This is a genomic window from Kribbella sp. NPDC056951 (assembly GCF_042674205.1).
GTDB lineage: Bacteria > Actinomycetota > Actinomycetes > Propionibacteriales > Kribbellaceae > Kribbella > Kribbella yunnanensis.
This window is the reverse complement of sequence record NZ_JBHUQZ010000020.1, coordinates 1-55,776: the sequence shown is the minus strand read 5'-3', so window position 1 is coordinate 55,776 and position 55,776 is coordinate 1. Positions and strand designations below refer to the sequence as shown.

53 protein-coding genes are annotated in these 55,776 nt (G+C 68.2%); 34 read left to right on the top strand and 19 right to left on the bottom strand.

Features of this window, described 5'->3' with window-relative positions; translation table 11 throughout:
• Positions 1–13: 13 nt before the first annotated feature.
• Both ACFTSF_RS40510 and ACFTSF_RS40505 read left to right on the top strand, forming a co-directional pair.
• Positions 14–1,420: a 3' terminal RNA ribose 2'-O-methyltransferase Hen1 gene (locus tag ACFTSF_RS40510; protein ID WP_380160796.1), complete on the top strand. Its 1,407-nt coding sequence runs from the start codon at positions 14–16 to the stop codon at positions 1,418–1,420.
• Positions 1,417–3,936 (top strand): polynucleotide kinase-phosphatase, encoded by a 2,520-nt coding sequence (locus tag ACFTSF_RS40505; RefSeq protein ID WP_380160794.1) that lies wholly within the window; start codon positions 1,417–1,419, stop codon positions 3,934–3,936. Before ACFTSF_RS40510 ends, ACFTSF_RS40505 begins: the two co-directional genes overlap by 4 nt.
• A 137-nt stretch (positions 3,937–4,073) precedes the next feature.
• On the opposite strand, the gene ACFTSF_RS40500 is transcribed toward ACFTSF_RS40505, so the two are convergent.
• Positions 4,074–4,667: a TetR/AcrR family transcriptional regulator gene (locus ACFTSF_RS40500; RefSeq protein WP_380160792.1), complete on the bottom strand. Its 594-nt coding sequence runs from the start codon at positions 4,665–4,667 to the stop codon at positions 4,074–4,076.
• 82 nt (positions 4,668–4,749) lie between these two features.
• On the opposite strand from ACFTSF_RS40500, the gene ACFTSF_RS40495 reads away from it, so the two are divergent.
• From ACFTSF_RS40495 to ACFTSF_RS40455, 9 genes are all read left to right on the top strand, one after another.
• On the top strand, positions 4,750–5,205 hold the full coding sequence (locus tag ACFTSF_RS40495) for an ester cyclase (protein WP_380160790.1): 456 nt from the start codon (positions 4,750–4,752) through the stop codon (positions 5,203–5,205).
• Positions 5,206–5,262: 57 nt separating this feature from the next.
• The gene (locus ACFTSF_RS40490; protein WP_380160789.1) at positions 5,263–7,110 is read left to right on the top strand and encodes a glycoside hydrolase family 127 protein; all 1,848 of its coding nucleotides are present in this window, start codon (positions 5,263–5,265) and stop codon (positions 7,108–7,110) included.
• A complete protein-coding gene (locus ACFTSF_RS40485; protein ID WP_380160787.1) occupies positions 7,107–8,801 on the top strand; it encodes an ABC transporter substrate-binding protein in 1,695 nt (564 codons plus the stop codon). Before ACFTSF_RS40490 ends, ACFTSF_RS40485 begins: the two co-directional genes overlap by 4 nt.
• Positions 8,802–8,807: 6 nt before the next feature.
• On the top strand, positions 8,808–9,767 hold the full coding sequence (locus ACFTSF_RS40480) for an ABC transporter permease (RefSeq protein ID WP_344150146.1): 960 nt from the start codon (positions 8,808–8,810) through the stop codon (positions 9,765–9,767).
• Positions 9,764–10,747 carry an ABC transporter permease gene (locus ACFTSF_RS40475; protein WP_380160785.1) on the top strand — a complete coding sequence of 328 codons (984 nt, stop codon included), beginning with the start codon at positions 9,764–9,766 and terminating at the stop codon, positions 10,745–10,747. The genes ACFTSF_RS40480 and ACFTSF_RS40475 overlap by 4 nt, the downstream gene beginning before the upstream one ends.
• Positions 10,744–11,547: an ABC transporter ATP-binding protein gene (locus ACFTSF_RS40470; protein WP_380160783.1), complete on the top strand. Its 804-nt coding sequence runs from the start codon at positions 10,744–10,746 to the stop codon at positions 11,545–11,547. Before ACFTSF_RS40475 ends, ACFTSF_RS40470 begins: the two co-directional genes overlap by 4 nt.
• On the top strand, positions 11,544–12,365 hold the full coding sequence (locus ACFTSF_RS40465) for an ATP-binding cassette domain-containing protein (RefSeq protein WP_380160781.1): 822 nt from the start codon (positions 11,544–11,546) through the stop codon (positions 12,363–12,365). Before ACFTSF_RS40470 ends, ACFTSF_RS40465 begins: the two co-directional genes overlap by 4 nt.
• Positions 12,362–13,639 (top strand): alpha/beta fold hydrolase, encoded by a 1,278-nt coding sequence (locus ACFTSF_RS40460; protein WP_380160779.1) that lies wholly within the window; start codon positions 12,362–12,364, stop codon positions 13,637–13,639. Before ACFTSF_RS40465 ends, ACFTSF_RS40460 begins: the two co-directional genes overlap by 4 nt.
• Before the next feature lie 84 nt (positions 13,640–13,723).
• On the top strand, positions 13,724–14,410 hold the full coding sequence (locus ACFTSF_RS40455) for a GntR family transcriptional regulator (protein ID WP_344150156.1): 687 nt from the start codon (positions 13,724–13,726) through the stop codon (positions 14,408–14,410).
• An 8-nt stretch (positions 14,411–14,418) separates the two neighbouring features.
• Here ACFTSF_RS40455 and ACFTSF_RS40450 read toward each other — a convergent pair whose 3' ends face one another.
• On the bottom strand, positions 14,419–15,399 hold the full coding sequence (locus ACFTSF_RS40450) for a carbohydrate kinase family protein (protein WP_344150158.1): 981 nt from the start codon (positions 15,397–15,399) through the stop codon (positions 14,419–14,421).
• A gap of 90 nt (positions 15,400–15,489) precedes the next feature.
• On the opposite strand from ACFTSF_RS40450, the gene ACFTSF_RS40445 reads away from it, so the two are divergent.
• Genes ACFTSF_RS40445 through ACFTSF_RS40425 form a run of 5 tightly spaced genes read left to right on the top strand, consistent with a single transcriptional unit; the run spans position 15,490 to position 19,264 of the window.
• Entirely contained in the window at positions 15,490–16,125 is a 636-nt protein-coding gene (locus ACFTSF_RS40445) for an O-methyltransferase (RefSeq protein WP_380160777.1), read from the top strand.
• On the top strand, positions 16,122–16,763 hold the full coding sequence (gene ccmA / locus ACFTSF_RS40440; protein WP_380160775.1) for a heme ABC exporter ATP-binding protein CcmA: 642 nt from the start codon (positions 16,122–16,124) through the stop codon (positions 16,761–16,763). The genes ACFTSF_RS40445 and ccmA overlap by 4 nt, the downstream gene beginning before the upstream one ends.
• A complete protein-coding gene (locus ACFTSF_RS40435) occupies positions 16,760–18,310 on the top strand; it encodes a DUF6297 family protein (RefSeq protein WP_380160773.1) in 1,551 nt (516 codons plus the stop codon). The genes ccmA and ACFTSF_RS40435 overlap by 4 nt, the downstream gene beginning before the upstream one ends.
• 52 nt (positions 18,311–18,362) lie before the next feature.
• Positions 18,363–18,713 (top strand): PadR family transcriptional regulator, encoded by a 351-nt coding sequence (locus ACFTSF_RS40430; protein WP_344150166.1) that lies wholly within the window; start codon positions 18,363–18,365, stop codon positions 18,711–18,713.
• Positions 18,710–19,264, top strand: coding sequence for an HAAS signaling domain-containing protein (locus ACFTSF_RS40425; protein ID WP_380160771.1), 555 nt, complete (start codon positions 18,710–18,712; stop codon positions 19,262–19,264). The genes ACFTSF_RS40430 and ACFTSF_RS40425 overlap by 4 nt, the downstream gene beginning before the upstream one ends.
• On the opposite strand, the gene ACFTSF_RS40420 is transcribed toward ACFTSF_RS40425, so the two are convergent.
• The 4 genes from ACFTSF_RS40420 to glnA form a co-directional block, all read right to left on the bottom strand.
• Positions 19,253–20,293 (bottom strand): LLM class flavin-dependent oxidoreductase, encoded by a 1,041-nt coding sequence (locus ACFTSF_RS40420; RefSeq protein ID WP_380160769.1) that lies wholly within the window; start codon positions 20,291–20,293, stop codon positions 19,253–19,255. The genes ACFTSF_RS40425 and ACFTSF_RS40420 overlap by 12 nt on opposite strands.
• A 280-nt stretch (positions 20,294–20,573) precedes the next feature.
• Entirely contained in the window at positions 20,574–20,711 is a 138-nt protein-coding gene (locus ACFTSF_RS40415) for a hypothetical protein (protein ID WP_380160767.1), read from the bottom strand.
• 349 nt (positions 20,712–21,060) lie between these two features.
• The gene (locus tag ACFTSF_RS40410) at positions 21,061–21,501 is read right to left on the bottom strand and encodes an NUDIX domain-containing protein (protein ID WP_380160765.1); all 441 of its coding nucleotides are present in this window, start codon (positions 21,499–21,501) and stop codon (positions 21,061–21,063) included.
• Between the two features lie 250 nt (positions 21,502–21,751).
• Complete coding sequence (glnA, locus tag ACFTSF_RS40405; protein ID WP_344150174.1) at positions 21,752–23,176, bottom strand: type I glutamate--ammonia ligase; 1,425 nt, start codon at positions 23,174–23,176, stop codon at positions 21,752–21,754.
• Positions 23,177–23,368: 192 nt separating this feature from the next.
• Here glnA and ACFTSF_RS40400 point away from each other — a divergent pair, with 192 nt between their 5' ends.
• Both ACFTSF_RS40400 and ACFTSF_RS40395 read left to right on the top strand, forming a co-directional pair.
• Positions 23,369–23,827: an RDD family protein gene (locus ACFTSF_RS40400; protein WP_380160763.1), complete on the top strand. Its 459-nt coding sequence runs from the start codon at positions 23,369–23,371 to the stop codon at positions 23,825–23,827.
• A gap of 59 nt (positions 23,828–23,886) precedes the next feature.
• The gene (locus ACFTSF_RS40395; protein ID WP_380160762.1) at positions 23,887–24,417 is read left to right on the top strand and encodes a hypothetical protein; all 531 of its coding nucleotides are present in this window, start codon (positions 23,887–23,889) and stop codon (positions 24,415–24,417) included.
• Here ACFTSF_RS40395 and ACFTSF_RS40390 read toward each other — a convergent pair.
• From ACFTSF_RS40390 to lipA, 3 genes are all read right to left on the bottom strand, one after another.
• Entirely contained in the window at positions 24,414–25,694 is a 1,281-nt protein-coding gene (locus tag ACFTSF_RS40390) for a class I SAM-dependent methyltransferase (RefSeq protein ID WP_380160760.1), read from the bottom strand. The two genes, ACFTSF_RS40395 and ACFTSF_RS40390, sit on opposite strands and share 4 nt — an antisense overlap.
• Before the next feature lie 244 nt (positions 25,695–25,938).
• Complete coding sequence (locus ACFTSF_RS40385) at positions 25,939–26,634, bottom strand: DUF4191 domain-containing protein (protein WP_344150182.1); 696 nt, start codon at positions 26,632–26,634, stop codon at positions 25,939–25,941.
• Positions 26,635–26,651: 17 nt separating this feature from the next.
• Complete coding sequence (gene lipA / locus ACFTSF_RS40380) at positions 26,652–27,590, bottom strand: lipoyl synthase (RefSeq protein ID WP_344150185.1); 939 nt, start codon at positions 27,588–27,590, stop codon at positions 26,652–26,654.
• Between the two features lie 56 nt (positions 27,591–27,646).
• On the opposite strand from lipA, the gene ACFTSF_RS40375 reads away from it, so the two are divergent.
• Together ACFTSF_RS40375 and ACFTSF_RS40370 are read left to right on the top strand one after the other, a co-directional pair.
• Entirely contained in the window at positions 27,647–28,993 is a 1,347-nt protein-coding gene (locus ACFTSF_RS40375) for a sensor histidine kinase (protein ID WP_380160757.1), read from the top strand.
• Positions 28,990–29,652 (top strand): response regulator transcription factor, encoded by a 663-nt coding sequence (locus ACFTSF_RS40370; protein ID WP_344150191.1) that lies wholly within the window; start codon positions 28,990–28,992, stop codon positions 29,650–29,652. Before ACFTSF_RS40375 ends, ACFTSF_RS40370 begins: the two co-directional genes overlap by 4 nt.
• On the opposite strand, the gene ACFTSF_RS40365 is transcribed toward ACFTSF_RS40370, so the two are convergent.
• A complete protein-coding gene (locus tag ACFTSF_RS40365) occupies positions 29,624–30,763 on the bottom strand; it encodes a low temperature requirement protein A (RefSeq protein ID WP_380160755.1) in 1,140 nt (379 codons plus the stop codon). The two genes, ACFTSF_RS40370 and ACFTSF_RS40365, sit on opposite strands and share 29 nt — an antisense overlap.
• A gap of 117 nt (positions 30,764–30,880) precedes the next feature.
• Here ACFTSF_RS40365 and ACFTSF_RS40360 point away from each other — a divergent pair, with 117 nt between their 5' ends.
• Positions 30,881–31,621 carry an SDR family oxidoreductase gene (locus ACFTSF_RS40360; RefSeq protein WP_380160753.1) on the top strand — a complete coding sequence of 247 codons (741 nt, stop codon included), beginning with the start codon at positions 30,881–30,883 and terminating at the stop codon, positions 31,619–31,621.
• Positions 31,618–31,803 carry a hypothetical protein gene (locus tag ACFTSF_RS40355; protein ID WP_380160751.1) on the top strand — a complete coding sequence of 62 codons (186 nt, stop codon included), beginning with the start codon at positions 31,618–31,620 and terminating at the stop codon, positions 31,801–31,803. The genes ACFTSF_RS40360 and ACFTSF_RS40355 overlap by 4 nt, the downstream gene beginning before the upstream one ends.
• Before the next feature lie 43 nt (positions 31,804–31,846).
• Here ACFTSF_RS40355 and ACFTSF_RS40350 read toward each other — a convergent pair whose 3' ends face one another.
• The gene (locus ACFTSF_RS40350; RefSeq protein WP_380160749.1) at positions 31,847–32,725 is read right to left on the bottom strand and encodes an RNA polymerase sigma-70 factor; all 879 of its coding nucleotides are present in this window, start codon (positions 32,723–32,725) and stop codon (positions 31,847–31,849) included.
• Between the two features lie 222 nt (positions 32,726–32,947).
• On the opposite strand from ACFTSF_RS40350, the gene ACFTSF_RS40345 reads away from it, so the two are divergent.
• The 3 genes from ACFTSF_RS40345 (at position 32,948) to ACFTSF_RS40335 (ending at position 36,069) form a co-directional block, all read left to right on the top strand.
• A complete protein-coding gene (locus tag ACFTSF_RS40345) occupies positions 32,948–33,829 on the top strand; it encodes an ABC transporter ATP-binding protein (protein WP_380160748.1) in 882 nt (293 codons plus the stop codon).
• Complete coding sequence (locus ACFTSF_RS40340; protein ID WP_380160746.1) at positions 33,826–34,998, top strand: ABC transporter permease; 1,173 nt, start codon at positions 33,826–33,828, stop codon at positions 34,996–34,998. Before ACFTSF_RS40345 ends, ACFTSF_RS40340 begins: the two co-directional genes overlap by 4 nt.
• Positions 34,999–35,106: 108 nt before the next feature.
• Positions 35,107–36,069 carry a LysR family transcriptional regulator gene (locus tag ACFTSF_RS40335; protein WP_380160744.1) on the top strand — a complete coding sequence of 321 codons (963 nt, stop codon included), beginning with the start codon at positions 35,107–35,109 and terminating at the stop codon, positions 36,067–36,069.
• A 17-nt stretch (positions 36,070–36,086) separates the two neighbouring features.
• Here ACFTSF_RS40335 and ACFTSF_RS40330 read toward each other — a convergent pair whose 3' ends face one another.
• A complete protein-coding gene (locus ACFTSF_RS40330; protein WP_380160742.1) occupies positions 36,087–37,880 on the bottom strand; it encodes a hypothetical protein in 1,794 nt (597 codons plus the stop codon).
• A gap of 143 nt (positions 37,881–38,023) precedes the next feature.
• On the opposite strand from ACFTSF_RS40330, the gene ACFTSF_RS40325 reads away from it, so the two are divergent.
• On the top strand, positions 38,024–38,503 hold the full coding sequence (locus tag ACFTSF_RS40325) for a DUF2975 domain-containing protein (RefSeq protein WP_380160740.1): 480 nt from the start codon (positions 38,024–38,026) through the stop codon (positions 38,501–38,503).
• Complete coding sequence (locus tag ACFTSF_RS40320; RefSeq protein ID WP_344150221.1) at positions 38,503–38,715, top strand: helix-turn-helix transcriptional regulator; 213 nt, start codon at positions 38,503–38,505, stop codon at positions 38,713–38,715. Before ACFTSF_RS40325 ends, ACFTSF_RS40320 begins: the two co-directional genes overlap by 1 nt.
• 671 nt (positions 38,716–39,386) lie before the next feature.
• Here the strand turns inward: ACFTSF_RS40320 and lipB are convergent.
• Positions 39,387–40,103, bottom strand: coding sequence for a lipoyl(octanoyl) transferase LipB (gene lipB / locus ACFTSF_RS40315; RefSeq protein ID WP_380160738.1), 717 nt, complete (start codon positions 40,101–40,103; stop codon positions 39,387–39,389).
• Between the two features lie 72 nt (positions 40,104–40,175).
• Between lipB and ACFTSF_RS40310 the strand changes: the two genes are divergently transcribed.
• Positions 40,176–42,611 carry a protein kinase gene (locus tag ACFTSF_RS40310; protein ID WP_380160736.1) on the top strand — a complete coding sequence of 812 codons (2,436 nt, stop codon included), beginning with the start codon at positions 40,176–40,178 and terminating at the stop codon, positions 42,609–42,611.
• Between the two features lie 89 nt (positions 42,612–42,700).
• On the opposite strand, the gene ACFTSF_RS40305 is transcribed toward ACFTSF_RS40310, so the two are convergent.
• From ACFTSF_RS40305 to lpdA, 3 genes are all read right to left on the bottom strand, one after another.
• Positions 42,701–43,591, bottom strand: a complete 891-nt coding sequence (locus ACFTSF_RS40305; RefSeq protein ID WP_380160734.1) for a TIGR01777 family oxidoreductase — start codon at positions 43,589–43,591, stop codon at positions 42,701–42,703.
• Positions 43,592–43,720: 129 nt separating this feature from the next.
• Complete coding sequence (gene sucB / locus ACFTSF_RS40300) at positions 43,721–45,637, bottom strand: 2-oxoglutarate dehydrogenase, E2 component, dihydrolipoamide succinyltransferase (RefSeq protein WP_380160732.1); 1,917 nt, start codon at positions 45,635–45,637, stop codon at positions 43,721–43,723.
• A gap of 155 nt (positions 45,638–45,792) precedes the next feature.
• Complete coding sequence (lpdA, locus tag ACFTSF_RS40295) at positions 45,793–47,184, bottom strand: dihydrolipoyl dehydrogenase (protein ID WP_344150236.1); 1,392 nt, start codon at positions 47,182–47,184, stop codon at positions 45,793–45,795.
• Positions 47,185–47,344: 160 nt separating this feature from the next.
• On the opposite strand from lpdA, the gene ACFTSF_RS40290 reads away from it, so the two are divergent.
• Positions 47,345–47,662, top strand: coding sequence for a hypothetical protein (locus tag ACFTSF_RS40290; RefSeq protein WP_344150239.1), 318 nt, complete (start codon positions 47,345–47,347; stop codon positions 47,660–47,662).
• Positions 47,663–47,669: 7 nt separating this feature from the next.
• Here ACFTSF_RS40290 and ACFTSF_RS40285 read toward each other — a convergent pair whose 3' ends face one another.
• Complete coding sequence (locus ACFTSF_RS40285) at positions 47,670–48,440, bottom strand: carbon-nitrogen hydrolase family protein (protein WP_380160730.1); 771 nt, start codon at positions 48,438–48,440, stop codon at positions 47,670–47,672.
• Positions 48,441–48,469: 29 nt separating this feature from the next.
• On the opposite strand from ACFTSF_RS40285, the gene ACFTSF_RS40280 reads away from it, so the two are divergent.
• Positions 48,470–49,108: a GntR family transcriptional regulator gene (locus tag ACFTSF_RS40280; protein WP_380160728.1), complete on the top strand. Its 639-nt coding sequence runs from the start codon at positions 48,470–48,472 to the stop codon at positions 49,106–49,108.
• On the opposite strand, the gene ACFTSF_RS40275 is transcribed toward ACFTSF_RS40280, so the two are convergent.
• Complete coding sequence (locus ACFTSF_RS40275) at positions 49,095–50,399, bottom strand: MFS transporter (protein WP_380160726.1); 1,305 nt, start codon at positions 50,397–50,399, stop codon at positions 49,095–49,097. The genes ACFTSF_RS40280 and ACFTSF_RS40275 overlap by 14 nt on opposite strands.
• A 91-nt stretch (positions 50,400–50,490) precedes the next feature.
• On the opposite strand from ACFTSF_RS40275, the gene ACFTSF_RS40270 reads away from it, so the two are divergent.
• Both ACFTSF_RS40270 and ACFTSF_RS40265 read left to right on the top strand, forming a co-directional pair.
• On the top strand, positions 50,491–51,165 hold the full coding sequence (locus ACFTSF_RS40270; protein WP_380160724.1) for a DUF2848 domain-containing protein: 675 nt from the start codon (positions 50,491–50,493) through the stop codon (positions 51,163–51,165).
• A gap of 6 nt (positions 51,166–51,171) precedes the next feature.
• The gene (locus ACFTSF_RS40265; protein WP_380160722.1) at positions 51,172–51,498 is read left to right on the top strand and encodes a cupin domain-containing protein; all 327 of its coding nucleotides are present in this window, start codon (positions 51,172–51,174) and stop codon (positions 51,496–51,498) included.
• On the opposite strand, the gene ACFTSF_RS40260 is transcribed toward ACFTSF_RS40265, so the two are convergent.
• Positions 51,487–52,980, bottom strand: coding sequence for a leucyl aminopeptidase (locus ACFTSF_RS40260; protein WP_380160720.1), 1,494 nt, complete (start codon positions 52,978–52,980; stop codon positions 51,487–51,489). The two genes, ACFTSF_RS40265 and ACFTSF_RS40260, sit on opposite strands and share 12 nt — an antisense overlap.
• Before the next feature lie 97 nt (positions 52,981–53,077).
• Here ACFTSF_RS40260 and gcvT point away from each other — a divergent pair, with 97 nt between their 5' ends.
• Both gcvT and ACFTSF_RS40250 read left to right on the top strand, forming a co-directional pair.
• Complete coding sequence (gcvT, locus tag ACFTSF_RS40255; protein ID WP_380160718.1) at positions 53,078–54,184, top strand: glycine cleavage system aminomethyltransferase GcvT; 1,107 nt, start codon at positions 53,078–53,080, stop codon at positions 54,182–54,184.
• Positions 54,185–54,286: 102 nt separating this feature from the next.
• Positions 54,287–55,776 (top strand): BTAD domain-containing putative transcriptional regulator (locus tag ACFTSF_RS40250; RefSeq protein WP_380160717.1); only part of this gene is annotated, 1,490 nt, incomplete at its 3' end.

The following is a 55,776-nucleotide window of genomic DNA, read 5'->3' as shown; positions in this document are numbered from 1 at the left end:
ATCGAATGGCGCAGTGTTCCTGACGCTGACCACCGACCTGGCCGGATTCGACCTTCCCGCAAGCGATTTCGGGTACTTGTTGCACAAGAATCCCGGACGACCGCAGCGGACCGATGTCACCGGTGGCACAGCGCATGTGTTCTACCCCGAGGCGACCGACGAGCGCTGTACGGCGGCCGTGCTGCTAGAGATCGACCCGATCGCTCTGGTCCGGGCCGGCCGCGGAAAATCCTCCGAAGGATTCACCCTCGGCCAGTACGTGAACGACCGCCCGTACGCCGCCTCCAGCCTGCTCGCGGTCGCGCTCAGCAAGTTCTTCCGGACCGCGATGATCGGCCGCTGCGACGCCCGGCCCGACCTCGCCGCCGCACCGATCCCGCTGCAGATCCACGTGCCCGCGCTGCCGTGTCGTGGCGGCACCGAGCTCGCGGAGCGGATGTTCGCGCCACTCGGCTGGACCGTCGACGCGCGCCCGGTGCCGCTCGACCCGGAGGTCCCGACCTGGGGTGACTCCCGGTACGTCGATCTGCGGCTGACCGGCGTGGTCCGGCTGGCCGACGCACTCAATCACTTGTATGTGATGCTCCCGGTTCTGGACGACGCGAAGCACTACTGGGTCGGCTCCGACGAGGTCGACAAGCTGGTTCGGGCCGGTGCCGGGTGGCTGGGCACGCACCCCGAGAAGGACCTGATCTCGCACCGCTACCTCGCACACCGGCGCTATCTGTCCGATGACGCTTTGGAGCGGCTGGCCGAGGCCGACGGCGTCGAGGTGGCCGACGAGGCACCTGAGTCGGAGGGCCCCGTGTCGCTGGCGGTCGAGCGCCGTACGACGGTTGCCGCCGTACTGCGTGAGCTCGGCGCGCGGCGGATCGTGGATGTCGGGTGTGGTGAGGGCGCGCTCGTCGGGGAGTTGCTCAAGGACCCGATGATCGGCGAACTGATCGGGACCGATGTCTCGGCGCGCGCGTTGATCTCGGCGAAGCGGCGGCTGCGCTACGACGACCTGCCCGACCGGCAACGGGACCGGCTGCGGTTCCTGCAGTCCTCGGTGACGTACGCCGATGAGCGCCTGGCCGGTCTGGATGCGGCCGTGTTGATGGAGGTCATCGAGCACGTCGATCCGCCGCGTCTGCCTGCGTTGTCGCACTCGGTTTTCAAGGCTGCGCGTCCGGCCGCGGTTGTCGTGACCACGCCGAACAGCGAGTACAACGTGCGGTTCGAATCGCTGCCGGCCGGCGAGTTCCGGCACCCTGACCACCGGTTCGAGTGGACGCGGTCCGAGTTCGAGACGTGGGCCTCGGGCGTAGGTGAGCGGTATGGGTATGCGGTCGAGTTCCGGCCGGTTGGCCCCGATGACCCCGAGGTTGGTCCGCCGACGCAGCTCGCGCTCTTCCGCCGTACGGAGGTGGCCGCATGATCGACGTACCGGCGCTGTCTCTGGTGGTTCTGGTCGGTGTGAGCGGGTCGGGGAAGTCGACCTTCGCGCGGAAGCATTTCAAGGCGACCGAGGTGATCTCGAGCGACTTCTGCCGTGGTCTGGTCTCGGATGACGAGAACGATCAGGCGGCCACCAAGGACGCCTTCGAGGTGCTGCATTTCATTGCAGGTAAGCGACTTGCGGCCGGTCGGCTGACCGTCATCGACGCGACCAACGTGCAGCCGGAGGCGCGGCGGGAGCTCGTCGCGCTGGCCCGCGAGTACGACGTACTGCCAGTCGCGATCGTGCTCGACCCGCCGGAGCGGGTTGCGGTCGAGCGGAATGAGCAGCGGGCGGATCGGCAGTTCGGTGCGAAGGTGGTGACTCGGCAGCTTGGTCAGTTGAAGCGTGGACTGCGGAGTCTCAAGCGCGAGGGGTTCCGGAAGGTCCACGTGCTGAGCAGTGTCGAGGAGATCGATGCCGTCAGCATCGAACGGACCCGGCTGTTCAACGACCTCACCGATGTTGCCGGTCCCTTCGACATCGTCGGCGACATCCATGGCTGCCTCCCTGAGCTCCAGCAGCTGCTGACCGACCTCGGCTACACGCTGACGCGGGATGCTTCGGGGCGGTTGGTTGATGCTTCGCACCCGTCGCGGCGGGCGGTCTTTGTCGGCGACCTGGTTGACCGCGGTCCGGACAGTCCCGGTGTCCTGCGGCTGGTGATGGGGATGGTTGCTGCTGGCAACGCTTATTGTGTGCCGGGCAATCACGAGGACAAGTTGCTGCGGGCTCTGCAGGGTCGCAACGTCAAGGTCAGCCATGGGTTGGAGACGACGCTCGCGCAGCTCGAGGACGAGTCGGCGGAGTTCCGGGCCGAGGTTGCGACGTTCATCGACGGGCTGATCTCGCACTACGTCTTCGACGACGGCAAGCTCGTCGTTTCGCACGCCGGGCTGGTCGAGCGCATGCACGGTCGCGCCTCGGGCCGAGTCCGTTCCTTCTGTCTGTACGGCGAAACGACGGGGGAGACCGATGAGTTCGGGCTGCCGGTGCGGTACCCGTGGGCGAACGAGTACCGCGGTCGCGCCACCGTCGTCTACGGACACACGCCGACCCCGGAACCGGAGTGGATCAACAACACGATCTGTCTCGACACGGGCTGTGTCTTCGGCGGGTCGCTGACTGCGCTGCGTTATCCGGAGCGCGAGCTGGTGCAGGTCCAGGCGGCCAAGGAGTACTACGCGCCGGCGAAACCGTTGCATGTGGCATCGGCTCCGGAGCGGGAGCCCGACGTACTGGAGCTGACCGATGTCACCGGGCGGCGCGTCATCGAGACGTCGTCGCACGGCCGGCTGAGTGTCCGCGCCGAGCAGGCCGGTGCGGCGCTGGAGGTGATGAGCCGGTTCGCGATCGACCCGCGGTTCCTGCTCTACCTGCCGCCGACGATGAGCCCGGTCGCGACCTCTCCGTTGCCGGGGTTGCTCGAGCACCCGCTGCAGGCCTTCGAGACGTATCGCGGGCAGGGTGTCACCGAGCTGGTGTGCGAGGAGAAGCACATGGGTTCGCGGGCGGTCGTGCTGCTGACGCGGGACGACGATGTTGCCCTGAAGCGCTTTGGCTTGGCTGGTCGTGGCGCGATCCACACGCGCACCGGCCGCTCGTTCTTCGACCCTGCGTTGACCGACGAGCTGCTGTCGCGACTGCGCGCGGTCGCTGTCGAGGCTGGGTTGTTCGAGGAGCTCGACACGTCATGGCTGCTGCTGGATGCCGAGCTGCTGCCGTGGAGCGCGAAGGCTGAAGACCTGCTCCGCAACCAGTACGCCGCAGTCGGTGCCGCCGCCCGTACGTCGTTGCCTGCAGCAACCGCTGCGTTGTCGGCGGCGGTGGATGCCGGTCTGGATGTCGGCGAACTGCTGGCCACGATGACGCAGCGCGCGGTCAACGCCGACCGCTTCACCGAGGCATACCGGCGGTACTGCTGGCCGACCACGGGGCTCGACGGCGTTAGGCTCGCCCCGTTCCAGGTGCTGGCTTCCGAAGGAGCGACGTACCAGGAACGACCGCATGCCTGGCATCTGGGGATCGCAGACCGGATGGTTGCTGCGGGCCCCAATGTGATCACGCCGACCCGACGGCTGTTCGTTTCGGAATCGAATTGGGACGAAGGCGTGGCGTGGTGGGAGGAGCTGACCGGCGCGGGCGGTGAGGGCATGGTGGTGAAACCGGCCGCCAACCTCGTCCGGACCGCGAAGGGTCTCGCGCAACCAGGACTGAAGGTCCGCGGCCCGGAGTACCTGCGCCTGATCTACGGGCCCGACTACACCGAGCCCGCCAACTTCGCCCGCCTCCGCGACCGCAACCTAGGCCACAAACGCTCACTGGCCCTCCGCGAATACGCCCTAGGCATCGAGTCCCTGGAACGAGCCGCCCGCGGCGAACCCCTCTGGCGCATCCACGAATGCGTCTTCGCCGTACTCGCCCTGGAGTCAGAGCCAGTCGACCCACGGTTGTGACGGTGGGCGTATCGCTCGGATGCGGCCGGCAACGTACGGTGACGGGCGTGGGTGTGGTCACCACGTGGTGGGTGGGGACAGGCTATGCCTTGTTCGTGGCCACCACTTGTTGTTCACGGCCCTGGGATTTGGCGGGGTTAGAGGAGTTGGCGGGTGAGGGAGTCGGCGACGAAGGTTTCGAATTCGGCTGGGGTCCAGCCGGATTCGTCGACCAGTTCTTGGTAGACGCCGGGGGCGGCGAGGGCCCGGTAGACGGCTTGCGCCTGTTTGAGGGGGATGCGGAGGGTCGGCTGTAGGGACTCGATGAGCGCGTCCATGACTTGGTTCCGCCCGGCTAGTTTGGAGCGGAGGAGGGCCTTGGTCTCGGGGCTCTCGTCGGTGGCGGCTTCGAAGATCAGTACGACGTCGAAGCCGGCGGCGTACAGGTTGGTGAGCCAGCCGGCGGCGCCGCGGAGGCGCGCGGTCGGGTCCTCGATCGCGAAGACCTCTTGGGCTCGCTCGAGCGCGCCTGCCTCGGCCAGCCAGATGTCGCAGATCAGCGACAGGATCTCGCGCTTGGTGCCGAAGGCCGAATACACGGTGCGGGTCGCGACCCCGGCGTCCTTGGCGATCGCATCGATGCTGGTCGCCCCGTAGCCCTGGTCGGCGAACAGCCGGCGCGCGGATTGCGCGATCCGGATCCGCGTCTCCTCCGCCTGCACCTGGCGATAGGACTTGACAGCTTCGGCCATGTGGGCACACTATCACTGTGTTCAGTGCAGTGGCACTGCATCGAGTGCACAGAGAGTGCACCGAGATTCCCAGGGGGAGAAGATGGCTGCGTACAAGACGTTGACGGGTACGGCGAAGGTCGGTCCGCTGGCGGTGCTGGAGCGGATCCTGCACGAGGGGTTCGCGACCGGGAACGACGCGATCGTCGACGAGGTGTGTGCGCCGGACATGGTCGAGCACCAGTTCGGGCTGGCCGGCACCGGGGAAGACGCGCGGGCGAATGTGAAGGCGGCGATCCGGCAGGTGCACTCGATCATGCCGGACCTCGTCTACACGCTCGAGGACTCCGTCGTCGTCGGCGACGTGGTGTGGGCGCGCGGCCGGGCCCGGGGGACCGCGACCGGCGGGTTCTTCGGACCGCCGAGCAACGCGCCGATCGACATGGCGCTGTTCGAGATGGCGCGGGTGGTCGACGGGCGGATCGTCGAGCACTGGGGCTGCCCGGACCGATTCGCCCTGCTCGCGCAGACCGGCGTACTGGAGAAGTTGACGGCGTAGGAAAAGGCTTTCCGTTATCGCTTGGCAAGGTGTGACATTGCACCTATGGTTTGTGCAATGTCACACCGTACTGAGCTGCGCACAGAACTGACCGGTGGTCTGCTGCACGCGTGGCAGCGGCGGAACCGGGCGGCGACGATCCCGCACGCGATCCGGGAGCTGCGGGCCGCCGGGAACCTCGACAACCTCCGTCGGCTCGCCGATCCGGCCGTCGGCCCGTACCGCGGCCGGTATCCGTTCCTCGACACCGATCTCTACAAGACCCTCGAAGGGCTCGCCTACGAGGCCGGCCGGGACGATGTACCGGCCGGAACGCGCGAGTTCTACGACGAGGTCGTCGGCCTGCTGGAGCAGGCCCAGGCCGACGACGGCTACCTGAACTCGTACTTCCAGGACCCGGACCAGCCGAAGCAGCCGTGGTCGGACCTCGCCTGGGGACATGAGCTCTACAACCTGGGACACCTCGTCCAAGCGGCGGTCGCGGCGAAGCGGCAGCTCGGAGACGACCGGCTGCTGATCGTCGCCCGCAGATTCGCGGACCTCGTGGTCGGCAAGTTCGGCCCGGAAGGTGAGCCGGGGATCGACGGTCATCCCGAGGTCGAGATGGCCCTGGTCGAGCTTTATCGAGAAACCGGCCAGCAGAACTACCTGTCCACGGCTGAGTTGTTCGTCGAGCGCCGCGGTCGCGGGAATCTCGTGCGGACGATCTTCCCGGGGGAGTACTTCCAGGACCACGTGCCGTTCCGTGAGCTGCCGTCGGTGATCGGGCATGCGGTCCGGATGGCCTACCTCGCGGCCGGGGCGACCGACATCCACCTCGAGACCGGCGATCCGACGATGCTGGCCGCGCTGGAGCGGCTGTGGGACGACATGGTCGCGACCAAGCTCTACCTCACCGGTGGGCTGGGCAGCCGGCACTCCGACGAGGCGATCGGCGATCGGTACGAGCTGCCGTCCGAACGCGCGTACACCGAGACCTGCGCAGCGATCGCGCTCATGCAGTGGGCCTGGCGGATGTACCTCGCCACCGACAAGGCGTCGTACCTCGATGTCTACGAGACCGTGCTCTACAACGCCTATGCCGTGGGTCTGTCAGCAGACGGTACGGCGTTCTTCTACGACAACCCGTTGCAGCGGCGACCGGATCATGAGCAGCGGTCGGGGGCGGAGAGCGGTGGTGAGCCGCTGCGGCGCGCGTGGTTCGGCTGCCCGTGCTGCCCGCCCAACATCATCCGCTGGATGTCGGAGCTGCAGGACCACATCGTCACGGCCGACGAGAACACCTTGACCATCGGCATGTACGCCGACGCGCGGATCAGCACCGGGGAGTTCACGGTCACGGTCGGCACCGACTATCCGTGGGACGGCGAGATCGCGGTCACCGTGGTGGACGCGCCGGCGACCGAGCAGGCGATCGTGCTGCGGATCCCGTCCTGGGCGCAGGACGCGCGGCTCGACGGCGAACCGGTGCCATCGGGATGGGCGACGGTACGGCGAACGTTCACCGCCGGTGAGGTCGTCAAGCTTTCGTTGCCGATGGCACCTAGAGCGCATGGATCGCACCCGTACCTTGACGCGACCCGCGGTGCGATCGCCGTTGCGCGAGGTCCGCTGGTCTATTGCGTCGAGCAACAAGATTCCGCGACGCCGGTCGACGACCTGCTGCTGTCGGTGACCGCGGTCCAGGCCGCGACCGCCCGGCGGCAGGACGATCACGTCGTACTCGATCTGACCGCGGCGGCGGCACCGGTTCCGCCGCGCGAGCTTTACCCCGTGCTGACCGGACGGGCCGAGGAGTCCGTCGGCAGCCCGGTACCGGTGACGTTCGTTCCGTACTTCCTGTGGGGCAACCGTGAGGCGTTGGCCATGCGCGTGTGGCTGCGAAGCGAAGGAGAAGGCAGATGAAGAGAACTTCCATGCTGGTGGGGATGGTGGCCTCGGCCACCCTCGCGCTCACCGCGTGCGGTGGCAACGGGAGTGGGGCCACCGGTGACTCCGGCGGTCCCGGCAGCAAGGCGGCCCAGGGTGGCACGGTGCAGGTCCTCGCGAACGCGGCGTTCTCGCATCTGGACCCGGCGCGGGGCTTCGACGGCGGCGTGAACAACTTCTACCGGTTGATCTATCGGACGCTGACCACGCAGGGCGCCGCAGCCGGTGCCGAGGGCACCAAAATCGTCCCGGACCTGGCGACCGATACCGGCAAGGCGTCCGATGGCGGCAAGACATGGACCTTCACCCTGAAGGACGGCCTGTTCTTCGAGACCGGAGCGCCGATCACGAGCGCCGACGTGAAGTGGGGTGTCTCGCGCGCCTGGGATCCCGAGGTTGGCATCGGGTCGCCGTACGCGAAGCAGTTGATCGACGCGCCGGCGTCGTACCAGGGACCGTACAAGTCGGGTGATCTGCCGACCATCACGACGCCGGACGCGAAGACGGTGGTGTTTCACCTGAAGAAGCCGTTCGCGGACTTCGGCAGCGTCGTCGCGCAGAACACCTTCACCCCGGTACCGAAGGGGCAGGGTGCCGGGAACCAGCTGGACGGCAAGCCGATCGCGTCCGGTCCCTACAAGGTATCCGAGTTCAAGCCGGGCGCCACGCTGAAGCTCGTCCGCAACGACAAGTGGGACAAGAAGAGCGACTCGATCCGCAGCGCGAACCCGGACGGGTTCCAGTGGACGTTCGGCCTCGATCCCGCCACGATCGACGAGCGGATGATCGCCGGTCAGGGGACCGACGCCGACGCGATCGCCGGCACTGTCACGGCCGCCAGTGTGGCCCGGATCCAGACTCCGCAGCTCAAGCAGCGGACGATGACGGGCATCAACGGATGTACGACGTACATGGGTCTCAACACCACGAAGAAGCCGTTCGACAACGTCAAGGTTCGGCAGGCGATCAACCTCGCGGTCAACAAGCAGACGGTCCGGGACGCGGTCGGCGGTTCGGCGCTGGCCGATATCGCCACCAGCATTCAGCCGCCGACGGTGGCCGGCCGGGTCGACTACGACCCCTATCCGAGCCCCGACCACAAGGGTGATGTCGAGGCTGCGCGCAAGCTGCTCACCGAGGCAGGCTTCGACGGCGGCTTCCCGCTCACGCTCGACATCCGTGCGCAACCGAAGATGCAGGCGATGGCGGTGGCGATCCAGCAGGCCCTCGAGCCGCTGAAGATCGCGGTCAAGATCAACACCATCGACACCGCGACGTACTACGAGGTCATCGGTACGACGTCGCAGCAGCACGACGCGGCGATCACCGGCTGGTGCCCGGACTGGCCGTCCGGCGCGACCTTCCTGCCGCCGCTGTTCGACGGCCGGAACATCACCCCGAAGGGCAACTCGAACCTCTCCCAGCTGAACGACCCGGCGGTGAACGCGAAGATCACCGAGATCGCCGGGCTCACCGACGTGCAGGCGGCCAACGCGGCGTACGGCGAACTGGACAAGCAGGTCATGGCACTCGCTCCGATCGTGCCGCTGCTGTACGAGAAGGTGCTGATGCTTGTCGGCGGCAACATTGTCGGCGCATATCTGCACGATGGCTTCTCCGGTGGTATCGACCTGGTCTCGGTCGGTCTCCGGAACGCGGGGAAGTAGTAGCCGATGACAACGACCCCGACCCTGCTCGAGGTCGAGGAGGTGGGGACCCCGGCGGCGGCCGGTGGTTCCCCGGCCTCGGCCCGGCGGATCCTGCGGATCGTGACCCAGGACAAGGGTGCGCTGGCCTGCGTGCTGTTCCTGGCGATCGTGGTCCTGATGGCAGTGGCGGCTCCGCTGATCACCAAGCTCAGCGGCTGGGGCCCGTACGCGTTCGACTCGGCCGCGATCGACTCCAGCCTCGGCGGCGTGCCGCGCGGTGCGCTGGGCGGGATCAGCGGCGAGCACTGGTTCGGCGTCGAGCCGCAGAACGGGCGCGACCTGTTCGCCCGGATCGTGTACGGCGCTCGGGTGTCGATCACGATCTCGTTGGCGGCGACCCTGCTGACCGGGATCCTCGGTGTCGTCCTCGGCATGCTGGCCGGGTTCTATCGCGGCTGGGTCGACCAGGTGATCTCGCGGGTGATGGACTTCCTGATGGCGTTCCCGGCGCTGATCTTCATGATCGCGATCCTGTCGTCACTGCCGGCCGGGAACCGCCCGGTGCTGCTGGTGGTCGTGATCAGTGCGTTCGGCTGGCCTTACCTGGCGCGGGTGATCCGTGGGCAGACGATGACGCTGGCCGGTCGCGAGTTCGTCGAGGCGGCCCGCGCATCCGGCGCCAAGGAGTTGCAGGTGGTGTTCCGCGAGATCCTGCCGAACCTGCGCGGTTCGATCGTGGTGATGACGACGCTGGCGATCCCGGGTTACATCGGGACCGAGGCCGGCCTGTCCTTCCTCGGCGTCGGAGTCTCGCCGCCGACCGCGTCGTGGGGCCAGATGATCTCGAGTTCGGTGAGCTGGTATTCGGTCGATCCGATGTTCTTCGCGATCCCGGGCGCCTTCCTGTTCCTGACGGTGCTGTCGCTGACCGTCCTCGGCGACAAGATCCGTACCGCGATAGATCGGGGTGAGGCGCCGTCATGACGCGCTATGTTCTCGCGCGGCTCGGCGGGGTGGTGGTGATCCTGCTGGCCGTCTGCCTGTTCACCTACTTGATCTTCTTCAAGCTCTCGCCGGATCCGGCGGTGATGATCTGCGGCAAGACCTGTACGCCGGAGCGGATCGACTCGATTCGTTCGGTACTCGGGCTGAATCAGCCGATCCTCACGCAGTTCGGGGAGTTCCTGCGCGGCATCGTGGCTGGGCGCGATTACGGCTCGGTGCACTGCCCGGCACCTTGTTTGGGGTACAGCTTCCAGACGAACGAGTCGGTCTGGAGCATGCTCACCAGCCGCCTGCCCGTCAGCATCACGGTCGCTGTCGGCGCCGCCGTACTGTGGCTCCTGGCCGGTGTGATCGGCGGCCTCATCAGTGCTGTCAAACAAGGCACGTGGTGGGACCGGACGGCGATGGCATTGGCGCTCGGTGGGGTGAGCGTGCCGAACTACGTCCTCGCGCTGGTGCTGCAGTACGTGCTGGTGGTGAAGCTGCAGGTACTCCCGTTCCCGTCGGCTCCGGCGTTCGGTGACGACCCCGTGCTGTGGTTCGAGTCGTACCTGATGCCGTGGGTCGTGCTCGCCGTCGGCTACGCGTGTCTGTATGCGCGGCTGACACGGAGCAATGTGATCGACACCTTGTCCGAGAACTACTACCGGACCGCGCGGGCGAAGGGATTGGGTGGCGGGCTCATCCTGCGCAGGCACGCATTACGCCCGGCGCTGACCCCGATCGCCACGATCTTCGGGATGGACTTCGCCGGGCTCCTCGGCGGTGCGCTGATCACCGAGACCGTGTTCGGGCTGAACGGGATCGGCAAGCTGGCCGCCGACTCGATCGCCAAGAACGATCAGCCGGTGATCATGGCGGTGACCCTGCTGGCCGCCTTCTTCGTTGTCATCGGCAACGTGGTGGTCGACCTCGTGTACACGGCACTGGATCCGCGGGTCCGGGTGGTGCCGGCATGAGCGACGAACTGTTCGTAGTAGACGATCTGACCGTCACCCTGCCGACCGGCCGCGGTCCGGTCGACGTGGTGAAGAACGTGTCGTTCACCGTCGGCCGGGACGAGACGCTGGGCATCGTCGGCGAGTCCGGATCGGGCAAGTCGATGACGGCCCTCGCCGTACTCGGGTTGCTGCCGAGAGGCGCCCGTACGACGGGCAGCGTGCGACTGAACGGGACCGAGCTGCTCGGTCGATCGGACCGCGAGTTGCGCCCGATCCGGGGGAACGCGATCTCGATGGTGTTCCAGGACCCGCTGTCGTCGCTGAACCCGTATTACACGGTCGGACTGCAGATCGAGGAGATGTACCGGACGCATCGCGGCGGCTCGCGGAAGGCGGCTCGGCAGGTGGTGGTCGAGGCGCTGGAGCGGGTCCGGATTCCCGATGCCGGCCGGCGGATCGACCAGTACCCGCATCAGTTCTCCGGTGGCATGCGGCAACGAGTGATGATCGCGATGGCGTTGTGCTGTTCGCCGTCGCTGCTGATCGCCGACGAGCCGACGACCGCGCTGGACGTGACTGTGCAAGCGCAGATCCTCGAACTGCTTGCCGAACTGCAGACGACGACCGGGACCGGGATGATCTTCATCACCCACGACCTGGCGGTGATCAGCTCGATCGCGCAGCGGGTGCTGGTGATGCGCTCCGGTGATCCGGTCGAGTACGGAACGGCCGAGCAGGTGTTCTCGGATCCTCAGCACGACTACACGCGGATGCTGCTGGACGCCGTACCCAGGATCGACGACGAGGTTGCGTCATGACGTTGCTGCAGGTGCAGGGATTGGTCAAGGAGTTCAGCAGCCCGAGGGCTCTCGGTCGCCGGACGACCTTCACGGCGGTGGACGACGTGAGTTTCGACGTCGGCCTCGGCGAGACGCTCGCGATCGTGGGGGAGTCGGGCAGCGGCAAGTCGACCACCGCGCGGATCGCGGCCCGCTTGCTGGAACCGACCCGGGGGACGGTGGTGTTCGACGGTCAGGACGTGACCCGGGCCCGCGGCAACGACCTCGCGCGGTTCCGGAACGACGTACAGGTGGTGTTTCAGGATCCGTTCTCGTCGCTGAATCCGCGGTACACCGTGGAGCGGATCATCACCGCGCCGCTGGCCTACCAGGGGATCAAGCCGGCCGCGGGATACCGGGCTGCCGCGCAGGAGCTGATGGAACGGGTCGGACTGAACCCGGACCACTGCCGGCGTTACCCGGCCCAGTTCTCCGGCGGTCAGGCGCAGCGGATCGGGATTGCCCGCGCGCTGGCGGTGAACCCGCGGCTGGTGATCTGCGACGAGGCGGTGTCGGCACTCGATGTGTCGATCCAGGCGCAGGTCCTGGAACTGCTGATGCGGCTCCAGGCCGAGAGTGGGTTCAGCTACATTTTCATCGCGCACGATCTGGCCGTGGTCCGGCAGATCTGCCATCGGGTGGCCGTGATGAACCAGGGCCGGATCGTCGAACTCGGCACCCGCGAACAGGTCTTCGGCGATCCTCAGGACGACTACACGAGGACACTGTTGGCCGCCGTACCGCGGATCAATCCGGAGTGGGACGCCAAGCGCCGGCAGCGAAAGGTCGCGTCATGATCAGCTACACAATTCCCGATCTGCACGTCCGCGAGCACACGGTCGAGGTCCCGCTGGACTGGTCCGACCCGGCCTCGGAGTCGATCACCGTCTTCGCGCGCGAGCTCGTCGATCCGATGCGCAAGGACGAGGATCTGCCGTGCCTGCTCTTCCTGCAGGGTGGACCTGGTGGGAAGAGCCCGCGGCCGGCGGGCTCGGTGCCGTGGATCACGCAGGCCCTGAAGACTTTCCGGGTGATCCTGATGGATCAGCGCGGCACCGGTCGCAGTACGCCGGTCAGCGGCCGGCGGATGGCGTCGATGCCGGCCGACGAGGGGGCTGACTATCTGGCGTGCTTCCTGGCCGACTCGATCGTCGCGGACGCCGAGCACCTGCGGAAGACGGTCTTCGGCGGTCGCCGGTGGTCGACGCTCGGGCAGAGCTATGGCGGCTTCCTGACGTTGACCTATCTGTCGGCCGCGCCGGAGGGGCTGGCTGCGTGCTACGTGACCGGGGGACTGCCTGGGCTGGAGCCGTCCGCGGCCGAGGTGTACCGGCGGACCTATCCCCGGGTAGCCGCGCGGACTCAGTCGTACTACGCGCGGTATCCCCATGACGTCGAGCAGATCGGCCGGATCGCGGACCGGCTCGCGGGCGACGACGTGCGGCTCGTCGACGGGGACCGGTTGACGGTACGGCGGTTCCAGTCGATCGGCATTGATTTCGGCATGAAGCCGGGGCTGGAGCGGATCCACTGGCTGGTCGACGAAGCGTTCGACGGCGACGAGCTGTCCGACACGTTCCTCGAGCAGGTTCGCGCGCTCACGTCGTACCGGTCGGGACCGCTGTTCGCGGCGCTGCAGGAGAGCATCTATGGCTCCGGATCCGGCGCGACCGCCTGGGCCGCTGAGGCAGAGCGGGCGCTGCGTCCGGAGTTTGCGGAGGATGCTCGGCCGCTGCTGCTGACTGGCGAGATGATGTATCCCTGGATGTTCGCCGAGATCCAGGGGCTGCGCCCGTTCCAGGGGGCGGTGGAGGTGCTCGCGCAGCGGGCGCATTGGCCTGAGCTGTACGACGTCGAGCGGCTCGCGGAGAACGACGTACCGGTCGCTGCGGCGGTGTACTTCGACGACATGTACGTCGATTCCGGGCTGCAGCTGGACACCGCGCGGCGGGTCGGCAATGTGCAGGCGTGGGTGACGAACGAGTACGAGCACGACGGGCTCGGTTCCGATCGCGTGTTCGAGCGGCTGACTGAGCTAGTCCGGTCCGTCGGGGGTGGCGTCGCGGGGTGACGCGGGTGGTGCAGGACAATGGGGCGACTCAAGGCCACTGACCGTGGTTGGGTGGGTTGGGGGTCAGTGAAAAGGGAGGTGGAGATGGCTGCCGATTCGATCGGGCCGCTGCCGAGTGTCCGGCGGCTGGACCAGCGCGAGAACCTGCGCGACAGCGTTGCGAACGCGCTGCGGGCAGCCGTCATCTCCGGTGAGCTGGAGCCGGGCGAGGTGTACTCCGCGCCGATGCTCGGGGCGCGCTTCGGGGTCTCCGCGACACCGGTCCGCGAGGCGATGCTGGACCTGGTCCGGGAGGGCCTGGTCATCTCACTGCGGAACAAAGGCTTCCGGGTCACTGAGGTGTCCGAGGAGGATCTGGACAATCTGGCGGCACTCCGGCAGCTGATCGAGCCGCCGACGATGCGCGACGTCGTACCGGTGATTCCCGCCGACGACTTCCCGGAGCTGCGGCGGCTGGCCGACGACATCGTGGTGGCGGCCGAGGCCGGTGACCTGATCGCCTACATCGAGGCGGACCGGGTCTTCCACGTCACGCTGCTCGCTTACTCCGGTAACCAGAAGCTCGTTGACGTCGTCTCCGACCTGCGCTCCCAGACCCGGCTGCTGGGGCTCACCCCGCTCGTCGAGAGCGGGCGCCTGGTCGCGTCCGCCGAGGAGCACCACGAGCTGCTCGAGCTGGTCGAGGCGCGCGACGGCGATGGCGCGGAGCAGTTGATGCGCCGCCACATCGGCCATGTGCGCGGGCTGTGGGCCCGCTCACCGGCCGAGTGACGTCTTGTTCAGGAGAGCTTGAGCGCCTGCTGCGCGGTGTCGGCCGCGTCGGCGCCGTACGCGCTCGACATGCGCTCGAGGAACTGGGCGCGATCCAGGGTGTACTCCTGGGTGCCGACCTTCTCCAGGACGGTCGTCGCCAGGGTGCAGCCGACCTGGGCAGAGACCTCGTGCTCGAGGCCGGCCGCGCGGCCGGTCAGGTAGCCGGCGCGGAAGGCGTCGCCGCCACCGGTCGGGTCGACCAGCGCCGGTGCCGGGACCGCGGGGACCTTGGTGATGATGCCGTCGGCGTTCTCGATCACGACACCGTCGCCACCGTGCGTGGTGACGCGGACTCCTACCTTGCTCAGGATCTCGTCGTGGCTCCAGCCGGTCTTCTGCACCATCAGGCCGGCTTCGTACTCGTTGCTGAACAGGTACGTCGCCCCGTCGATCAGGCGCTGGATGTCGGTGCCGTCCATCCGGGCCAGCTGCTGCGACGGGTCCGCGGCGATCGCGATCCCGTGCTGGCGGGCCAGCTCGGTGTGCTTCAGCATGCCCTCGGGGTCGTCGGCGCCGACCAGGACCAGGTCGATCCCGCCCGCGGCCGCGTGGATCGCGCCCAGGTCGAGCTCGCGGGACTCGGCCATCGCGCCGGTGTAGAACGAGGCGATCTGGTTCGCGTCCAGGTCCGTCGTACAGGTGAACCGGGCGGTGTGTACGTTCTCGCAGACACGCACGTGCGACACGTCGACACCGGCCTCGGTGAGCGCGGCGCCGTACTCGGCGAAGTCCGCACCGACCGAGCCGAGGAGCAGCGACGGGCGGCCGAGCTGGGCCATCCCGTAACAGATGTTCGCCGCGACGCCGCCGCGGTGCACGACCAGCTCGTCGACCAGGAACGACAAGGAGACCTTGTGCATCTGCTCCTCGAGGAACTGGTCCTTGAACCGGCCCGGGAACGTCATCAGGATGTCGGTCGCGATCGATCCGGCGACGGCGATCTGCATGCGGGGTGCTCCTCGGGTGGGGTGCTTGTGCGGCCTTTGGACAACCCATAGAGACTACAGGCGACCGTCTTAATACATGGAGGGGTACTTATGGGCTCACAAGTTCAGGTAACCGACGAGCTGCACGACTACATGGTGGCGCACGGCACACCGCTGGACGACATCGCGTCCGAGCTGGTCGCCGAGACCCAGGCGCTCGGCGACGTCTCCGAGATGCTGACGACGGCCGACCAGGCGGGGCTGCTGACCACGCTCACCCGGTTGGTCTCGGCCCGGCGGGCGGTCGAGATCGGGACCTTCACCGGGTTCTCCGCGCTCGCGATCGCGCGCGGCCTGGCCGACGACGGGCAGCTGATCTGCCTGGACGCCAGCGAGGAATGGACCGCGATCGGCCGGAAGTACTGGGAGCGGGCCGGGGTGAGCGACAAGGTCGAGCTCCGGATCGGTGACGGGCACGCGCTCGCCGCTTCGCTGGACGGGGTGTTCGACCTGGCTTTCGTGGACGCCGACAAGCCCGGATACGTCGACTACTTCGAGAAGCTGGTCCCGCTGATCCGCCCGAACGGCATCCTGCTGTTCGACAACACGCTGGCCGGCGGCCGCGTCGTGAACGCGGACGGCCCCGCCGACCGCAAGGAGTTCAACGCCCACATCGCGGCGGACAAGCGCGTCGACGTGACGATCCTCGGGATCGGCGACGGACTGACCCTGGTCCGCAAGAAGTGAGCAAGGCGACGCCGCGGCTGGCGATCACCGACCTGCAGCACAAGTACGGCGACCGGCCGGTGATCGAGGGCCTCACCTTCACCCTGAACGCCGGCCAGGCAATCGCCCTCGTCGGGCCGAACGGCGCGGGCAAGACCACCGTGCTCAAATGCATCGTCGGCGCGGCCGACCCGGCAGCAGGCACCATCCTGCTCGACGGCCAGCCCATCGACGAACGGTCCGAAACCGTCCGCCGCGACGTCGCCACCCTGCTGGACGACCTCGACTTCTTCCCCGACCTGACCGCGGCCGAGCACCTGGATCTCTTGGCCCGAGCCCACGGCAACGCAACCCCCGAGGACCTCGTCGACACACTGCTGGACGACATCGGTCTGTTGCCGGCCGCTGATCAGCTGCCGGGGTCGCTGTCATCCGGCCAACGCCGTCGGCTCGCACTAGCCACTGCGCTGGTGCGCCCACGGAAGCTGATGGTCCTGGACGAGCCCGAGGCCCGCCTGGATGTCGACGGCGTGCGTTGGTTGTCGGAGCGCCTGATCGAGGAGAAGAAGTCCGGTACGTCGATCCTCTTCGCCAGCCACGAACCATCGCTGGTCGAGGCGGTGGCCGACTCCGTCGTCACGTTGACGCCCCTGCCATGAGTGAACCAGTCGTGTACGACCCCGCGGACTTCGGCGCGATCCCCAGTCCTCGCGCCCTCCGCAAGTGGATGCGCGAGACCCGGCGGAAGCACGCCGACCGCTCGTTCGGCCAGCTGTTCGAAGACGTCTACCTGGTCATCTTCACGCTAGCCATGCTCGGCGCAACCGGCGGCAACGTCGTCAAACACCTGAACGCCGACATGACAACCTGCGACTCCCTGCACTGCCTGCGGTTGTGGGACGTGATCCCGTACATCCTCATCCCGTTGCTGGTGGCAACCACCTTGCGGGTGCTCGTGAGCATCGGCCCGGTATCGGGTTCCCAGGCAACCGGCTTCTGGCTACTCGGTACGCCGATCAACCGCAGCGCGCTGCTGAGACCGACGTACTGGAAGGCGATTGCCGGTACGGCGGTGCTCGGTGCGGTGCTGTCGACGGTCGCGTGGGCGGTGCTCGGGTCGCCGTACACGTCGTTGGTCGAGGCGTCGATCGTGACGACGGCGCTGATGCTGTGTGCCGCGTGCGCGACGGTGTGGGCGCAGCAGAGCGCGCGGCGTACGTGGTGGACGCTGCGCGTGGCGGACCTGCTGCTGGTGGCCGGGGTGATCCCGGCCGTGTGGCTCGCCGTCCAGCGCTTCACCGACCCGGATGAAGTCCAGTTCGCCAACGTCATCCTCTATCTGAGCCCGACGTACTCAGATGAGGTGCCTGCCATGAGCCTGGAGGACTTCCGGGTACCGCTGATCGGGTTCGTCGCGCTCGTCGTCGTACTTGGGCTGGTTGTGTGGACTGCGCGGACGCTTGGGCGGCTGGGGCGGACGAGTGTGATTGCGGGTGGGGAGCTGCTGGCGGGCCTGGCCGGTGCGGCTAGCAGTCTGGATCCGAGCATGTTGGCTGATGTGGTGGCCGGGCGGCATTGGCGGTTGAAGGGGCGTGCGAAGACTCGGCGGGGGCGTGGGTCCCAGGGCGGGGCGCTCATCCACCGGGAGTTCGTGCGGATCCTGCGGTGGCCGCGGCGGTTGGTGATGGCGTTCGCGCTGCTCGTGGTGCCTTATGCGGTCGCCGGGGCCGGGTTCGATCCGCTGGTTCCGATCGCGGCCGGGTTCGCCGGGTTCGCGGCGATCCGACCGTTGATGGACGGTCTGCGCTCGGTCTGCCGGTCCAAGGGTCTTGTGCGTGCACTCGGCTATGACCTGCGCGAACTCCGCGTGCTGATGGCGATCGCGCCCGGGCTCATCACGGTCGTGTGGGCACTGGCGGCGTACCCGATCCTCGGTAGCGGTGCCGCGACGTTCGCCGTCGGCGCGGGCGTGATCGCGGGCGCGGTGCGACAGGCGTCGGCGCGGCCCCCGTCGTACAGCGGACCGCTGGTCGCCTCCCCGATGGGCGCGATCCCGCCGGGGCTGTTCTCGCAGCCGATGCGCGGGTTCGACGTACTGCTGATCTGCCTGGCGCCGGTCCTGCTCGGCCTCAGCTCGACGTGGCTCCTCGTCATCCCCGGCTTCATCCTGGCCGTGATGTTCTCGCTGCGCCCGAAGACCGACTGACGGGCTGACCTCCTGCTGGCCTATCTTGGTGTGGACAGGTACCTTGTATCGCATGGTAGCCGAGAAGGTCTTCACCCAGCTGCGACGCGGGACGCTGGAGTACTGCGTGCTGGCGTTGTTGCAGGGGGAGGAGCGGTACGGGTTCGATCTGGTGAAGGAGCTCGGGGAGATCGACGGGATGGTCACCACGGAGGGCACGATCTACCCGCTGCTGGCGCGCCTGCGGCGGGAGGGGCTCGTGGAGACCAGCTGGCGCGAGTCCGAGTCGGGACCGCCGCGGCGGTACTACCGGTCGACGGCCGAGGGCGGACAGGCCTTGGCCGACTTCACCGCGGACTGGGAACGGTTTCGGACGTCGGTCGACGCGATCCTGCGGCGCGGCAACGAGGGGAGACGAAAATGAGTGCGGACCGACTGGTCGCGGCGTACCTGAGCGACCTGGTGATGGCAGCCGAGCCGCTGCCGGAGGAACGGCGTACCGACCTGATCGTGGACGTCACCGCGCACATCGCCGAGGCGCGGGCCGCGGGTGCGACGTCGGACGACGACATCCGGCAGATGCTGAGGCAGTTGGGGGATCCGCGCGACATCGTTGCCGCCGCGACCGATGGCCTGGTGCTCGTCGAGCGACCTTCGGCGCAGCCGCGGTTGCGTGGGCGCGATATCGCCACGCTCATTCTGCTGCCGGTCGGCGTCTACATCTTCCTCGCCGGCTGGGTGGCCGGAGTCGTGCTGCTCTGGACGTCGGACCGGTGGACGACCCGCGAGAAACTCCTGGGAACGCTGGTCACGCCGTTCGGCTTTGCATCGGCTCAGGTGTTCGCAACCGTCGACTTCGGCGACACGCTGCCGAGGGTCGTCGGTATTCCGCTAGCCATCCTGCTGCTCCTGGCGCCGGTGTTCACCTTCATCGTGCTGATCAAGAACGGGCGGCCCGGTCGGTCAGCGGAGTAGCGGCAGGAGTTGGTCGCCGATGCGGATGGTCTCCTCGCGGTACGGCGTATCGGACAGGATGAAGTGGGTGATGCCGAGGTCCTGGTACTTCTTCAGCGATTTCGCGACATCCTCGGCTGAGCCGACGAGCCACGTCGTACCGGCGCCGCCACCGCCGTACTTGCCGGGGGCCGTATAGAGGTTGTCGTCGAGTACGTCGCCGCGCGCCGCGAGGTCGATCAACCGCTGCTGGCCGACCGCCTTGAACCACCGGTGGTCGCGGTCCCCGGCGTTCTCCGCCATCGTCGCGACCTTGGCCTCGGCGTCCGCCCAGGCTTCCTCGGTGGTGTCGCGGACCAGCGTGGTGATCCGCAGACCGAACTCGAGCGGCTTGTGCTCCCGACCAAGCTCGTCTTCGAGCTCTCTCAGGCGACTGATCCGTTGGGTGATCCCGTCCAGCGGCTCGCCCCAGAACAACTGCACGTCCGCATCAGTCGCCGCGACTCGCTGAGCCGCCTCCGACGCCCCACCGAAGTACAACTTGGGCGGTACGACGGGACGCGTGGCGACCGTCGAGTCGGTCACCTGGAAGTAGTCGCCGGTGAAGGTGACGTTCTCCTCGGTCCACAACCTGCGCACGAGCTGGAGGAACTCCTTTGTGCGCGCGTATCGCTGCGCCTGGTCGCCCTCGGAGTCGCCGTACGCCTTGAGGTTGTCCTGCCCCGACACGATGTTGACCAGCAGCCGCCCACCACTCAACTGATCCAACGTCCCCGCCGCCGAAGCAAAATGCGCCGGCCGCCAATACCCCGGCCGAATCGCCACCAGCGGCCGGAAGGTCGTCGTACGAGCCGCCAACGCCGCCGCCACCGTGAACGTATCCGGCCGCCCCCACCCAGTCCCCAGCAGAGCCCCACCCCACCCATGCCGCTCAGTCAGCAACGCCAACTCAGTCAGCCGATCAAGACTGTTATGCCCACTCGTCGCGTCGTCCCCCCGATGCCCGGGCTCGACCTGATTAGGGATGTACCACAAGAATTCGGCGGTCATAAGTACGAGAGTATGTCGACCGACTTACTTCATTTACGTCGTCTCACTGTGCGGTTGTCTACCCACCCATGCGGCTCGCTTGTGGTGCAGGTGGGGCTGGCCGTGCGGGCCCGCCGCGGGCAACTGACCGGACCAGACGGGTGCGGGCCGGGAGTACCTGATCGACGACGACGTACCGATCGCCCGACTCCCGGCATGGCTGGCCGGGCTGATCGGCCGCCGAGCAGGTTCAGCTCGCTAGTCCGTCCGAGGCTGATTCTGTTGGAGCGGGCTCAGGCGACTAGTTCCACTCGAACCCGTCGCTGTGTCCCTGGCTGACCGACGTGCCGCTCGCGTCTTCCGCGGTCGTCGGCTTGACGACGTAGGCCCCAGCCACGATCAACGCTGTCGAGGCGAACAGTGCTGCAACTCGCTTCATGCTCATCCCAGTCCCTTCAGTTCGATGTATATCCACCGTAGGAACCGTCGATGACACCTCGATGACACAACCGAGGGCACTTCACACCGGCCAATCCGAGACGGGCAGCAGTTCGCGCAGCAACAGGACATAACCCCGTGCCGCAACTCGTGTCGATACAGACCCCGACGTACACCGTCCCCTGGTCCTCGATCAGCCCTTCGACACCAGTCATGCCCGGAACCTAGCAACCGCATCCACTCGGCTGCGAAGGGAATTCGCCGCGGCAGCTGCACAAGAACAGGAGGTGTTCACCGGGGCGCGGCAATTCGCTCGCGGCCCAGGCGTGCGGCACGGCATACGTAGACGACTACGTCCTGTCGTTCGGGTCATGGGCCAGGGCTGGGAACAGGCGAAGCGCCTCTTGGACGAGGGGAGAGAACCTCGGTACGTCGGCTGTCGTGGCGAGCGCGATTCCGCGGACGTCCTCCGCCGCGATGTCCTGCACGACGGGTCCTTTCACCTCGACGTGCGAGATGAGACCTGTGTGGGTGAAGTCGATGGGACGGCCGGAGGAATCGCGCTCGACGTGGAACTTGAACGGTTTGCGCTCGAGGGTCCGGGTGAGCTCGACACCGCATTCCTCCTGTAGTTCTCGGCGGAGCGTGGCTGACGGGGATTCGCCTGGCTCGGGAGAACCACCGGGCAGATCCAGCAGGCCGTCGTACGGTCCTCGCGCCTTCCGCACCAGCACCAGTCGCCCCGCCTGCAGCCACACCCCATAAGCCCCGAAGTGTCTGCTAGGTTCCACGTCACTCCAACCAGCGTCGAGCCGAGCTCCAGCTGTCGAGGTCGAGTCGGAGCGGACCTGTGCCACTCACCAAACCTCTCCCGAGTCGCCCGAACGGGAGACGCTGAGCGTGAACCGGCCGAGCCGCGGAGAGTTGGTGAGTGTTGGCGGTCCGCCCCCGCCCCTTCCGCAGCACCACAAGCCGCCCGCCGCGGAACGACGAAGCCCACCCGGCGGGACACCGGGTGGGCTTCGGGATGACGGCTGGAACTCAGACGTCGTAGTACAGCTCGAACTCGTGCGGGTGGGGGCGGAGCTGGATGGGGGCGATTTCCTGGGTGCGCTTGAGGTCGATCCAGGTCTCGATGAGGTCCGCGGTGAAGACGTCGCCTTCGAGGAGGAACTCGTGGTCGGCCTCGAGGGCGTCGATGACGGCCGGGAGGGAGGTGGGGACCTGGGCGATGCCCTCGTGCTCCTCCGGGGGGAGCTCGTAGAGGTCCTTGTCGACCGGGTCGGCCGGCTCGATCTTGTTGCGGATGCCGTCGAGGCCGGCCAGGAGCTGGGCGGCGAAGGCCAGGTACGGGTTGGCCGACGGGTCGGGGCAGCGGAACTCGATGCGCTTGGCCTTGGGGTTGGAGCCGGTGATCGGGATCCGGATGCAGGCCGAGCGGTTGCGGCTGGAGTAGACCAGGTTGACCGGGGCCTCGAAGCCGGGGACCAGGCGGTGGTAGGAGTTCACCGTCGGGTTGGTGAAGGCGAGCAGCGACGGGGCGTGCTTGAGCAGGCCGCCGATGTACCAGCGGGCGGTGTCGGACAGGCCGCCGTACCCGGACTCGTCGTAGAACAGCGGCTGGCCGTTGGTCCACAGGGACTGGTGGCAGTGCATGCCCGAGCCGTTGTCGCCGAAGATCGGCTTCGGCATGAAGGTCGCGGTCTTGCCGGCCTGCCAGGCGGTGTTCTTGACGATGTACTTGAACTTCATCACGTCGTCGGCGGCCTTGAGCAGCTCGTCGAAGCGGAAGTTGATCTCGGCCTGGCCGGCGGTGCCGACCTCGTGGTGGGCGCGCTCGACGATCAGGCCGGACCGCTCCAGGGCCAGCGTGATGTCGTCGCGGAGCTCACCGAAGTGGTCGGTCGGCGCGACCGGGAAGTAGCCGCCCTTGTAGCGGACCTTGTAGCCGCGGTTGCCGCCGTCCTCGACGCGGCCCGTGTTCCAGGCGCCGGCGACCGAGTCGATGGAGTAGTGCGAGGAGTTCGCCTTGGTCTCGAAGCGGACGTCGTCGAAGACGTAGAACTCGGCCTCGGGGGCGAAGAAGGCGGTGTCGGCGATACCGGTCGACTTCAGGTACTCCTGCGCCTTGCGGGCGATGTTGCGCGGGTCGCGGGAGTACGCCTCGCCGGTCAGCGGGTCGTGCACGAAGAAGTTGACCACCAGCGTCTTGGCGCTGCGGAACTCGTCGACGTAGGCGCTGGTCGGGTCCGGCAGCAGCTTCATGTCGGACTCGTGGATCTGCTGGAAACCGCGGACCGACGAACCGTCGAAGGCCAGGCCGTCTTCGAAGACCTCCGGACCGAACGACGACACCGGGACGGTGAAGTGCTGCATGATGCCCGGCAGGTCGCAGAACCGGACGTCGACGATCTCGACGCCCTCGTCCTTGACGTAGGCGAGCAGCTCCTCAGCGCTGGAAAACATACGTACTCCTCGGGGTGGCTCAGAGATTGCAACTGAACGTAGGGCCTGCCGGTTTCTCGGCGGTGACCCCAATGTTTCGCGGATGTTACGCCCAGCGTGTCCGCGCTGACCCACTGGTGTACGCCGGTCACGCCCTGAGATCTTCCTGACCACCATGTGGCCGTCCCGGGACGCTTCCGTAGGCTAGCCATCATGGCATCATCGGCCCAGCCGGGCACAGGACCCTCCGATGAGTTTCGATTTCCGGGCAATCGGCTCGGCCTGCCCGCGGACGGTCCGGGCTCGGCCGCCGGCTGGGGCCGCCGCATCCTCGCGCTGCTGCTCGACTGGTTCATCGCGGGCCTGATCGCGTCGGCGGTCACCGGTAAGCCCATCTGGGCGGGTGGCAACGACTTCGGTACGGCGCAACTGGTCACGTTCTTCGGGATGACCGCGATCCTGGCCGGGCTGGCGGGCGGCACGATCGGTCACCGGGTGTGCGGACTCCGCGTCCTCAACGTCAAAGCCGGTCAGAACGGCGCTCAGGTCGGACTCCTCGGTGGTGTCATCCGCGCCGTACTGCTGTGTCTCGTCCTACCCGCGGTCGTCTACGACCGCGATCGCCGTGGACTGCACGATCGGGCGGCGAACACGATCGTCGTTCGCCGCTGACCTGGCAGTTCCCTGCCACTGCGGTCCCGGCGAGTTCCCGCCGTACCAGGATCGGCGGCGTGAACCTCGCCGTGACCCGAACCGCCGTACTCGCCGTAGCTCTGTTGATGCTCGCTGCGTGCGGCTCATCGGGGGATCGGGTCGCGATATCCCCCAGCGCGAGCGTTCCGACGGCGTCGGCGACGCCACCCCCCAAGTCGTCGCCGACGCCCACCCCAACAGCCACGCCCACCCCAACGCCGAAGCCGACCGCCAAGCCCGCCCCAATGGCCAAGGACGGTTCGAACTACGCAGCCTGCAGCGACAGCAACTGCGAGATCCTGATCCGACCGTCGACCACGGTCCGCTTCCGCGGCGGCGCCTTGAAGTTCGGCAAGATCGGCAAGTTCGTCCCCTTCACGATCACCGGCCGGTACGGCGGGGGCAGCGGCCAACTGGCCCCCGGCTGCATCCTCAACTTCCGGCCCGGCGGTTCCGGCGTCATCTGCGGCAGCGGGTCCTTGCCGCATCACCTGGACAAGCCCGGACTGAACCTCCGCCTCCCGTACATCGGCGGCGGCCGCGCAATCCTGAACCTCCGTGCGGTCTAGCGCCGGGTGAACCGCAACTGGACGTCGTCCAGGTAATGCGTGCGGAAACCCGCCTCCGAGTAAGCGAGGTAGAACTCCCACATCCGGCGGAAGGTGTCGTCGAAGCCGAGGTCGGCGATGGCCGGCCACTGGTCGATGAAGCGGTTGCGCCAGATCCGCAGCGTCCGGGCGTAGTCGGCGCCGAGGTGGCGCAGGACCTCGGTCTGCAAGCCGGTGTGCTGAGCCGTGACGTCCTCGATCACCTTGACCGAGGGGATCAGGCCGCCGGGGAAGATGTACTTCTGCACCCAGGTGAAGGTGTTGCGGGTGGCCAGCATCCGCTCGTGCGGCATCACGATCGCCTGGACGACGGCGACACCGCCGGGCGCGAGCCGCCGCTCGATCGCGTCGAAGTAGACCGGCCAATACTTCTCGCCGACCGCCTCGATCATCTCCACACTCAGTACGGCGTCGAACTCGCCGATCTGATCGCGGTAGTCGCGCAGTGCGACCTGCACGCGGTCGCCCACGCCGGCGTCGGCGATCCGGCGCTGGGCCAGCAGCGCCTGCTGGGAAGCGATGGTGATCGCGGTGACCCAGGCGCCGCGCTGCGCGGCGCGGATGGCCAGACTGGCCCACCCGCAACCGATGTCGAGCACGCGGGAGCCGGACTGGACGCCGGCCGCGTCGAGGATCGCGTCGAGCTTGTTCAGCTGCGCCTGGTTCAGTTCGTCGTACGACGCCTCGCCGAGCCCGAGCGTCGGGTCGGGCGTGCCGAAGTACGCCGCGGAGTAGGTGAGGCTCGGATCGAGGAACTCGGAGAACATGGCGTTGCTCAGGTCGTAGTGCCTGCTGATGTTCTCGCGGGCGCCGGCGCGGTCGTTCTCCTGCTCGCCGGGCTGGCTGCGAGTCACCAGCCAGCGCAGGGACTGCGCCCACTTCGGCAGCAGGTGCCGGGTCTCCTCGTTGCTGAAGCGCTCGGCGAACGGCACCAGCAGATCGGCCAGATCGGTCCCCGGCTCGGGGTCCCAGTCACCGGCCAGATACGCCTCGCCGAATCCGGAGCCGGCGTCCTGTCCGAGCCGGTCCAGGAACGCCGCGCTGCGGTGCACCCGCATCGCTGGGCCACCCGCGCCGTACGACTTGTTGTCCAGGTGGATGGTGGCCGGGAGGTCCTTGGCGATCATCCGGATCGCGGCCAGCGCGCCGACCCGGCGGACCGGGTTCGACCGCGGTCTGGCCAGCGTGGGCCATGTCTCGGCCACCGGCTGGTGCACCGCCGGCATCAGATCCGTCATGACTTTCTACCTCACCCCTTGAACCGTCCTGGCCGCACTCTAAGGCCGATTGCCCTCCGGCTGCTGCGACACAAGGCACAGGACTGCTGTGACTGGCACAAAATGGCCCACGCCTAGTCAAACGCCCCTGAAGCCCATCGGTTACCCCCGCTTTTCTGGTTCAGACCAGTGACGCTGGGTACCGGGGCGGACAGACGTCGGCCCCCGCTCACCTGGGGTGGGCGGGGGCCGATCGATCTGAGGTTCAGCGGCCCTTCATGGCCTGCCGGGCGCCCTTCATGCTGGTCGGCACCGGGCCCTTGGGCATCGGGACCTGCGGGCGGACGGCGTCCAGCGCCTTCAGCCGCTGCAGCAGGTCGGTGATCTCCGACGGCTGCAGAGCGGCCGGGAGCTTCATCACGTGCTTGGTCAGCTTGCGGATGTCGATCTCGTCGTCGCCCTGACCGGCGATCAGCTGGATCACCGGCGCGCCGCCGGCGACCCGGCTGTGCTTCTTGCCCTCGGCGGCCAGCAGGTTCTTCACGCGGCTCGGTGCACCCTCGCCGACCAGGACGATGCCCGGCCGGCCGACGACCCGGTGCACGATGTCGGCGTTCTTGGTGACCGCGACCGCAGGCGTCACGTTCCACCCGCGGCGCAGCGTCTGCAGGGCGGAGGCGGCCGCGCCGGTCTGGCCCTCGATCTGGCTGTACGCCGCCTTCTCGACCTTGCGGCCGAAGATGATCGTGGCGGCCAGGAAGCCGAGCGCGACACCGAGCGGGATCCAGACCAGCAGCGGGCCGACGAAGTACCCGACCGCGACGAACACCGCGACGATGCCGAGGAAGATCCCGGCGAGCACCAGTCCGACCTTGGGGTCGGACTTCTTGGTCAGCTGGTACGCCGACCGGATCTGCTTGAGCCGGCTGGTCTTCTCGGCGGGCGCGTCGTTCTTGGCCATCTCTACCTTGTCCTGGTCTAAGCCTGCGGGGCGTTCATACGTGACTCAACGGCCTGACGGTACAGCCGTCCGGCGCGGTACGACGACCGTACCAGCGGACCGGACAGTGCACCGGCGAAACCGATCTCCTCGGCCTCGGCCTGCATCTCCACGAACTCCTCCGGCCGGACCCACCGCTCGACCGGGTGGTGCCGCACGGACGGACGCAGGTACTGGGTGATGGTGATGATCTCGCAGCCGGCCGCGTGCAGGTCCTTGAGCGCCTGGCTGACCTCGTCGCGGGTCTCACCCATCCCGAGGATCAGGTTGGACTTGGTCACCAGGCCGTAGTCGCGGGCCTGGGTGATGACGTCCAGCGAGCGCTCGTAGCGGAAGCCGGGCCGGATCCGGCGGAAGATCCGCGGCACCGTCTCGACGTTGTGCGCGAACACCTCGGGCCGCGAGGAGAACACCTCGGCCAACTGCTCCGGTACGGCGTTGAAGTCGGGCGCGAGCATCTCGACCCCGGTACCGGGGTTCAGCTCGTGGATCTGCCGAATGGTCTCGGCGTACAGCCACGCACCGCCGTCCTCGAGGTCGTCACGGGCCACACCGGTCACAGTCGCGTAGCGCAGACCCATGGTCCGGACCGATTCGGCGACCCGGCGCGGTTCGTCGCGGTCCAGGTCCTCCGGCTTGCCGGTGTCGATCTGGCAGAAGTCGCAGCGCCGCGTGCACTGGTCACCACCGATGAGGAACGTCGCCTCCCGGTCCTCCCAGCACTCGAAGATGTTCGGGCAGCCGGCTTCCTGACAGACTGTGTGCAGCTGTTCGGATTTCACCAGCTTCGAGAGGGCCTGATACTCCGGGCCCATCTTGGCGCGAGTCTTGATCCACTCGGGTTTGCGCTCGATCGGGGTCTCCGCGTTGCGCACTTCGAGCCTGAGTAGCTTCCGTCCTTCAGGGGCGATCGTCACAGCTCCCAGGGTACGCGCCGCTGTTCAGGGGCCAATCACCCGTACGCTGATGAGCTATGGCCACCCTTGAACTCGGCAGTACGCCGGCCACCGCCGACCCCGGTCCGCCGCCGGAGCGGCCGACCACCGAGCGGGCCTGGATCCGGCCCCGCCCGACCGCCCGGGAGCGGCGTCACGACATCATCCTCGGGCTCGCGATGGCCGCGCTCGCGGTCGTCGGCACCGAACTGTCCCGCACCGCCGCGCCGATGGCGGTCGACCTCGGTCTGGGTGGCGTGGAGTCGTACGTGCTGGCCGCTGCCGGTGTGCTGCCGCTGTGCTTCCGCCGGGTCGCTCCGATCCCCGTGATGCTGCTGGTCGCCGTACTGTTCGTGCTGACCGGCATCCGGGCGCCGTTCGCGTACGCCGGCAACCTCGTCACGCAGGTGGTCATGTTCATGGCGATCTACGCCGCGGTCGCCTGGGCCCGGGAACGCCGCCTGCTGAAGGCCACGACGGCGGTGGTGTTCGTCGGGATGTTCGGCTGGCTGGCCAAGAACTTCCTCGACGCGCTGCAGATGAACCAGATCACCGGCCCGAACAAGGGCATCGCGTCGCCGTACGTCTCGGCCGTGATCCTCGCGGTCGCGCTGAACGTCCTGTACTTCTTCGGCGCCTACCACTGGGGCCGGACGGCGTGGGGCGTGGCGCGGCAGCGGGCCGAGCTGGAGCAGCAGGCCATCGAGCTGGCCGCCCAGCAGCAGGCCAATGCGCGGCGGGCGGTGATCGACGAGCGGCTGCGGATCTCCCGTGAGCTGCACGACGTGGTCGCGCACCACATCAGCAGCATCGGCGTGCAGGCCGGGGGAGCACGCCGGGTGATGGAGAAGGACCCCGAGGCGGCCAAGAACGCGCTTGGGGTGATCGAGGAGTCCAGCCGGACCGCGGTCAACGAGATGCGCCAGCTGCTCGGCATGCTGCGCGCCGCTGACCCGGATCTGGATGTCGATGCACCGGACGAGAAGGCGCCGCAGGCCGGTGCGGACCGGCTGCCGGCTCTGATCGCTGAGGTGAACGGTCAGGGGCTGGAGGTCGGTTTCCACCAGATCGGTTCGCTGCAGGAGCTCCCGAAGACGGTGTCGGTCTCGGTCTATCGGATCGCCCAGGAGGCGCTGACCAACGTCCGCAAGCACTCGACTGCACGCAGCGCGCACATCACCCTGCGGTACCTAGCGGACGCGGTTGAGCTCGAGGTGATCGACGACGGCCGTCCCAAGCATGCCTCCGTCGGCAGCCGGCTGGGCCATGTCGGCATCCGTGAGAGGGTCAGTCTGCTCGGTGGTGAGAGCGAGATCGGCCCGCGGCCGGTGGGAGGATTCCGGGTCCGGGTGCGGATTCCGGTGCGACAAGGGGTGAGTGAATGATGCGCGTGCTGCTGGTCGACGACCAGGACCTGGTCCGGGCCGGCTTCCGGATGATTCTGTCGGTCGAGTCCGACATCGAGGTGGTCGGTGAGGCGGCCGACGGCGAGAAGGCGGTCGAGCTCGCGCTGCAGTTGCGGCCGGACGTCGTACTGATGGATGTGCAGATGCCTGGGATGGACGGCATCACCGCGACACAGAAGATCGTCGCAGCGGATGCCGGCAAGGTGATCATCCTGACCACCTTCGACCGGGACGACTACCTGTTCGAGTCGCTCGGTGCGGGGGCCAGTGGGTTCCTGCTGAAGAACACCGCACCGGAGGACCTGGTCGAGGCGATTCAGGTCGTGCACTCGGGCCACGCGCTGCTCGCGCCCGAGGTGACCCGTCGGGTGATCAAGCGGTTCACCGGTGGCGGCGAGCGGGTCTATCGCCCGGATCTGATCGCTGACCTGACCGAGCGCGAGCGTGAGGTCCTTGGGCTCATTGCACGCGGCCTCACCAACACCGAGATCGCCAACCAGCTGTACGTCGGCGAGGCCACGGTCAAGACGCATGTCTCCCGAGTGCTGCTCAAGCTCGGGCTGCGGGACCGCGTCCAGGCTGTCGTCTTCGCCTACGAGTGCGGGCTGGTCACGCCTGGCGACGATCTGGCCGGCTGAGTACTGCGCCAACCAGCAGTACGACGACTGCCGCGCACCCGACGACCACGCCGACCGTGGACAGCACCAGCGGCAGTACCAGTACGACGGCCACGCTGATCAGCACGAAGATCAGCGGTGTGACCGGCGGATTGACGATCGGCGCGTGTACTAGCCAGAGCATGCTCAGAAACACAGCCACTGGCAGAGCAACGGCGTACCCGACCGACTGTGGTGCGTGAGTGGTCTCCTCGACCGCTACCTCCAGTCCACCGCCCAGTGCGGCCAGTGCGGCGAACAGGAAGAAGTGACCGTAGCCCCAGCGGTAGGAGTGCTGACGGCGTTCGCTGAGGCCCTCACCGGACGGGTGCAGGAAGTAGAGCCACCACAGCGCGAACAGCAGCACCAGTCCGGCTCCGGCGACCAGCAGGAAGGACGCGCTGAGGTGGTCCGCAGCGGCTTCGACACCGCGGCTGGCCGCGAGCACGCTCTCGCCGAGCAGGATGATCACGAACAGTCCGTACCGCTCGGCGATGTGGTGCGGGTGCCAGGTGGTCTGCGGTCCGCGCTCGGCCCACCGCGGTACCGAGAGTTCAACGACGACCAGCAGTACGAACCAGGGGAGTGCGAGATCCGCGAAGGTCAATGCGAGTAGCCAGCCGATTTGAGCCGCTGTGATCCCCGCGGCGTACTTGAGCGCCGTACTGCGCCCTGCCGGGTTCTCGTACGCCGCGCGCAGCCACTGAAGGACCAGTCCGGCTCGCATGATCAGGTACCCGATCAGCACGGTGCGGTAGTCGCCAGAGGCAGCTGCGGACGGTACGCCGGCCGCCAGCACGAGCACTCCGGCCATCTGCACCATGGTGAGCAGCCGGTACGGCAGATCGTCGGTGTCGTACGACGAGGCGAACCAGGTGAAGTTCATCCAGGCCCACCAGATCGAGAAGAACACCTGCAGGAAGCTGAGCACCTCGACGTGGCCGTCGGCGATGCTGTGCGCGAACTCCGCGGTCACTGCGGCGACCGCCACCACGAAGGTGAGGTCGAACAGCAGCTCGAGCGGGCTGGAGGTCCGGTGCGCCTCGTCGATCGGCCGCGCGGTCATCCGGGTCCGGATACGGGTGGTCGCCATACCCGTGTAGACAGCCGAGCCGGCGCCGCTGTGACAGCCGATGTCACAACTGGGTGGGGTGCCCTGTCTTGACTTGTGAGTGGCGCCAGTCGGGCGCCTGGCAGGCAGGAGCGGGTTGTGAAGATCGTCGTGATTGGCGGCACCGGGCTGATCGGATCGAAGGTCGTGCGGCGGCTGGAGGCACACGGGCACAAAGCGGTCGCGGCGTCGCCCAACTCGGGCGTGAACTCGCTCACCGGCGAGGGCCTGGACGAGGTGATGACCGGTGCGTCCGTGGTCATCGACCTGTCCAACTCCCCGTCGTTCGAGGACCAGGCGGTGCTGGACTTCTTCCGCACGGCCACCACCAACGTGCTGGCCGCGGAGAAGCGGGCCGGCGTCGGCCACCACGTCGCACTGTCGGTCGTCGGCACCGAGCGCTCGCCGCAGATCGGCTACTTCCGCGCCAAGATCGCCCAGGAGGAGCTGATCGAGGCTTCCGGCATCCCGTTCTCGCTGGTGCACGCGACCCAGTTCTTCGAGTTCGTGAAGCCGATCGCCGACAGCGCCGAGGTCGACGGCAAGGTCCGGATCCAGCCGGTGAACTTCCAGCCGATCGCCGGTGACGATGTCGCCGACGAGGTCGCCAAGGTCGCCGTGGGCGAGCCGCTGAACGCACGGGTCGAGATCGCCGGACCGGAGCTGAGCCGGATGGACGAGTTCTTCCGCAAGGCACTGGCCGAGCTGAACGACCCCCGTGAGGTCGTGACCGACCCAGAGGCCCAGTACTACGGCGCTGTCGTCAGCGAGGACGCACTGGTACCGGTCGGCGAGGCAGTGCTCGGCCGGATCCACTACGGCGATTGGGAGAAGAAATGACCAGCGACGACTTCCTGCACGAGCTGGAGGCAGAGACGAAGGCGGAGCTCGGTGCGCTGGAGTCCGCCGTACCGGATGTCGAGCTGCCGGTGGAGCAGTGGACGGTAGACCCAGCTGAGGAGGCGATGGAGCGAGCGAGCCTCCGCAGCTTGCTAGCCGCAGAGAGGGCTCTGGAGGAATGAGACCGGCCCTGGGGGTGTGTGGCCGCACACCCCCAGGGTCTCCTCACGCCTTGACGCGTTCCAGCTTGTCCGGGTTCATCTGGACGTTGATCTGGTAGATGCCGTCGGTGGACGCACTGACCGTGATGATGGTGCGGACCTGACCGTCCACGGTCACCAGCGCCGCCGGACCGCCGTTCAGCTGCGTCCAGACGACCTCCACACCGACCCAGAACCGGGTGTGGAAGGAACGGAAGAACTTCGCCACCCGCTCCGACCCGACCACCGGGAACTTCGATGCGCGCGCCTTGCCGTTGCCGTCGGACACACTCGTCACATCGGCCGCGAACAGCCCCTCGAGCTCCACCAGGTCCCCTGACTTGGCAGCATGCACGAACGCGGTCAGCAGCCGCTGCTGCTCGGCCGCATCCACCTCGACGCGCCGCTCGCCGTCCACATGCTTGCGGGCCCGGCTGACCAGCTGCCGCACCGCAGGCTCATTCAGCTGCAGGATGTCGGCGATCTGGCTGTACGGGTAGTCGAACGCCTCCCGCAGCACGTACGCCGCCCGCTCATTGGGGGACAGGCGCTCCATCAGCAGCAGTACGGCGAACGCCAGCGCCTCACCGCGTTCCGCACCGAGGTACGGGTCCGCGCTCGTGTCGACCGGCTCCGGCAACCACGGTCCGATGTAGGACTCCCGCCGTACCCGAGCCGACTGGGTCGCGTTGATCGCGAGCCGGGTGGTCGCAGTGGCCAGATAGGCCGCCGGGTTGAGCACGACAGTGCGGTCCGCCAGCTGCCAGCGCAGCCACACGTCCTGCACGATGTCCTCGGCCTCACTCGCGCTGCCGAGCATCCGGTAGGCGATGCCGAAAAGCCTCGGTCGCACCTCGTTGAAGATCGCGGCCGCTTGTTCGAGGTCGTCGCTCACAGTCGTCATCATCCTCCCTCGTCGCGCTGTCACCAGTCCCGACCGTCCGGACACGCCAGATGTGACATCGGGGCACCGTGGCGTAGCCCACGTCCCCGGTCTCCACTCGGCTCTCCACCGTGCGGATGACACCGGTGATCACCCTGGCGGCCGACGATCGGCGGGGTCCGGAGTGGCTAACTTTGAGTCACCTCCAGAAGGAGGCGGTGTGACACAAGGGACAGGTGACGGATGCTGAGGGTGGCTGGACTCACTCGGCGGTTCGGTGAACAGCTGGCGCTGGACGACGTGACGTTCGACGTCGTACCAGGGCGGATGACCGGGTTCGTCGGGGCCAACGGGGCCGGGAAGACGACGACGATGCGGATCATCCTCGGCGTCCTGGCCGCGAACGCCGGCGAGGTGCGCTGGCACGGCGAACTGCTGACACAGAAGGTACGGCGGGACTTCGGCTACATGCCGGAGGAGCGCGGGCTGTACCCGAAGATGAAGATCCGCGACCAGCTGGTCTTCTTCGGCCGGCTGCACGGTCTGTCGGTGGACAAGGCCACCGAGCGGACCGACAAGCTGCTGACCCGGCTAGGACTGGCCGAGCGGGCGACCGACGTACTGGAGACGCTCTCACTGGGTAACCAGCAGCGGGTGCAGATCGCGGTGGCACTGATCCACGAGCCGATCGCGCTGGTACTGGACGAGCCGTTCAGCGGCCTCGACCCGCTGGCCGTCGACGCCATGGTGGATCTGCTGCGCGAGGAGGTCACTCCGGAGGTTCCGGTGCTGTTCTCCAGCCACCAGCTCGACCTGGTCGAGCGGCTCTGCGACGACCTCGTGGTGCTGTCCCGTGGCAAGGTCGTTGCCGCGGGCCCCGTTGCGGAACTCGCCGCGAGCCAGACCCCGACGTACCGGCTGGTGGTCGACGGCGACGCCGGCTGGCTGCGTGACCTGCCCGGTCTGCACGTCCGCGACGTGGCCGGCGGTACGGCGCTCTTCGACGCCGAGGACACGGGTGTCGCACAACAGATTCTTCAGCAGGCGATGAGCCGTGGACCGGTCCTGGAGTTCGGGCCGGAGCGGGTGGCACTGAGCGACGTCTTCCGGGAGGCGACCCGATGAACGACCGGACACTGGATCGGCCCTGGGTGCTGATCGCCGAGCGCGAGATCACTACCAAGCTGCGCGACAAGACCTTCATCGGCTCGACGCTGGTGATGCTGGTCGTCGTCCTGGCCGCGGTGATCCTGCCGGCACTGCTGGCCGGTGGCAGCGGCCCGGACAAGATCGCCGTGATCGACGACGGGGGAGCGGCCGTCGTACAGCGAGCCTCGAAGACGCAGGGCGGCGATGGCTACGAGGCCTTGCGGGTCGCGGATCAGGCCGCCGCGGAGCAGGCGGTGACGGACACCGATGCCAGCGTCGCGTTGCTGCCAGGACCTGACGGCTACGTCTTGGTCGGCAAGGACAAGGTGGGCTCGGAGACCGGGGTCGCCTTGCGCGCGGCCGTGGCCGAGGTCGGGATGGAGAAGAACGCGGGCGCGGTGAAGCTGACGCCTGAGCAACTGCGGGCGGGTACGCAGGTGACGGAGAAGATCCTCGAGCCGGGTCCGCTGCCGGGGTACGTGTCCGACTTCGTGAACATCGGGCTGGCGCTGGTCTTCTACATGACCGCGCTCGGATTCGGCATGATGATCGCGCAGAGCGTCGTACAGGAGAAGGAGAGCCGGGTCGTCGAGATCCTCGCGGCTTCGGTGCCGATCCGGTCGCTGCTGTGGGGCAAGGTGCTCGGCAACACGGTGCTCGCGCTCAGTCAGATCCTGGTGATCGCGATCGCCTCGGTGATCGGGCTGACGGCGACGGACCAGCTCGACATCCTGTCGGTCGTGGCGCCGGTGGCCGGGTGGTTCGTGGTCTTCTTCGTGCTCGGGTTCGTCGCGTTGGCCGGGCTGTGGGCAGTGGCCGGTTCGCTGGCGACCCGGCAGGAGGACCTCGGGTCCACGACGCTGCCTGGGCAGATGATCCTGATGATCCCGTTCTTCTTCGCGGTCTTCGCCGGATCGGAGGCCCGAGAGATCGCCTCGTTCATCCCGATCGCGTCCTCGATGTCGATGCCCGGCCGGATGCTGACCGAGGACGTACCGCTCTGGCAGCCGCTGGCGGCGATCGGCATCCTGCTCGTGGCCACCGTGCTGATCATCCGGCTCGGAGCCCGGCTGTACGAGCGCACGCTGCTCAAGACCGGCCGCCGGCTCGGTTATCGCGAGGCCCTGGCGCTCGAAGCTGGGTGACTATCGTTACAGCCCGGGCGAGCGTTACAGGTTTAGCCCGGGCTGTAACGGAACCGCAATCTTAGGTCCCTGTGTGCTGTGTGTGGACGTGGACTACGGTCTGCATGCATGAATGTGGAGCTGCGCCATCTCCGAGTGGTCGTCCTGGTTGCCGAGGCAGGGTCCGTCGGCCGGGCGGCCAGGTGGCTCAAGGTGAGCCAGCCCAGCCTCACCGCGCAGCTCAAACGCATCGAGGCCGCCTTCGGCGGTGAGCTCTTCGAGCGCTCCCGCACCGGCGTCACCCCGACCGCACTAGGCCGGTACGCCGTCGACCGCGCCCGCGCCATCCTCGTCGACGTCGACCACCTCTCGGCCACCGTCTCCGCGATGACCGCGGTCGAGTCCAGCGCCGTACGGCTCGGCGGTTTCCCGACCGCACCGATGTCCGGAATCGCGCACCGGCTGCGGGACCACGGTCAGATCGAACAGGTCAGCATCGAGGTCGAGTGGTCCACGAGCGTCCTGCTCCAGCAGTTGGAGAGCGGCCGACTCGACTTCGCCCTGCTCCGCGAGTTCCCCGGCTTCGAGCTGCGGCTCCCCACCGGCGTCGAAGCATGCACAGTCGTCGAGTCCGAATCGGCGTACGTCGTCATGTCCGCCGACCACCCGGCCGCCACACTAGGCCACGCCGAGATCGACCTGGCCGCCCTGTCCAACGAGGAATGGATCGGCGAACCGCCGGACGACAGCGGCTTCCACGTCCTCTTCCGAGCCGCCTGCGAACAAGCCGGCTTCCAGCCCAAGGTCGAACACCACTCCGTGGACACGTCGGTCCTGATGGGCTTCGTCACCAGCGGTCAAGGCGTCGCGCTGATCTCACCCACGTCGTACCGAATGCTCTCCCGCGACGTCATCACCCGCCCCCTCACCGGCGACCCCATCCACCGCCGCCTCCTGCTCGCCTGGAGCACCGACTCCCCCCGAGCCCAAATGGCCCCCGACGTCCTCACCATGGCCACCGCCGCCTACGACGAAGCGTTGGCCGAACACGCCCGCCGAGACCAGCCCCACCACCACATGCACGTGGCCTGAGGCCGGTCTCGCATTTGTCAGGCCCCAGCCGGCCGAATCCCCGGGTTGTTGAACGGCCCCTCAAACGCACTCACATGAAACTCACCCGTATCCTCCGGGTCCTCCATCCGCTCCCGATACTGCTGCCCCACCCGCTCAGGCTCCCCAACCGTCATCCGCTCGGGCTCCTGAACCCCCTGCCACCCAACCCCCGCACTCCGCGCGACCCCAGCCGTCTCCCCACCAGCCGAAGCCGAGGGCGAAGGCACAGCCTGGAACCCCCCAGGCCCACCACTCGCAGCCCCACCGCCGGCAGGTCCACCACCCGCGGTCCCGCCGCCTTCAACCCCACTCGCAGACCCACCGCCCGAAGACGCACCGCCCGCAGCTCCGCCGCTCGCCGGCACACCACTTGCAGGTGCACCACTCGCCGACCCACCGCCCGCTGACCCACCACCGGCAGGCCCACCACCCCCAGGGCCATCCGGCCGGTCGTCATCCGAACCATCGGCCCCCGCCGCAGGCTCCTCAACCGCAGCAGCCGACACGTCGGCCTCGGCTTCACGCCCGGCACCCTCACCGTTCCCTTCCTCGGCCGCCGCGGGCTCAGCCACCGCGGTCTCCTCGGCCGCAGGAGCAGGTGGGGTAGCAACGGGCGCCTCAGCAACCGGCGCCCAGCCCGCAGGCGCCGCCTCCGGCGCAGCAGCTACAGGTGTGACACCACCAGGCGCCCCACCCTCCGGCACCCCAGCGCCCGGCGCACCGGCCTCCCGCGCATCAGCCTCGGCTTCACGCCCGGCACCCTCACCGCTCTCTTCCTCGGCCGCCGCGGGCTCAGCCACTGCGGTCTGCTCGGCCGCAGGAGCAAACGGGGACCCAGCAGGCGCACCAGCAACCGGCGCCCCGCCTGCAGGTGCCTCCGCCTCCGGCGCAACAGCTTCGGGTGCGACAACCTCCGGGGCAGCAGCTACAGGCTCACCTGCGGGAGCCTGCTGTTCGACGTTCCTGGTTTCTTCCTCGGCCGCACGGTCAGCGTCCGACTCGTCCGAGGCGATCACCGTGACCTCGTCGGACTCGGGCATCGGCGCAACAACAGTCTCGTCCCGATCGGACGGAACCAGCACAGTCTCATCGTTGCTGTAGGCAACCTCATTGCCCACGACCTGGAACGCAGCGGTCCGCTCCGGCGCCGGTTCCGCGACAGGGAACTGCGCAGTCTGCTCATCCGCCTGGTTCCGCGGACGCTCCGGCTCCTCGTCGAACAGATCGCCGTACCGATTAGACGGCTCGTACGACGGCGCCGCATACCCAACCCCGCCGTACGACTCAGCGGGGTAGTTGCTAGCAGCAACCGGATACACCGCCGCAGCGGCCGCCTCCTGCTGCGCCTGCGCGGCTTCCTGCTCACGCTGCAGCCGCTCGGCCTCGACCCGCGCGCTCCGCCGACGCCGCACGCTCCGCACGATGAGCTGGATCGCGTACACCAGCGAGATCACCGTCAGGATCGGTACGACGCCATTCAGCGTGTACTGCTTGGTCCCCTCGACCATGCCCGTGGTCACCCCGGGAACATCATCGAGGAAGTTCGTGGTCCGGTTCGGAATCCACAGCCAGCAGTACACAAGGGTGCCGAACGCAAGGAACGCGCCGATCGCGGCCGCGCCCGAGAAGTACGACACGACAGCCCAGAAGACGAGCGCGCCCACACCGTAGGCAAGCGCCATCCCCTTGGTGTTCAGCTGAATACCGCCCGGCGCACCGAGCACCCCGAACACCGCCGGCCCGGCCAATGCGACCGCAACCCCAAGCAAGAAGCCAAGAAATTTGGACACGCCTCCACCGTAGCGACGTTTGACCGTCACGCCCGGCAGACACTTCGCAGCCGCCCGCACACCTGACTACTTTCAGTGCACACCACACCTCACGATCCAGCCAGCCGATTGACAATCGATAGATTACCAGCGACTCTCGATACATGCTGAGTGAGAATCGAGCGGTCGCCGCGCTCCGGGTGTTCCTGGTGGTGCTGTTCGCCATCCTGGTCGTGTTCCAGACCCTGTCGCTGCCCGGCCAGTTCCGCCATCAGGCCCAGGTGAATCCCGAGGACGCGGCCCTCCGCTGGCCCGCCACCTTCATTGCCGCGTTCGTCGTGCTCTGCGTGCAAGTCGTCGTCGTCTCGACCTGGCAACTGCTGACCATGGTCAAGCGCGACCGCATCTTCACCACCGCAGCCGTCTTCTGGGTGAACCTGATCCTGGGCGCAATCGCCGGCGTCTGGCTCGTGGTCGGGACGATCTTCGTCTGGGTCCTTTCCCAGGCGGACGATCCAGGCGCGCCGATGGTGCTGCTCCTGCTGGAGGTCGTGATCACCGTGATCGGCCTGCTGATGGTCGTCCTCCGCGCGCTACTGCAACGAGCGACCACTCTGCGCACCGACATGGAAGCGGTGATCTGATGCCGATCGTCGTCCGCATCGACGTCGAACTAGCCCGCCGCAAACTAAGCGTCGGCGAATTCGCCGAACGCGTCGGCCTCACCCCCGCCAACATCGCCGTACTGAAGAACGGCCGCGCCAAAGCAGTCCGCTTCAGCACCCTGGAAGCCATGTGCCGAGTCCTCGAATGCCAACCCGGCGACCTCCTCGAATGGACCGAAGAAACCGAGTAGCCCCGAACCACCGCCCGCTCGCACCCTGCACATCTCCTTGGGCAACCCCAGGCGGACCGCCCCCACTCACCAACCTCCGAAACCGCCCTCGACGAGCACCCACTTGAGCGTGCAGCGGGCCCGCCAGACGGAGTTGGTGAGTGGCTGGAGTCCGCCCCCCAGCCCCAGCCCGTCGGCCGTGGGCAACGTGAGCCTCGGTAGCCGGCCTCGCCATCCCGCCCAGCCACCGCATCGCCCAGCCACACTTCTTTCAGTCGGCCGCAGCGGCGAGCAACCACCCACGGACGTCTCCGGCTGAGGCCGACGCCCACTCGACCGCTAAAGCGGCCGACAACACAAGAGGGCGAGCGAGCAGATGGCTGAGCCGCTTGGCGAGGCCGGCTACCGGGGCTTCACCTCGCATGGGGCTGACGGCCTTTGGTTGCTGCGCAGGAAGAACCCGCCGAGCGACTGTCCTTGACCCAGCGTCGAGCACCTGACCCTCACGCCCACACAACCCGGGCGGCCGGGCTGCCGAGTGCGTTAGCCGGTAAGTTTTTCGCAGAGGGATAGCGCCCCAAAGTTACCGACCAGCGCCCGCATCACGCACTCAACGTGATGAGCGAATCCATCGCGTTGTTGCCCCTCAAACGTCCGCAGGTGGGGCGACGGACCGGCGCGGCTGACTGTGGTTAGACGGTGAGGCCGTAGGTGATGCCGGTGGCGGGGTCTTCGGGGTGCGCGATGTCGGGGGTGCGGTCGTAGGCCTGCCACGACAGGAACGTATCGAGGTGCCGCTTCACCGACTCCAGCACCTCCGTCACCGGAACATCGCGGCCGAGCTCCTTCGACAGCGTGGTCACATCGGCATCGGAGATCCCACAAGGGACGATCCGGTCGAACCACGTGAGGTCGTTGTCACAGTTCAGAGCGAACCCATGCATGGTCACACCACGAGTCACGCGGATCCCGATCGCGGCGATCTTCCGCTCCCGGCCGCGCTCATCGGCCGCGACCCAAACCCCGCTGCGCCCCTTGACCCGGCCGGTGACAACACCGAGCTCCGCACAGACCGCGATCAGGGCTTCCTCCAGCCGACGAACGTAGTCGACGACGTACACGTGTGAGGCCAGCTTGACGATCGGGTACCCCACGAGTTGCCCAGGCCCATGCCACGTGATCTTGCCGCCGCGGTCAACATCCACCACCGGCGTACCGTCGAGGGGTCGCTCGTGCGGCTCGGTCCGCTTGCCGGCGGTGTAGACCGGCGGGTGCTCGAGCAGGATGACCGTGTCCGAACCGGTGCCCTCGGCAACCGCCGCATGCAGACGCCGCTGCTCGTCCCACGCCGTCTGGTAGTCCACCGCGCCGGCACCGAATCCGGCTTCCACGTATTCGATAGCCCTCACGCCATCGAGTGTAGGCCGGTGCCCTGTGGATAACTTCCGCGGGGCTTGCGGCGATCGGTGCATCCTCTTGGCATGGCACCCGAAGACCTCGCCGGCTACAGCCTGCGCCGGAGGCTCGGGTCCGGATCGGCCGGCACCCTCTGGCAGGTCCGCGACCTCGCCACCGGCCGCCATGCCGTGCTCAGACGCATCCCCGTGACCGCAATCCAGCGAGAGGAGCAGTTCCGTGACGAGCTCATCGTTCTCCAACGCATCACCCACCCACACATCGCCCGCGTCCTGGAGGTCCGCGAGACCGCGTCCGAGTGGCTCGTCTTCAGTCAGTACGTCGTTGCCCTCAACCTGACCGAGGTCCTCCGACGCCGGGGACCCATGTCGCCAGGCGAGATAGTCACCCTCCTAAGCCCCCTGGCCAATGCCCTCCACTACCTCCACCACTGCGGCCTGACCCACGGTCACCTAACCGCCCCCAACATCCTGATAGACGTCGAAGGCCGCCCCGTCCTCACCGACGCAACCTTCCACACCCTGAACCTCCACCCCCGGCCCACCCCACCACCCGACCCTCCATCACACACCGCCGACCTACAAGCCCTCTCAACCATCGCCATCCAAGCCGGCGGCCCAGCCACCCTCTTCCCACCCACCCTCTTCACCCAAACCCCAGCCCCCCGCCTATCCACCCACCTCCAATCCCTCACCACCCCCGAACCAATCAACCTCGGCGAAGACGACGACCCACCACCCGACCCACAAACAACCACGCCGCCGCCCAACCCACAGCCGACCGCAGCCCCGCCCGACTGGCACGCAACCGTGCGGTCCTCCGACCCGGAGGCGACCGCGCCGTTGCCCGACGAACACGCGCCTGCGCCGCCGTCCAACGTGCACGCGACCACGCCGCCCACCGACGTCCCACCGCCCGACCCGCAGGCCACTGCATCGCGCAATCTGCACGCGACCATGCCGCCCTCTGACCCGCCGACGACCGCCGAGTCGCCGACGACCGCGCCGCCGGCCGACTGGCACGTGACCACCCCACCCACCTCGAGCGAAGCCCCACCGCCCGACTCGCACGCAACTACACCGCCACCCGACTGGCACGCGACCGCGTCGTCCTCCGATCCGGAGGCTGCCGCGTCAGTGCCCGACTGGCACGCGACCACGCCGCCGCCGACGTCGGACGACGATGACCCCATCGAGCGGTCCCGTACGCCACTCGCTCCGGCTCCACCCAAGCGACCTGCCCCGACCGCCCCACAACCCACCGCCCCCGAGCCCTCAGCAGCCAAGTCCATGCCCAGCCGTCAGAAACCCCGCCGCCGAACATTCCTCCCCAAACTCGCCCGCCGAACCGTCGACGCCACTCCCAGCCCCCTGTCCCGCCTGACCTCCAAGCCCCTCACCAGAACCCACGTCGTCCACCCCACCAGCAGCCACCTCATCGGCACCACCCACGTCGAACCCGCCATCAGCTGGTCCGCACCACCCGTCCCCATCGCCGAGAGGCGAGCCCCAGACGCCATACCCTTCGTCACTCCCCGCCGACCGCCCATCAGCTCAAACTCCACCAGCGAGCAACCGCCCAACGCAGCCGCGCACGGACTGACCCTCAAACGAGGCCACACCCGCCGTACGGTCTGGCGCCGACGACACACCTGGTGGGCACGCCTCAACCTGTCGCGCCAACTGACCGAGCTCCGCTACCGCCTAGCCCATCCCGCGTACGGCGTCTCGACCGCAATAGGCCTGGGAATCGCAGTCGTCCTGGGCCTCGGCCTCGCAGCCCGCGCAGTCCTCACCGACTCCGACACCCCCACCACCACCTCCGCCCCAGCAACGACCCCGACCGCCCACCCCACAACCCCAGCCAGCCCGGCTCCGAGCCTCACAACGCCGGCCAGGCCGACCGCCCATCCGACAACGCCAGCCCGCCCGCCAAACCAGACCGACCCCGCGACCCCGCCCACCCAGACAGACCCTGCAACCCCGGCCGGCCCGCCCACCCAGCCCGCCTCCGCAACCACGCGCCCGACAGCTCCCGCGACTCCGGGCAGGGCGAATGCCACCACTCCACCGGCGCCTCGGCGTGCCACCGTCGGCCGATCCGTTGCCGACTGGCTCGCCACCCTGCGCGCGCTGGATTCCCAACGGGCACAAGCATTCCGCACCCTCGACAACGCAACCCTCGACAAGATCTACGTCCCCGGCAGCCAACCCTGGCGATCAGACCGCGCCCTCCTCGCCGACTACCGCAAGCAGCACATCCATATCCAAGGCCTACGAATCCAGATCGACAAAACCACCATCACCCACCAAACGCCCACGACAGTCACCCTCCGCACCACCGACCACCTCGTCGCCGGCCAAGCAGTACACGAATCCGGCACCCGAACGCCCCTCCCGCCCGGCACCCCCACCACCCGCCTGATAACCCTCACCCGCTCCCCATCAGCACCCCGCACCAACACCCCCACCTGGCGCATCACCACAATCACCCCACCCTGAACGAGCGGCGCTCGTGCGTGGTTGCGGGGTGGGGTGGTTGTTGGGCCTGGTGGGCACAAGATGCTCCCGCGCGTGCGCAAGGACGGGCGTCAGGTGGTGAGGGCGGCGGTTACGGCGTCGGGGGCGGTGGGGTGGGTGAAGGTGAAGGCGGCGGATTCGAGGCGGGTGGGGAGGGCTCGGTTGCTGCCTAGGAGTTCCCAGGCGAATTCGCCGAGGGCAAGGCGCATGACGGCAGCGGGGACGGGGATGACAGCCGGGCGGTGGAGGGCGGTGCCGATGGCTTGGGCTATCTCGGCGTTGGTGGCCGGGGTGGGGAGGGTGACGTTGACCGGGCCGGTGAGGGTTTCGTGGTCGGCTACGAAGCGGACGGCTCGGAGCCAGTCGGTGAGGGAGACGACGGGGAAGTACTGCTTGCCGGAGCCGAAGCGGCCGCCGAGGCCGAGGCGGAAGGGGAGGGTCAGGAGTTGGAAGGCGGGGGCTTTGCGGGCGAGGACGACGCCGGTGCGGAGGGCGGCTACTCGGCAGCCGGCGGCGCGGGCTGGTTCGAGGGCGCCTTCCCAGACGCGGACCACGTCGGCGAGGAAGCCGTCGCCGAGAGGGGAGTCTTCGGTGAGGATCTCGTTGCCGCAGTCGAGGCCGTAGCCGCCGACGCCGCTCTGGGTGAGGAGGGCGGGGCGGCGGTCGAGTTGGGCGGCTGCGTTGGCGAGGGTGGCGGTGGTGGTGACGCGGGACTCGCGGAGGACCTTGCGGTACGTCGGAGTCCACGGGCGGCCGATGTTCGCGCCGGCCAGGTTGACCAGGACGTCGGCGTCGGCGATGGCGGTGAGGTCGAGTTGACCGCGGGCCGGGTCCCACTGGAGTTCGCCGGGGCCGGACGGCGTATGGCGGACCAGGCGGATGACGTCGTGGTCGTCGGCGGCGAGGTCGCGGGCCAGGGACTGGCCGAGGAAGCCGGAGGCGCCGGCGAGCACGTACTTCATCCAGTTCGCTCCTTGCAGACTGTTCGCTCTGTGCCCAAAAACGAGGGCCGAAAACTACGGCGGGAAAGACGACCGGCGCCGGTCCGTCGGAACGGAACCGGCGCCGGGTCGCGCAGTACTGCGGGTGGATCAGACGTCGAACTGGGCCTCTTCGAGGCGCTGCTTGACGGCCGTCAGGTAGCGGGCCGCGTCGGCACCGTCGACCAGGCGGTGGTCGTAGGTGAGGGCCAGGTAGACCATCTGGCGGATGGCGATGGTCTCGCCGAGCTCGGGGTGGGTGATGACGACCGGGCGCTTGACGACGGCGCCGGTACCGAGCATGCCGACCTGCGGCTGGTTCAGGATCGGGGTGTCGAACAGGGCGCCCCGGCTGCCGGTGTTGGTGATGGTGAACGTGCCGCCCGCCATCTCGTCCGGCGTCACCTTGTTGTTGCGGGTGCGGTCGGCGAGGTCGGCGATCTTCTTCGCCAGGCCGGCGATGTTCAGGTCACCGGCGTTGTGCACGACCGGGACCATCAGGCCGCGGTCGACATCCACCGCGATGCCCAGGTGCTCGGCGGCGTGGTAGGTGATCTCGCCCTTCTCCTCGTCGATCGACGCGTTCAGCTTCGGGTACTGCTTGAGCGCGTCGATGGCGGCGAGGGCGAAGAACGGCAGGAACGAGAGCTTGGTGCCCTCGCGGGCCTCGAACTCGGCCTTCTTCGCGTTGCGGAGCTTGGCGATCTCGGTGACGTCGACCTCGACCACGGTGGTCAGCTGCGCCGAGACCTTGAGGCTGTTGACCATGTGCGAGGCGATGGCCTTGCGGATCCGGCTCATCTTCTCGGTCGTGCCACGCAGCGGGCTGATCGACGCGGCCTTCGCGGCCGGTGCCGCTGCTGCTGCCGGGGCGGCGGCCGGTGCTGCCGCGGCGGCCTTCTGGGCCTCGGCGGCGGAGATGACGTCCTGCTTGCGGATGCGACCGCCGACGCCGGTGCCCTGGACGGCGTTGAGGTCGACCTGGTGCTCGGCCGCGAGCTTGCGGACCAGCGGGGTCACGTAGTTCGGGCCGGCGGTGGAGGCGCCGTTCGACGAAGCAGCCGGAGCCTGTACGGCGGGTGCCTGCGCAGCCGGGGCTTGCGCGGGCGGAGCCGCCTGCGGGGCCGGCGCGGCCACGGGGGCCTGGGCCGGTGCCGATGCGGCCGGTGTGGCCGCGGGGGCGGGCGCCGCTGCGGCCGGAGCCTGGGCGGGGGTGGCCTGGGGGGCCGGAGCTGCCTGCGGCGCCGGTGCGGCTGCGGGTGCAGCAGCTGCCGGGGCGGCCGCAGGGGCGGCGGGTGCGGCAGCCGGGGCTGCGTCGCCGGAGCCGACGATGGCGAGTTCGGCGCCGACCTCGACGGTCTCGTCTTCGGCGACCTTGATCTCGAGGAGCTTGCCGGCGACGGGGGAGGGGATCTCGGTGTCGACCTTGTCGGTGGAGACCTCGAGGAGGGGCTCGTCGACGGCTACGTCGTCGCCGACCTGCTTGAGCCAGCGGGTGACGGTTCCTTCGGTCACGCTCTCGCCGAGGGCGGGGAGGGTGACGGAGGTGCCCGATGCGGCCGAGGAGGCCGCGGGGGCGGAGGCCGCTTCGGCCGAAGCGTTGGAGGAAGTCTCAGCCTGAGCAGCCGGGGCTGGGGTTTCGGCGGGGGCCTGGGCGGCGGGCGCCTCGGCAGCGGCCGCCGACTCGGCCGGAGCTGCGGGGGCGGCCTCGGCGGGAGCGGCCTGCTCGGCCGGAGCCTCGGCCTCAGCGGGAGCGGAATCGGCGGCGGGGGCGGAGCCGGTGGACTCGCCGGCGTCACCGATGACGGCCAGTTCGGCGCCGACCTCGACGGTCTCGTCCTCGGCGGCCTTGATCTCGAGGAGGGTGCCCGCGACGGGCGACGGGATCTCGGTGTCGACCTTGTCGGTCGAGACCTCCAGCAGGGGCTCGTCGACGGCAACCGTGTCACCGACCTGCTTGAGCCAGCGGGTGACGGTTCCTTCGGTGACGCTCTCCCCGAGGGCCGGCAGGGATACAGAGGTCGGCATGACGGTCGTTGCTCCTTCGTCTGATCGGTCGAGTGTCAGCCTACGGTGCCGCTGGCTCGGGCGGGACGCGGGTCGTACGAACCCGGATTACCCGCCGGTCACAAACTTACTAGGGCACACCAGCGGCCCCGGCCGAATCTCACTCGTGGCTGTTGTCACTCATGGAAGTGCAATGGCTTACCCGCGAGCGCCAGGTGCGCCTCGCCGAGGGCTTCGTTCTGGGTGGGGTGTGCGTGCACGAGCGGCGCGACGTCGGCGGGGTAGGCCTCCCAGTTGTAGATCAGCTGGGCTTCGCCGATCAGTTCGCCGACGCGGGAGCCGACCATGTGCAGGCCGACGACGGCGCCGTCCTTGGCCCGGACCAGCTTCACGAAGCCCGCGGTCTTCAGGATCTGGCTCTTGCCGTTGCCGCCGAGGTTGTAGTTGAGGATCTCGACCTCGCCGTACTTCGCGCGGGCCTGCTCCTCGGTCAGTCCGACCGACGCCACCTCGGGCTCGGAGTAGGTGACGCGCGGGATACCGGCCTCGTCGATCGGTGTCGGCGCGAGCCCGGCGAGGTGTTCGGCGACGAAGATGCCCTGCTGGAAACCGCGGTGCGCCAGCTGCAAACCGGGCACGATGTCACCGACGGCGTACACGCCGGGCACGCTGGTCTGCAGCGTCGCGTCGACGGTCACGAAACCGCGGTCGAGGGCGACCCCGACCTCGTCGTACCCGAGGCCGGCGGTGTTCGGACCGCGGCCGACTGCGACGAGCAGGACCTCGGCCTCGATCACCTCGCCACCGGCGACCGTCACCTGGACGCCGTTGTCGACGACCTTGACCGACTCGAACGGCGTACCGGTCTTGAAGGCGATCTTCCGTTTGCGGAAGGCGCGCTCGAGGGTCTTCGAGCAGTCGGCGTCCTCGGCCGGCACCAGCCGCGGCAGCGCCTCGACGATGGTGACCTTGGTCCCGAAGGACGTCCACGCGGACGCGAACTCGACGCCGATCACGCCGCCGCCCAGGACGACCGCGGACTCCGGCACGCGGTCGAGCGTCAGCGCGTGCTCGCTGGCGATCACGTGCTGGCCGTCGATCTCGAGACCGGGCAGGGAACGGGAGTGGGAGCCGGAGGCAAGGATGACGTTACGGCCCGTGTACGTCGTCCCGCCGACCTCGACCGTGGTCGGGGACGTGAGCCGTCCCTCGCCCTCGATCACGGTGACCTTGCGGGCCTTGAGCTGGCCCTGCAGTCCCTTGAACAGCCGGTCGACGACGCCGTCCTTGTACTTGTTGACGCCACCCATGTCGACACCCTCGAGCGTCGTCCGGACGCCGAACTGCTCGCCCTCACGGGCGGAGTCGGCCACCTCGGCGGCGTGCAGCAGCGCCTTGGTGGGGATACAGCCGCGGTGCAGGCAGGTGCCGCCGACCTTGTCCTTCTCGACCAGGGCGACGGACTGCCCGAGGGTCGCGGCGCGCAGGGCCGCGGCGTATCCGCCGCTGCCGCCGCCGAGGATCACCAGGTCGTACGTCGTACCGCTGCTGTCTGCCGGGTTCGTCACAGGTTCCTCCGTGGGCGTGTGGTCGGCGGGACGGCTCCGGATCGCGGTTCCGGCCCGGCGTCATCTTCGCACGAGCGCTCACAGCCGATTGCCGCTTTCGGCAGAAACCGTTACCGCGACTTTCTGACCTGAACTTGCGGTGATGAGGGACACTTTCTCCATGAAGTGGTTCGGTAGCCGGCAGAAGGCCGGAACGATGCGCAAGTCGGACACCCCCGACCAGGCGCACCTGCGCGAGTTCGCCCTCAGCCGCCAGGGAGTCGAGGGCTTCGTCGAGCCACGCACCGCGGTGACCGAGTACACGCTGCTCCTGGTCGCCATCGACGGTGAGTGGACCCGTCGCCGGGTCCCCTCGGTGCAGTGGGCGCACAACTTCGCGAACAAGCTGGGCATCCCGTCGTACGACGCCGCGGTGGTCGGCTACCCGCCGCGGATGCGCGAGTACAACGCGCGTCGCAAGAAGGAAGGCCTGATCTAAAGGCCGCTCAGAGGATGGGGACCCGGGCCCGGACACCTTCGACAACCGACGTGTCGATGACCCCGTGCAGGGTGCCGGGAGTGTGATCGAGCCGGGCCGCGGTATGGCCCAGGGGAGTGGTCAAGCTGCTGCGGCCGATGCCCAACGGGTCGGTGCCCTGGGGAGCGGTGTAGGCCTGCCCGCACGCCAACAGCCACGCCTGCGCGTCGGCGGCCCGCGCCCGGGTCAGCAGGTCCCACTGCTCTTCCTTGCCCGGGCCGGCACCCCAAGACGCCGGTACGACGATCAGTTCGGCACCGAGTCGTCCGAGCGCGCTGAACTGGTCGGCGAACCGCAGGTCGTAGCAGGTCGCCAGCCCGATCGTCACGTCCCGGTACTCGAAGCTCACCAGTTCGTTGCCTGGGGCAACCGTGTCCGACTCGCGGGACCCGAATGCGTCGTACAGGTGGATCTTCCGGTACGACGTCTCGACGCCCGGCCCGGTCGCGAGCAGCGTGTTGTGGACGCGACCGTCGTCGGACGGCTCGAAGACTCCGGCCACCACGACGATCCCGAGATCGGCCGCCACCTTGCGCAGCCCGGTCGCGAATGGACCGTCCAGCGGCTCGGCGACACTGAGCAGGTCGGTGCCGAAGCAGGCCAGGGTGGCCTCCGGCAGGGCGACGAGTTCGGCTCCGCCGTCGGCAGCCCGCCGTACGGCGTCGGTCGCGGCCGCCAGGTTGGACACCGGGTCGGAACCGGTGGTGAGCTGGGCCGCAGCCACGCTCAGATCTGTCATCAGGACCTCCGTGCCTGTATACATTGAGTATGCAATTGAGTGGGGATTCCGGCCGGGACCGTGCCTACCAGTACCTGCGGGGCACGGTGCTGAGTGATCCGGCGGTGTCGGGGACGTTCATCAACGAGCAGGCCGTCGCGACCGAGGTTGGCATCTCGCGGACCCCGGTGCGCGAGGCCTTGCTGATGCTTGCGGCCGAGGACCTGGTGCAGCTCGTCCCGCATCGCGGGGCGTTCGTCGCGCCGGTTCCGGGCCGGGAGATCGCCGAGATGATGCAGGCGCGCGGGGTGATCGAGACCTGGGCCGCGGCCACGTCGCTTGCGACCGGCAATGCGCCAGTGCAGGCCATGGCCGACGTACTCGAGCAGCAGCGCGCGATCGTCGTACAGGGCGACGCGAAGGAGTTCATCGAGCTCGACAGTCAGTTCCACGCGTTGCTGGTCGCCGCGGCCGGCAACTCCGTCCTGGGTCGGCTCTACGAGAACCTGCGGGCCAAGCACGTGCTGCTCGGCATCGTCGCGTTGCAGCGCAGCGAGACGCGTCGGCAGGAGGTGCTGGCGGAACACCAGGCCATTGTCGACGGCCTGGCAACCGGCCAGCCCGAGGTGGCCGAGAAGGCGATCCTCGGCCACCTGGACACCACCGGTTCGATTCTCATGCACGGCTGAGCGCAAGGTCCTCGTCGTCGACCACCGCGCGGCCAAGCCGCAGGCCGATCAGAGTGACCGCACAGGCGACCACGATGTACAGAGCGATCACGTAGCCGGTCCCGGCCTTCGCCAGGAAGTAGGTGAAGGCCAGCGGAGCCAGTGCGCCACCGATCACGCCGGCGAACGTGTAGGCCAGCGAACTGCCGGTGTACCGCAGTCGCGCGGTGAACTGCTCCGAAACGAAAGCCGCCTGCGGTCCGTACATCAGTGAGTGGAACACGAGCCCGATGACCACTCCGATCACCAGAGTCCCCAGTGACGACGCGATAGCGAAGAACACCACACTCCACACCGCCCCGCCGAGCGCACCGATGCCATAGACGAGCCGACGCCCGTACCGGTCGGACAGGTAACCAGCGAACGGGATCAGCGCGACCTGACAGGCGGAGCCGATCAGTACGGCGGTCACTGCCTGGCCGCGGCTCAGATCGAGCTCTTTGGTCGCATAGGTCAGTACGAAGACCGCGAACATCGCGTAGAGCACATCGGGCCCGACCCGCGCCAGGATTGCTGCGATGAGCGGTCGGCGCTGCGTCCGCAGTACCTCGGTGACCGGAGCAGTCGGCCGGTCCCCACGGGCCTCCAGCTCCTTGAACACCGGCGTCTCTTCCAGCTTCGACCGGATGAGCAGACCGAACGCGACCAGGACAGCGGACAGCAGGAACGCGACTCGCCAACCCCAGCTGAGGAACTGATCCTCCGACAGCAATCCGGCGAGCAGAGCCAGTACGCCGTTCGCCATCAGAGTCCCGAGTGGTGGACCGACCTGGGCAGCAGATGCCCAGAAGCCGCGCTGTCCGGGCTGACTGAACTCACTGCTCAGCAACACCGCACCGCCCCACTCGCCACCCACACCGACGCCCTGCGCGAACCGCAGTACCACCAGCAGAGTGGGTGCCAGTGCGCCCGCCTGAGCGTGGGTCGGCAGTAGACCGATGAAGAACGTGGCCACGCCGATCAGGAGCAGTGTGGCGACCAGTACGCGCTTGCGGCCGATCACGTCACCGAGTCGGCCGAAGAAGATGCCGCCGAGCGGGCGGGCGATGTAGCCGACGGCGTACGTACCGAATGCTTGCAGGGTGCCGGTCAGCGGCTCGCTACCGGGGAAGAAGAGGTCGCCGAAGACGAGTGCGGCCGCGGAGCTGTAGACGGCGAAGTCGTACCACTCCAGCGAGGTGCCGGACAGGCTGGCGGCGAACGCCTTGTAGAGGCCGCGGCGCTCCGTGGTGTCGGTCGTGGGGCTGGACATCGAGGTGGACCTCCTTGGGGGATTGCCCCATACTCGTTGTATACGACGTGTTCACGCAAGCTCCCGGAACAGAAAATTCGGAGGATTCCAGATGCTGCGCTTCGCCCTACCCACCGGTGGTGAGCGGGAGGTTACCGTCCGCTACGCCCTGAACGCCGGGTATGCCGGTCGCGACACCGAACAGGTCCAACACCACGTCGACGAGCTGGCCGAGCTCGGCGTACCGGCTCCGACCCGGATTCCGACGCTCTATCCGCTGTCGGCGTCCCTGGTGGGCCGGCCGGAGGTTGTCCAGGTCGCGCATGCCAAGACATCCGGCGAGGCGGAGTGGGCGCTGGTCGTCGGCGACACCCCCGAAGATCTGTTGCTGACCGTGGCCTGCGACCACACCGACCGGGCGCTCGAGGTGCACGGCGTTGCCTGGAGCAAGCAGTCCGCGCCGGACGTGCTCGGCGATGTCGCGTGGCCCCTTAAGGACATCGAGGGTGAGCTCGATCAGTTCACGCTCAAGGCGTGGGTCCGTCACGAGGACGCCGAGCAGCTCATCCAGGACGGAACGCTCGCGCAGCTGCTGCCCCCGTCGTACTGGATCAAGGAGCTGGGCGACCGCCTGGTGCCGGGCACGGTGCTGCTCAGTGGCACGATTCCGATGATTGCCGGCGTCAACCAGTTCGCCGACGCGTGGCGGGTGGAGCTGACCGATCCGCGCGGTGTGACGAGCCGGATCGTCTACAGCGTCGAGCAGCTCGCCGAGGCCTGGGACTGATCCTCGATGAAGGACGAGCGTGAGTTCTTCCCGACCGGCGATCTCGCCTGGACGACGGTTGACGGGATCGAGCAACGGGTGCTGAGCACAGCACCCGACGGCACGCTGACGCGGCTCGCTCGTTGGCCGGCCGGTACGACGTCAGGGGCCGACGTGATCACGCACGAGTACGTCGAGGAGGTGTATCTGCTCGAGGGATCGCTGACCGATCTCACCCTCGAGCAGACGTTCCACCCCGGCGGCTACGCGTGTCGGCCGCCGGGGATGCCGCACGGCCCGTACACCACGGCCGACGGCTGTCTGATGCTCGAAATCCGTTACCTAGCTGGCTGACGCGGCAAGCTCGACGAGCGTCCGTACGGCGTACCCGGTGCCGCCGGACGGCGTGTAGCCGGAGGCGGAGCCGTCGTTGAAGGCCGGCCCGGCCACGTCGAGGTGCACCCAGTCGATGCCGTCGGCAACGAAGTCGCCGAGGAACGCGGCCGCCGCGAGAGCGCCACCCCAGGGCTCGCCGGTGATGTTGGCCAGGTCGGCGACCTTCGAGTGTGCCTTGAGCTTGTCGAGCATCTCGCTCGGGATCGGCAGCGGCCACATCGGCTCACCGGCCGCGACGGCGGCGTCCACGACCCGGTCCCGGGCGCTGTCGGTGTTGGCGAAGGCGCCGGCCACCTTGGTGCCCAGGGCAACGACACAGGCGCCGGTCAGGGTGGCGACGTCGACGATCAGATCGGGCTGGTCCTCGGATGCGCGCACCAGGGCGTCGCCGAGCACGAGCCGGCCTTCGGCGTCGGTGTTCAGCACCTCGACGGTCTTGCCGCCGTACATGGTCAGTACGTCGGACGGACGCGCGGCCGAACCAGACGGCATGTTCTCCGCCATCGCGGCGTACGTCGTCACCTGAACCGGCAGGCCGAGTTTGGCGATCGCCAGCGTGGCCCCGATCACGGCGGCAGCGCCGGCCATGTCGGACTTCATGCTGATCATGCCGTTCGCCGTCTTCAGCGAGAGACCGCCGGAGTCGAAGGTGATGCCCTTGCCGACGAACGACAGGTGCGTCACCGGCTTCTTCGGCGTGTAGCTCAACCGGACCAGCCGCGGCGGGTTCGTGGAACCCTGGCCGACGCCGAGGATGCCGCCGTACCCGCCCTTGACCAGGGCCTTCTCGTCGAGCACCTCGACCTTGACGCCGAAGTCCTTGCCCAGCTTCACCGCGTGCGCGGCGAACTCGACCGGGTGCAGGTCCGACGGCGGGGTGTTCACCCAGTCGCGGACCAGGCGGATCGCCTCGGCGGTGACCTCGGCGCGCTCCAGGGCTGCCTTGGCCTCCTTGGTCCGGGCGAGGTCGGTCAGCACGGTCAGCGCTCCGGCCTGGTCGCTCGAGCTCTCCGACTTGTACGCCGTGAACGCGTAGCGGCCGAGTAGCGCGCCCTCGGCAACCGCACGGACGCACTCGGCATCCGGTGTCGGCAGGGCGAAGGCGACCGTCTGGGTCAGCTTGGTGGCCCGGACACCGGTCCCGGCGGCGATCCGCAGGTCCTCGGTCTTCAGCGTGCCGTCGGGGGCCTCGCCCAGGCCGACGGCGATCAGGTTCGCCGACTTGCCCGGCTTCGGGCCCGGCACCTTGGTCACCTCACCGGTCTTGCCGGTGGCGCCCAGTCCGGACAGCACCTCCACCAGTTGCCCGCCGTACGCGGCGTTGAGCGACTCGGTGCCGGCCGGCAGGGTCACCGCGCCGCCGAGTTTGACGACGCCGACGACGACCGCGTCGGTTTTGACACCGGCCGCATCGGACTTGCTCAGGGTGATGGTGCTCACGAAATTCTCAGTCCTCCTTGACCGGTGCGCAGATTGCCGGTCGTGACGGTACGTGAATACTGCCTTCGCATGCTACGCGTCAGGTAGTTTCCCCTCCATGACCGGATCGCCAGAACTCAAGAAGTCCCCGTTGCACGAGCGCCACGTCGCGCTCGGCGCCAAGTTCGCCGAGTTCGGCGGCTGGGAGATGCCACTGGAGTACTCCGGTGTGGTCGCGGAGCACACCGCGGTCCGGAGCTCGGTGGGCGTCTTCGACGTGAGCCACCTGGGCAAGGCGACGGTCATCGGCCCCGGTGCGGCGGCGTACGTGAACGCGTGCCTGAGCAACGACCTCGGCAAGATCGCACCGGGCCAGGCGCAGTACACGCTGTGCTGCAACGAGCGCGGGGGAGTGGTCGACGACCTGATCGCCTACCTGCACGCTGACGACGACGTCTTCCTGATCCCGAACGCCGCGAACACCGCCGAGGTGGTGCGCCTGCTGCAGGCCGATGCGCCGGACGGTGTTGTGGTGAAGAACACCCACGACGACTACGCGATCCTCGCCGTACAGGGCACCAACAGCGACGACGTGGTCGCAGCCATCGGTCTGCCGACCGGCCACGACTACATGTCGTTTGCAGTGGCCGACTTCGCCGGTACGTCGGTTGTGGTGTGCCGGACCGGTTATACGGGCGAGCGGGGGTACGAGCTCGTCGTACCGAATGCTGCCGCGGTTGCGGTGTTCGACGCGCTGCTGGCGGCCGGGGCGCAGTACGGCATCGTCCCCGCCGGACTCGGCGCGCGGGACACGCTGCGGACCGAGATGGGCTACCCGCTGCACGGTCAGGACATCACCCCGGACATCACTCCGGTGCAGGCACGGTCTGGCTGGGCGGTGGGCTGGAAGAAGGAGCACTTCTGGGGCGACACCGCGCTGCGCGCCGAGAAGGAGGCAGGGCCCGCGCGCATCCTTCGCGGCCTGCTGGCCGTCGGCCGGGGTATCCCGCGACCGCACATGTCCGTGCTGGACTCCTCCGGGACCGCACTGGGAGAGGTGACGTCCGGGACGTTCTCGCCGTCGCTGAAGAAGGGCATCGCGCTCGCGCTGCTGGACGCGTCGGTGAAGGAGGGCGACCAGGTGACCGTCGACATCAGAGGCCGTCAGGAGGCCTTCGACGTGGTCAAGCCACCCTTCGTCACCGTCAACGTCCGGGAGGGCTGATTCAGCCCCAGTCCCACGCTCGCGTCATGGCCATGCCTTTCCTATCGGGGCGGTAAGGCAGATCTTTGGGCAGGCCTGTTACCACGCGCTTACCATGAGCCAGTGGAATTCCGCCTGCTCGGTCCGGTGCAGATCTGGTCGGGTGGCGACCAGGTCTCCCTGAAGCGCCGCCAGGAGCGGCTGCTGCTCGCTGTTCTCTTGCTGGAGCCCGGCAAGGCGGTGGCCGCCCAGCGGCTGATGGAGCTGCTCTGGCCGGACGCGATGCCCACCAACCCGCGGCGCGCGCTGCAGGTCTACATCTCCCGGCTGCGCACTGTGCTCGAGGTGGAGCTGACCAGTGGGCGCGAGGGGTACGCAATCCAGGCGCCGCTGGGTAGCACCGATATAGAGCAGTACCGGACGCTCGTGGCGCAGGCTCGGCAGCAGGACGACCTGGAACAACGCAGCAAGCTTCTGACGGACGCTCTGGGCCTTTGGCGAGGACCTGCGCTGGCGGACGTCACTACAGAGGACGTCCGGCAGCGGCTGTGTGGTGGCCTAGAAGAAGAGCACTGGGCGGCCGAGGAGCTGCTGCTGACCACTGAGCTCTCCCTCGGTCACCACCAGGAGCTCCTCCCGCGCCTGGCCGACCTCACCGCCGCCCAGCCAACCCGGGAGACGTTCGCGGCCGCCTCCATGCTGGCCCTGTACCGCTCTGGCCGTCAGACCGATGCACTGTCTGTCTATACAGCTCTTGTACGGCGTCTGGACGAGGAGCTCGGTCTTGAGCCGGGAACCGAGGTGCGGGACCTCCAGGTCGCGATTCTGCGGCAGGATCCGTCACTCGATCTCACCGTCCCTTCCGCGGCACCACGTGAGCTCCCGGCGGATGTGGGTCTGCTGATCGGTAGGGACGACGTACTGGAGGAGTTGTCGGCGGCACTCCTCGGTCCCGCGCGCACCGGCGTACCGGCTGTTGTCTGTCTGTATGGGGCAGCCGGCACCGGCAAGTCTGCGGCGGCAGTCCGGCTGGGACACCAACTGGCCGATTCGTACCCCGACGGCCAGCTGTTCGCGCGCCTCCAGGACGTGAACGGGCAGAGTCTCCCGCCCCGAACAGTCCTCGGACAGCTCCTGCGCTCACTAGGCGTAGAGGGCTCAGAACTCCCCGAGTCCCTAGAAGAGCGCTCAGCCCTACTCCGCAGCCGCCTCGCCGACAAGTCGGTCCTACTAGTCTTCGACGACGCCATAGACGCCGGCCAGCTCAGACCGCTTCTTCCAGCCGGTGGCGCGGTCATCATCACCTCCCGCCGCCCCATGCTCGGCCTGGAAGACGCCACCCACCGAGAACTCCGCCCCCTCTCCGACGAGACCAGCGCCGAGCTCCTAGGCGCAGTCTCCGGCCTGGGGTCGGCGCGGGTGGCCGAAGTCGTCCCCCACTGCGCCGGCCTCCCACTAGCCCTCCGCATCGTCGGCGCCCGCCTAGCCCTCATCCGCGAAGACGTGGCCGAGGTAGTCCAAACCCTCGCCGACGAGTCCCAACGCCTCGACTACCTGGTAGCCGGCGACCGAGCCGTCCGAGCCAGCCTCGACCTGACCCTCAGTACGGCGAC

Excerpts from the sequence above, each read along its gene's own strand:
- ACFTSF_RS40505 (WP_380160794.1), top strand. The coding sequence starts at position 1,417 with ATGATCGACGTACCGGCGCTGTCTCTGGTGGTTCTGGTCGGTGTGAGC.
- ACFTSF_RS40500 (WP_380160792.1), bottom strand. The coding sequence starts at position 4,667 with ATGGCCGAAGCTGTCAAGTCCTATCGCCAGGTGCAGGCGGAGGAGACG.
- ACFTSF_RS40495 (WP_380160790.1), top strand. The coding sequence starts at position 4,750 with ATGGCTGCGTACAAGACGTTGACGGGTACGGCGAAGGTCGGTCCGCTG.
- ACFTSF_RS40490 (WP_380160789.1), top strand. The coding sequence starts at position 5,263 with ATGTCACACCGTACTGAGCTGCGCACAGAACTGACCGGTGGTCTGCTG.
- ACFTSF_RS40485 (WP_380160787.1), top strand. The coding sequence starts at position 7,107 with ATGAAGAGAACTTCCATGCTGGTGGGGATGGTGGCCTCGGCCACCCTC.
- ACFTSF_RS40480 (WP_344150146.1), top strand. The coding sequence starts at position 8,808 with ATGACAACGACCCCGACCCTGCTCGAGGTCGAGGAGGTGGGGACCCCG.
- ACFTSF_RS40475 (WP_380160785.1), top strand. The coding sequence starts at position 9,764 with ATGACGCGCTATGTTCTCGCGCGGCTCGGCGGGGTGGTGGTGATCCTG.
- ACFTSF_RS40470 (WP_380160783.1), top strand. The coding sequence starts at position 10,744 with ATGAGCGACGAACTGTTCGTAGTAGACGATCTGACCGTCACCCTGCCG.
- ACFTSF_RS40465 (WP_380160781.1), top strand. The coding sequence starts at position 11,544 with ATGACGTTGCTGCAGGTGCAGGGATTGGTCAAGGAGTTCAGCAGCCCG.
- ACFTSF_RS40460 (WP_380160779.1), top strand. The coding sequence starts at position 12,362 with ATGATCAGCTACACAATTCCCGATCTGCACGTCCGCGAGCACACGGTC.
- ACFTSF_RS40455 (WP_344150156.1), top strand. The coding sequence starts at position 13,724 with ATGGCTGCCGATTCGATCGGGCCGCTGCCGAGTGTCCGGCGGCTGGAC.
- ACFTSF_RS40450 (WP_344150158.1), bottom strand. The coding sequence starts at position 15,399 with ATGCAGATCGCCGTCGCCGGATCGATCGCGACCGACATCCTGATGACG.
- ACFTSF_RS40445 (WP_380160777.1), top strand. The coding sequence starts at position 15,490 with ATGGGCTCACAAGTTCAGGTAACCGACGAGCTGCACGACTACATGGTG.
- ACFTSF_RS40435 (WP_380160773.1), top strand. The coding sequence starts at position 16,760 with ATGAGTGAACCAGTCGTGTACGACCCCGCGGACTTCGGCGCGATCCCC.
- ACFTSF_RS40430 (WP_344150166.1), top strand. The coding sequence starts at position 18,363 with ATGGTAGCCGAGAAGGTCTTCACCCAGCTGCGACGCGGGACGCTGGAG.
- ACFTSF_RS40425 (WP_380160771.1), top strand. The coding sequence starts at position 18,710 with ATGAGTGCGGACCGACTGGTCGCGGCGTACCTGAGCGACCTGGTGATG.
- ACFTSF_RS40420 (WP_380160769.1), bottom strand. The coding sequence starts at position 20,293 with ATGACCGCCGAATTCTTGTGGTACATCCCTAATCAGGTCGAGCCCGGG.
- ACFTSF_RS40415 (WP_380160767.1), bottom strand. The coding sequence starts at position 20,711 with ATGAAGCGAGTTGCAGCACTGTTCGCCTCGACAGCGTTGATCGTGGCT.
- glnA (WP_344150174.1), bottom strand. The coding sequence starts at position 23,176 with ATGTTTTCCAGCGCTGAGGAGCTGCTCGCCTACGTCAAGGACGAGGGC.
- ACFTSF_RS40400 (WP_380160763.1), top strand. The coding sequence starts at position 23,369 with ATGGCATCATCGGCCCAGCCGGGCACAGGACCCTCCGATGAGTTTCGA.
- ACFTSF_RS40390 (WP_380160760.1), bottom strand. The coding sequence starts at position 25,694 with ATGACGGATCTGATGCCGGCGGTGCACCAGCCGGTGGCCGAGACATGG.
- ACFTSF_RS40385 (WP_344150182.1), bottom strand. The coding sequence starts at position 26,634 with ATGGCCAAGAACGACGCGCCCGCCGAGAAGACCAGCCGGCTCAAGCAG.
- ACFTSF_RS40375 (WP_380160757.1), top strand. The coding sequence starts at position 27,647 with ATGGCCACCCTTGAACTCGGCAGTACGCCGGCCACCGCCGACCCCGGT.
- ACFTSF_RS40370 (WP_344150191.1), top strand. The coding sequence starts at position 28,990 with ATGATGCGCGTGCTGCTGGTCGACGACCAGGACCTGGTCCGGGCCGGC.
- ACFTSF_RS40365 (WP_380160755.1), bottom strand. The coding sequence starts at position 30,763 with ATGGCGACCACCCGTATCCGGACCCGGATGACCGCGCGGCCGATCGAC.
- ACFTSF_RS40355 (WP_380160751.1), top strand. The coding sequence starts at position 31,618 with ATGACCAGCGACGACTTCCTGCACGAGCTGGAGGCAGAGACGAAGGCG.
- ACFTSF_RS40350 (WP_380160749.1), bottom strand. The coding sequence starts at position 32,725 with ATGACGACTGTGAGCGACGACCTCGAACAAGCGGCCGCGATCTTCAAC.
- ACFTSF_RS40345 (WP_380160748.1), top strand. The coding sequence starts at position 32,948 with ATGCTGAGGGTGGCTGGACTCACTCGGCGGTTCGGTGAACAGCTGGCG.
- ACFTSF_RS40340 (WP_380160746.1), top strand. The coding sequence starts at position 33,826 with ATGAACGACCGGACACTGGATCGGCCCTGGGTGCTGATCGCCGAGCGC.
- ACFTSF_RS40335 (WP_380160744.1), top strand. The coding sequence starts at position 35,107 with ATGAATGTGGAGCTGCGCCATCTCCGAGTGGTCGTCCTGGTTGCCGAG.
- ACFTSF_RS40325 (WP_380160740.1), top strand. The coding sequence starts at position 38,024 with ATGCTGAGTGAGAATCGAGCGGTCGCCGCGCTCCGGGTGTTCCTGGTG.
- ACFTSF_RS40320 (WP_344150221.1), top strand. The coding sequence starts at position 38,503 with ATGCCGATCGTCGTCCGCATCGACGTCGAACTAGCCCGCCGCAAACTA.
- ACFTSF_RS40310 (WP_380160736.1), top strand. The coding sequence starts at position 40,176 with ATGGCACCCGAAGACCTCGCCGGCTACAGCCTGCGCCGGAGGCTCGGG.
- ACFTSF_RS40305 (WP_380160734.1), bottom strand. The coding sequence starts at position 43,591 with ATGAAGTACGTGCTCGCCGGCGCCTCCGGCTTCCTCGGCCAGTCCCTG.
- sucB (WP_380160732.1), bottom strand. The coding sequence starts at position 45,637 with ATGCCGACCTCTGTATCCCTGCCGGCCCTCGGGGAGAGCGTCACCGAA.
- ACFTSF_RS40290 (WP_344150239.1), top strand. The coding sequence starts at position 47,345 with ATGAAGTGGTTCGGTAGCCGGCAGAAGGCCGGAACGATGCGCAAGTCG.
- ACFTSF_RS40285 (WP_380160730.1), bottom strand. The coding sequence starts at position 48,440 with ATGACAGATCTGAGCGTGGCTGCGGCCCAGCTCACCACCGGTTCCGAC.
- ACFTSF_RS40280 (WP_380160728.1), top strand. The coding sequence starts at position 48,470 with ATGCAATTGAGTGGGGATTCCGGCCGGGACCGTGCCTACCAGTACCTG.
- ACFTSF_RS40275 (WP_380160726.1), bottom strand. The coding sequence starts at position 50,399 with ATGTCCAGCCCCACGACCGACACCACGGAGCGCCGCGGCCTCTACAAG.
- ACFTSF_RS40270 (WP_380160724.1), top strand. The coding sequence starts at position 50,491 with ATGCTGCGCTTCGCCCTACCCACCGGTGGTGAGCGGGAGGTTACCGTC.
- ACFTSF_RS40265 (WP_380160722.1), top strand. The coding sequence starts at position 51,172 with ATGAAGGACGAGCGTGAGTTCTTCCCGACCGGCGATCTCGCCTGGACG.
- gcvT (WP_380160718.1), top strand. The coding sequence starts at position 53,078 with ATGACCGGATCGCCAGAACTCAAGAAGTCCCCGTTGCACGAGCGCCAC.